The following is a 56,556-nucleotide window of genomic DNA, read 5'->3' as shown; positions in this document are numbered from 1 at the left end:
CCGCGGGGTTTGCGTGGGTCGGGCACACCTTGAAGGACCTGGATCAGGTGATCCTGGCGGGAGACGGGCTCGACGATGAGCTCGCCGGGGTGAGACGATGACATTCGCGGGCGTGTTCCTCGGTTGGGCGAAAGCGTGAAGAACTTCCATCCAACCGGGTCGGACACGCCCGCTTCTGCTTGTTCGCCCTACGAAGACGCAGGTCACATCCCTACAACCCGACTTTGCCGGAGCCCTGGGTGGTTCCCGTACGAACTCACGCCCGTCCTCGGCCACCACAAACATATAAAGGTCGTCCGCGCAGCGATTCGGCTCCCAGAACATCAACGGCCAGATGTTCCAGGGGAAACCCGGATCGTCAGGAGAGTAGTAGACCCACTCGTATTCTCCTGGTGCTATTTTCCAGCGATTCTTGAACTCAAGCTCCTGGATCGAATCGGGGTTTGAGCTGACCCATTTCACCACGGGAACGTCGAGTCGGTTCTCTATCCTGACCTGGTTGACGCGCGCCTGACAACCTGCCAGCCCGAGCAGGAGCACCCCCGCCAGAAGGACCCGCGGAAAGTGGTGCGCTCTCACTCTTCGTCCTCCTCCCCCGCCTTTGCACCGGCGGGAACGTGACGACGCCCATCATCGGCTCCGTCTTCATCCAGGCCCTCGAGGTCCTGCGGAAAGGCATCCGTCATCGGTGCCGCCCCTCCGGGTAGCCGTCCCAGAGTTCCGCCGTTCCTTATTTGGGGAATGTGGGCCAAGTGCGCTCTACGTCTCAGAGCTCCGACCCGCAAAGCAATGCAGGCCAGAACAGAATTGTGTGCTCCGGTCCACTACCGCCCGGTTTTTCGAGCTCAGACGATCATGAATTCCCTGCCAGTCCTCTCAAGGTTTCCCGCGCCTGCGGCAGGCCAAGCCTTTTCAGGAGGAAGACAAAGTTGACCCGGATTCGTCAGGGGTCTGATCGCGTCTTCTGATCCGGCACTTCGCCCATGGTGTCCCTGGTCCGGGCAGGAACGAGCCCTCGCGTGACGCCGCGGTGCGCGCCGGGCTCCACGAACCCCGGAACTGCGTGCTCCCTCCTTCCTGCTGCTCGTCGGATCAGGTCCCGATCCTCAGGTGAGGGTCGGCAGAGCGGTCAACCGCTGCCAGCAGGTAGTGAACGCCTCCGCCCAGGGCCAGGACCGTTCGATACGCAGGAAGCGGCGGCGGGCGTGGCGGGCCAGACGGGCGGGCAGGTGGTAGATCCGAAACCGCATGCTCTCAGGCTCGGCATCCGCGAGGTCCTCCGCATCGTGCAGGGTGAGCAACCGCAGCCAGGCGTCCAGATCCGCGGCCAGGTTGGCCGCGAGCACCCACGCCTGGTTGACCTGCCAGGACGATGACGGCAACAACGCGAGCCCCATCGCCTTGTTCGTGCGCACCCGATCCTCGACCTCGGCGTGGTCTCGGTGCAGCGCGTCCAGAAACTGGGCCTGGTGGGAGCCCGGCACCCGATGCATCCGCTTGATGTTGGTCGCGCAGATGGCGTAGCGCCAACCGGTCTTCCTCTCCATGGCGGTGAGCTTGGCGGTGTGGCGGCGGGAGGGGCGTACCCGGCGGACGATGAGCCGCATCCCCTTGGGCCAGCCTTCGCGGGTGTTGAGCCCGGTCAGTTCGGCGACCTCATAGCCCTCTTGGAGGTCGCCTTTCTGGTCCACGGCGCTCTCCCACGCGCTCTCGGGGATCTTCGCGATCGCCTCCTCGTCCGCGGTGGTGATCTTCCACCCGACGGTGAAGCGCACCGTCCTGCGGCTGGTGTTCAGCTTCTCCAGGTACTCGAGGAGGTCGTGGGTGGCGCCGGCTCCGTCGATACGGACGAGGATCTTGGCCCGGGAAGAGCCGGGGACCTGATCCAGGGCCCAGGTGAGCACGTTGATGTGGTCGCTCGCGGTGTTGGCTCCGGCGTTGCCGGGGCGCAGCAGCATGGCCAGGCACTCGCCGGTGTTGGCGCACCAGGCGGCCAGGGGGTGGAACCCGAAACTGGACTTGAAGGTGGGTGCGGCCCCTTCCTTGTTGGAGGTGGTGGTGATGATCGTGGCGTCGGCGTCCAGCACGATCCATCCCTTCAGGGGTTTGCCCGCGACCTTCACTTGGGGGAACCCGCCGGGGCGCAGGTGCAGCAGCGTCCACACGTGGCGGCGGATCTGCCGCCGGGCCTTGGCGATCGCCGCCAGGGCCCTCTCGTCGAGGACGTTCAGGGCGCGGCGCAGGGTGGAGTCGGAAGTGGGTGGGCCGAACACGGGCCGGTGGTGCAGGCCCAGGCGTTCGGCTTCGGAGAGGTTGCGGGCGCCGAGCACGATGGCGATGACCAGGTGGACCAGGGTGGTGGCCCGGTCCCGCCAGCCGTTGGCGGTGCTGGTGGGCAAGGCTGTGGCGAGGGCCCGGGTGAGGCCGGTGCGGTCGGCGAGCTGGCGGAGCAGGACGGCTCCGGCATGCCCGACGAGGTTGGTGCTGTTGGCGGTCACGGACAGGCGGTGGTCCCAGGTAGGCTCGTGCACCAGAAAGGTGCTCCTGATTCTGCTGTGATGTTTCCTAGACAGTCACATCTTTGCAGGTAGGGGCACCTTTCGTGCTGTCAGGGGTCGGTCCTCCCAATTCCGCTGAATAGCCGGGGTTGGCGATGGCCGGGTCCCAGAGGCTGTCGCTGTCCACCATCGCCCTGAGGTAGGCGCGTTGGGTTTCGTTGAGGTGCTCCAGCGGTAGAGAGGCGTTCCGTCCCTCCTGGCCCAGGGCCAGGCGGAGCAGGCCTTGCAGGTCCCGGTCCGCGGCGAACGGGGATGACACCGCTGCCAGAGCCTGAAAGACCGGGAGCAGGTCGGGTGCGTCCTCGGGGCCGGAGCGTTCCACGAGCGCTTTGACCAGGGAGAACCGCACGTGTCCGTCGAAGTATCCCGGACGGCCCTCGAACCAGGCGTCGGCGGTGGCCGGGTCCAGGAGAGCCGTGCGGAGTTCGGCGGTGGCGGCGGGATCGTCGGCCAGGGCGGGCGAGAGCGCGGCGCAGGCACGGATCGCCGGGTCGTGGTGGGTGAGGAACCCGGCGGTGTCGCCACCGCTCTCCACCAGAGCGAGGACGATCGCGGCGCCCTCGTCGCGGGACTCCGCGTAGTCGGCGGCGCCCGACAGGTCCAAAGCCAGCCCCCCGCCCATGCGGCTCAGCGCTCCGGCGGCCGTCACCGCGTGCTGGCGCACCCCGCGGTCCCGGTGCGTGAGCAGGGGCCGGACTGCCTCGAGCAGCGCAGGCGCGGCCCGGCGCAGATCGCGCAGGGCCGTGTTCATCACCATCTGCAGGAGCGGGTCCTCCCCGACCTCCTCGCCGTCGTCCGCATCGTCGTCCTCGGCGCGGGCCATCCGTTCCAGGAACGCGTCCAGCTCACCGCGCCGCTCGCCCGGGTCGGCCAGGGCGTCCAGTTCCGCGTCCGAGTAACCACCGCAGACCTCGACCTCGGCCACTGACCGGGCCACGTCGGCGAGGAAGCGGAGCAGGTGCTGGCGCAGCGGTGCGGCGTCGGTGCCCATGGCCTCGTCGAACATGCCGGGGACCGGCCGGTCGGCCGCGGGGTCGGGCAGCAGTCCAGCCACGTGGAGCACCGCCGGGGGTGTGGCCGGGTAGACGGTGCCCTGGTGCAGGATCGCGCTGTACAGGTAGCCCAGCGCGTCCGCGCGCCTGCTGTCCTTCTCGGACCGCAGGTCGGCGAGGTACTTGGGAGTGTCGGTGCCGAGGCCGAAGGCGTGGAAGGTCCGGGACCAGTCGGTGGTGCGCAGGCTGTCAGGTGCGGTGTCCATGGGCGCATCATGGCAGCGGGCAGTGACCGTTGGCGTGGCACCCGCGCGTCGGGGAAGGGCTCCTCACTACACTCGGGCGCCCGGAAACCCTGTCGCAGGAGGCCGCCATGACGTTCACCCAGCCGCCGAAGGACCCGATCCAGCGCGCACTGTTCCGAGCCCCGATCTGGCTCTACCGGCTGGGGTTGGGCGCAGTGTTGGGCGGCCGGTTCGTGCTGCTCACCCACCGGGGCCGCAGCACCGGCGAGGCCCGGCAGGCGGTCCTGGAGGTGGTGGGCGGCAACGACACCACCGGCACGGTGCTGGTGGCCTCGGGCTTCGGGGACAGGTCCCAGTGGTTCCGCAACATCCGGGTGGAGCCCCGGGTGCTGTTCCAGGTCGGCAACCGGCGTCGGCGGGGCACCGCCGAGCTGCTGCCCCCGGAGGAGTCCGGCCGGGTGCTGGCGCACTACGCGCAGCAGCACCCGGAGTTGGCCGCCGCGATGATGCGGGGGCTGGGCCACGACGTCGGCGACAGCGTGGCGGAGTACGAGCGCCTCGGCGCCGACCCGGTCGACGGGATCCCCGTGGTGCGGCTGGTCCCGGACTCGGAGGAGGCCCGTTTCCCCGACTTCTCCGCTCCCCGTGAGACGGACGTGCCCAGGCCCCGGGGCTGAAGCAGCGCTGAACGCCTACGGAAGACCTGGAGCGTGCGGGCTCCTGAGCGTGCCCCCGAAGAAAGCCCGCTGGAACCCCCAGGGAAAAGCCCCGTGCCCGCCCCTGACGAACCGGACGGGAACGGGCACGGAGGTGTGGGAGGTCTGCGGTGTCCACCAGCCTAACCCGAGAAACCGGGTGCTTCGGGAAACTCGTGCGATCCGGGAACCGGCCTCCTGGAGCGCGAACGCCCCGGGGAGGCACCTGTCCTCCCCGGGGCACCGGAGCGTTCCCAGAGGGAGTTCCTAGAGCTTGACGCCCAGGAGGGTGTCCACGGTGGTGCGCACCAGACCGGGGGCTTGGGTGTCGGTGCCGCCCCCGGTGAGTGCGGCATCGGCCCAGGCGTCCACCGCGAGGAGCGCGGCCGGGGAGTCCAGGTCCTCGGCCAGCGAGGCGCGCACCGCGGCCAGCACCGGGGCCGCGTCCGGGCCCGAGCCCAGGGCCGTGGCCGCACGCCAGCGCTCGGCCCGCTCGGTGGCGGCGGGCAGCTCGGCGTCGGTCCACTCCCACGGGGCACGGTAGTGGTGGGAGAGCATGGCCAGGCGGATGACGGCCGGGTCCACGCCCTGCCGGCGCAGCTTGGACACGAAGACGAGGTTGCCCAGCGACTTGGACATCTTCTCGCCGTTCAGTCCGACCATGCCCACGTGCAGGTGGTTGTGGGCGTTGGGCTGACCGGTCGCACACCGGGTCTCGGCCGCGCCCATCTCGTGGTGCGGGAAGATCAGGTCGCTGCCGCCGCCGTTGAGGTCGAAGGAGGGGCCGAGCCGGTCCAGGGCGATGGCGCTGCACTCGATGTGCCAGCCGGGGCGGCCCCGGCCGAGCGGGCTGTCCCAGGCGGGTTCGCCGGGGCGCTCGGCACGCCAGAGCAGCCAGTCGAGGGGGTCCTTCTTCTCGACGCGCTGCGGGTCGCCGCCGCGCTGGCCGAAGAGGTCGAGCATCTCCTCGCGGCGGAGGTTGCTGATCTCGCCGAACTTCGACGCGGCCGCGGCGGAGAAGTAGAGGTCGCCGTCGATCTCGTAGGCGGCGCCGGTCTCGCGGATGCGCACGGCCAGCTCGCTGATGAGGTCGACGGACTCCACGACGCCGACGTAGGAGGTCGGCGGGATGATGGACAGCGCGGCCATGTCCTCGCGGAAGACGTCGATCTCGCGGTGGGCGAGGTCGCGCCAGTCGACGCCGGTGGCCTCGGCCCGCTCCAGGAGCGGGTCGTCGATGTCAGTGGTGTTCTGGACGTAGTTGACGTCGTGCCCGGCGTCCCGCCACACCCGGTTGACCAGGTCGAAGGTCAGGTAAGTGAAGGCGTGCCCGAGGTGGGCTGCGTCGTAGGGGGTGATACCGCAGGCGTACATGCCAGCGGTGGAGCCCGGCGTGGTCGTCCTTATCCGTCCGGTGGCGGTGTCGTGGACACGAAGGGGGCCGCCGGTACCCGGCAGGGGGACGATGTCAGGCGCAGACCATGAACGCATACCGGGAAGCCTATCCGCACGCGCACGGGACAAACGACCCGATAGCGGGCGCGCGCCGAGGTGATCATCACCCCAGGTGAAGTGGGAATACCAGAGCGACCCGCGGGGAACGGCGGGGCCGGGCGAGGGCTGGGGCGGCCGTTGGCACGGGCGGAGCGACCAGCGACTGGAGCGACCGGTCGGATGGGTGTGACCGGTGCCCCATTGAACCCGGGAACCGTGTGGGCCCGGCACCCAAGGGACCAAAGGCCCAAAAGGCCGGGCACGGGAAACCCGAAGGACCAGGAGATCGGCATGACGAAGAGCGGGTCTGATAATTCGACGCGGACGCCAGAGGACGACTTCGAGGATTCGGCGGGTGACGCGAAGGTTCGCCGGAGGGCCCGCGGTCAGCGCCCCTCAACGGGCAGAGTGATCCGGACCTTGCCGATGAGCAGGGCGCTGAGCAGCGCTGTTCCGCCGCAGAGCGCAGCCAGGAGCTCGTTGCCCAGGCGCCAGTGCAGCAGCGCACCGCTGATGGAGACCACGTAAAGAAGCCAGTAAGCTCCGGTTTCGAGGTAATTGCCGTTTCGGTCCATGTTGGTTTCCCCTGCTGTGTACGCGTGGTTTTTGCACGCGCGCCCGACGGCGAGTGCCGCCTCTCTCAGAGACGCCACAGTAACGCAGGGGGTTTACGTGTTCTCTGGGTCATGGCTCACGAAACGCTGTGCCCTCGGCCTCGCTCTCCCACCCTAGGCAGGCAGCGCACGACCGAGGGCACCCGACACACAGACCCGGCCCGTCAAACGGAGGTCAGGGGTGCGCGGCGAGCTGGAGGTCGAGCAGGTCCAGATCGGCGCTACCGGGGAAACCGGGGTCGTCCATGACGGCGCGCAGGCGTCGGCGGACCGGTCGCACCTCGGCCCGCTGGGTGACCGCCTCGGCGGCCAGCCTCCCCTGCCCGGTGCGGACGCCGGTCGGGGTACGCAGGGTCCAGCCGGCGCGGTCAGCGGAGAGCAGCAGCCCAACGGCTCCGTCCTCGTGCACCCGGACCCACTGTCCCACCAGGCCAGCGGGGTCGACCAGGGGGCGGGGAGCGGGGGTGGGAACGGAGTGGGCGCTCATCATGGGGTTTCCTCGGTAGATCGTCGAACCTCTTTCCTGGATGAGACGTTGCCTCACCCCGCCTATGACGCGCTTTCGAAAAACTTCCGCCGGAAAAGTTTCAACCCCCAGCTGACCAGCGGCGATACCCCCGCTCCACAGGGTGACGCACCAGCCCGAGAGCCACTGCGGCCCTACGGAGGGACAGGAACAGAGAAAACGAACGGGAACTCGAACCAGATCGGTGATCTCTCACCTCTTGCGAGACTGGGTTAATAAACGTAAAGTAACTTTTCAACACAACGGGACACACGGTGGTCACGCTGAGTGTTCACCCAAGCGTCCCCACAAGTCAGCCCGTGGCTGACTGACTCCGCCCGCCCTCGCCCCGCAGCAACGGGGCTTTCCCCCGGAGTAGCCCATGCGCTCGTACCCTCGCCGCGCCCTGGTCGCCCCCGCCGCGCTGGCGGCGCTCACGGCCGCGGGACTCACCATCCCCGCCGCCTCCGCATCAGCCCAACCGAGACCGTCGGCCACGACCGCGCGGGCCACCCTGGTGTGGTCCGACGAGTTCGACGGTCCCGCGGGAAGCGCGCCCAACCCCGCCCACTGGAACCACGAGACCGGCGACCACGGCTGGGGCAACAACGAACTCCAGAACTACACCGCCAGCCGCGACAACTCCGCCCTGGACGGCAACGGCAACCTCGTCATCACCGCCCGCCGGGAGTCCCACGGCGGTTACACCTCCGCCCGCATGACCACCCAGGGCAGGGTCCAGCCGCAGTACGGCCGGATCGAGGCCCGCATCCAGATCCCGCGCGGCCAGGGCATCTGGCCCGCGTTCTGGATGCTCGGGGCCAACTTCCCGGGCACGCCGTGGCCGGACTGCGGCGAGATCGACATCATGGAGAACATCGGCCGCGAACCCCACCTGGTGCACGGCAGCCTGCACGGCCCCGGGTACCACGGCGGCAACCCGCTCACCGGCTCCTACATGCACCCGCAGGGCTGGTCCTTCGCCGACACCTTCCACACCTTCGCCGTGGACTGGTACCCGGGCTCGGTCACCTGGTCGGTGAACGGCATCGCCTACCAGACCTACACCTGGCAGGACACCCGCGGTAACCCGTGGGTGTACGACCAGCCGTTCTTCATAATCCTCAACGTGGCCGTGGGCGGTGACTGGCCGGGTTACCCCGACGGGAGCACCCAGTTCCCGCAGCAGATGCGGGTCGACTACGTCCGGGTGTACTCCCTGGACTGACGCGCGACCGCCCATGCGTCGCTTGACGACACGTGAAGCGCCAAGGCGCCGTCCACCGGGTCTTCCCCACCCGGTGGACGGCGCCTACGCGTTCGGCGGGAGCGGGATGATGGGGAGGAGGGTTACGTCTTCGGTTCCAGAACAACCACGGGGGTCCGCCGGGACCGCAGCGCCGCGAACCCGTTCAGCTCCTCAGTGCTCTTCGAGTAGTCGCCCCATCTCGCCCAGAGCCGCTCGCGTTCCTCTCCCTGAGCTTCCCGGGCACGAACGGAACGCTGCTCCCCGACCAGATCGACCCTGGCCTCCGGCCGGTCCGACAGATTCAGCCACCAGGCGGGCGGCGGGTCACCCCAGCCGTTCATCGCGAGAAGGACCAGGTTGGGGCCGTCCTCGAAATAGGCGAGGATCACGGCACGGGGCTTACCCGTGCGACGGCCCACCGTGTGCAAGCGGAGCATGCCGTACTTACCGGGTCGGGGCCGGGAGAGCCCGGCCCGGCCGCCGCTCACCCGGCACAGCAGCCGGTGCCCGGCCCAGAACGCGCGGACGAACCACCGAGGGGGAAGCCGTGGCGGGGAGTGGTCGTGTTCGGTGCTGCCCATCGCATGACCGCCTCTGGCCGGGGACGCCGCTCCGGGCGCCCGTCACCACCGAATCTACGCGAGCTCGCCACGGGAGTGAAGGTGAAGGCCGCCCCGATCCGACTTGGTTCGCGGCTCCCGGAACGGCAGGATGAGGTCATGCACAACACCTCCCAGTCCCAGGACACGACCGACCTCGACCCCTTCTCCCCGGGCGACGAGGAACGGTTCCGCACGAACGCACTGGTGGCGCTGGTCGCCTTCGGTTCACTGAGGTTTTCTCAGCGAAATGATCTCTGCGGAGCAGGGTGATTTTCGGATCCCCGCCGGGCCGGACGAGTGGCACCTGGATGCGAGCAGACGTAAAGCCCCTGGTAGGACAGGTCTCACCACAAGATCATGTCCGTAACCACCAGAGGCTTCACGTTGGTCACCTATTCTGCCACCCTCGACGTCCCACGCCACATCGTCGAGTTCCTCGCCCGACACCTGGCCGCCCACCGCCGAAGCATCGCCACTCCGAAGGGCTCACGGGCACTCGGGCCGTTCCGCCAAGCGGTGCTGGTGCTGCGCTGGTTCCGTGAGCGCGGCTGTGTGCACTGCCTGGCCCGTGACGCCGGAATCTCCCAGGCCACCAGCTACCGCTACCTACACGAAGGCATCGACGTCCTCGCCGGCCAGGCCCCCGACCTGCACGAAGTCTTGGCCAATTGCCACAACGAAGGGATAGCGCGCGTAGTCTTGGACGGCACGCTGATCGCCTCCGACCGCCTCGCGGGCGTCCGCGAGAACGGCAACGACCTGTGGTTCAGCCAAAAACACAAGGCCTTCGGCGGCAACATCCAGTTCCTATCCGCACCGGACGGCACCCCGCTGTGGGTCTCCGCAGTCGAGCCCGGATCCACCCCCGACATCACCGCCGCCCGCCTCCACGCCCTGCCCGCCCTGTACAAGGCAGCGGCCGAGGGCCTGCCCACCCTGGCTGACAAGGGCTACCAAGGCGCCGGTATCGGCGTGCACACCCCCATCAAGCGCCCTACGGGCCAGGGCGAAGGGGCTCTGCACGTGGACACACGGATGTATAACGCGCTGTTGCGGCACGTGCGTGCGCTCGGTGAGCGCACCGCCGCCGAACTCAAGGAGCGCTGGCGGACGCTGAAGTACGTCACGCTTAGCCCGAGCCGGATCGGAGACATCGCCCGTGCGGCTCTTGTCCTCAACAGGCAGTGGAAATGATCTTCGCTGAGAAAACCTCACTGACCCTGCTCGGGGGATTCGGCTTCCTCGTATTCTTCTGATCGCTGCTGGGGCAGGGTGCCGTAGCTGTTGCGGTAGACCTTGCCGGGCTTGGGGTGAGTGAACTTGAGCCCGGCCCACACTTCATCGACCCGCAGGCAGATGCTTTCGACCATGCCGAGGTCGTAGCCGATCGCGATGACCCTCTTCATGTCGAGGTCGGCTGGCTTCCTTGACGCCCATCTTCTGGGAGACCGTGCGCTGTGCCATGCCCCGAACGCTAACCGGAGGCACTGACAATTCGTGCAGAAGCGCGACAGCGCTGCTGCTCTGATCAGGTGCACCCCTTCAGCACCCGGCACGAGACATCTTCGGGCGTGCGGGGCCCATCGCGCAGGCGTTTCACCGAATCTGCGCCAAAGCCAGTATTCAGGCGTCGTCGACAGTCTCCCCCCGAGTTCCAGTGGAGCCCCGATACGGACTGGCGAAAATTCGTCCCCAGTAAAGGGTGCACCTCCACAGCCTTGAACGACAGCTTTGAAGGCTGACCGAAATGTCACGCTCTTGCCCTAGGTCGGACAAGTATCTTATTTGTGATGTTTTTTCTCTTGTTCGTCTCTAGTGTCGTCAGTGGACGTCGGGCCTGTCTCGTGCCAGTGATCTGGAGGGACGTTCGCGTTCTCGTTCCCGCACGCACGAAAGGCGACTATGTACAGAACCGCACAAAACATCGCAGCGATGTGCCTCGGTGCCGTGATCGTCCTGGCGACAGCCACTCCGGCTTTTTCCGATGATTCGGTCCCCAACCCCTCGGAGCTCGCGGCGGCGACGACCCCCGCGCTCTACCAGGGCGAAGTCATCGACCTCGCCGAAGACTGGGAGGGTGCGCAGGCGTGTATCCAGCAGGAAGCAGGCGCGCTGATCGAGTTCGTCTGTTACGAGGACGTCGCCACGGCGGCCGCGGCGGAATCGTGGGAAGAAGCCGGTGAGATCGGCGCGTCTTCCCTGAGTAGCTGCGGAGCGGGCCACATGTGCCTCTACCAGTTCAAGGGCTACGGCACCCCTTTGGTCTCGTTCAACCAGCCAGGCACCTACAACCTCGCTGACAAATTCTTCCGTGACCGGGCATCCAGCCTGTACAACAACCGGAGTACGAAGTCGACTCTCGTGGATTTCCGCAGCGGAATCATCCGTGACCGAAGCATCACGTTCGACCCCCGGCAGACCATCTACGACCTCGCCCATGTCGCCTACCCCGATGGCGGCACCTGGGACAATAAGGCTGACCGGGTGATCGTGCGCTGACGAGTCACCCCAACCGTGAACCCGCCTGACGTCCGGGGTGGTGAGGACCTTCTCGCATGCCCTCACCACCCCGTCTTCCGCCTGACCAACGTCCCAGGAGTGGGCGAGCCTGTTTCCTGGGGTCCTGTTTCGGGCCCGGTTCCCGTGTCGGCGACCAGGCGCGGGTCTACACGGGGATCGAGGAGGATTACTACAAGATTTGGCGGTAGCGACGATCCGAAGCTGACAGCATGGGTTCACTGAACGTGAAGGAGGGCCCGTGCCGAGTCCGAAGTTCCGCTTGACCTGCTGCCTGTGCGACAAGCTCATCCCCCTCAACAAGGATGTCCAGGTCCTGGACGCCGAGTGGCTGCGCCGCTTCCCCCACGCACGCGGCACCTTCAGCTGCTTCACGTGCGTCTCGCGCAACCACTGGTCGTGCAAGAAACCCGGCGGCGACTACGTGGAGGGGCACATCCCCGCAGTCGACGAAGTCACCGGTGAGCCGAAACCGGATGCTGACTCCATCAACCACCTCCTCACCCCAGGCACCCACAAAGGAGCCGTTCAGGCCCACCCCTGGTCCGGTCTGGTCCAGGGCGCCGAGGAGTACCTGCGCCACCGAGCCCAGCGCCTCGCACCCGGCTCGCCGGAGGGGCAGCGCCTGCACGCCATGCTCGCCGAGTGGGACGCTCGGGACTCTCTCACAAACGGTCGTTTGTGAGAGGCTTTCAGGTGTCAACGTCGTTTGAAATGTGGCTCTGGCACAGGTTAGGTGAAACACCTGCGCGATGGGCCCACACGCTCGATGATGCGAGGTGTCTCTCTCCTCCCTCTTCGACCTGTTCTTCCCCCACCTGACCGGGCTCGACATCCACGAAGCCCACCGGCACGGCCGCACCGTGCACATCACCGGGGCCACGACCAGCCGCGCGGCCCGCCGCCCGGCCTGTCAACACACAGCCCGACGGGTCCACAGCCGTTCCGAGCGCCGACTGGCCGACACCCCCGCCTCCGGCCAGGAGATCCTCACCCACCTGCGGGCCCGCCGCTTCTTCTGCGCCCACCCCCTGCGAACAGACGATCTTCGCCGAACAACCCCCACACCCGACCCGCCGCTACGGCCACCGCACCCCGCACCTGCCCCAACTGCTCACCCGCCTGGCATGGCTCTGGGCGGCCGGGCGCGCCGCCCAAGGCGCCCCTGACGCCCTGCAGGTGGCCGACCGGTGGCACCTGTGGAACAACCTGGGCCAAGCGGTCGAACGGGTGGTGGCCCGCCACCGCGCCGCCTTCACCAGACCGGATCCGCAGCACCCGACCACCTGTACCGCCCCCGTCCTGGAGGAAGAGGTCCGGGAAGCCGTGCCGGCCAGGCAGGGGCGGATCGCCGAGCGGACCCGGGCCCGCCACGCCCGGGTGCACGCCCTGCTCCAGGAGGGCGCGATGGTGCTGGAGGTCGTCCGCCGAACGGACCTGTCTGGCAACACCGTGCGCCGCTTCGCCCGCGCGGCCTCCTCCGAGGAGCTGCTCGGCCGTGACGGGACCGGTAAACGCCCCAAGGCCACCGATCCCTTCGAGGGCTACCTGCGGCAACGGTTCACCCAGGGGTGCCGCAACGCCGCGCAGCTGTGGGAGGAGGTCCGCCAGCGCGGCTACCGCGGCAGCTAAGCGAGCGTCCGAGACCTGGTCCGCCCCTGGCGCGACGGAGTGGCCCCCACCGCCCCGAAACCGAAACCGCCGAAGGTCCGCCAGGTTGCGGCTTGGATGATGAGCCGCCCCGACGACCTGGAAGCCGAGCAGCGAACCGGGCTGAAACGGGTACTGGCCGACTGCCCGGAGTTGGAGGTGCTCAGCGGCTTCGTACAGGACTTCGCCGTGATCATGACCGAACGGGAGGGGCACCGCCTCCAGGAGTGGATGGCCCAGGCCAAGCGGACATCGATCGCGGAGCTGGTCTCCTTCGTCGCGGGGTTGTCCCGGGACCTGGACGCGGTGGTGGCCGGGCTGACCCTGACCTACAGCTCGGGGGTGGTCGAAGGTCACGTCAACCGGCTCAAGATGCTCAAGCGTCAGATGTACGGTCGGGCGAAACCGGACCTGCTACGCAAACGCGTCCTGGCGGCCTGACCGAGGGCTTCACCGGATCTGAGCCTGAACCAGTATTCACGCGTCGTCGACAGCACCTTCTGTGTTGGCACTCCGCTCGCCAGCCCGCTTCTAGCCAGTTCTTGCCCTTGGCCTTGCCCTGTTCGACTCGCCAGGCGGAGAAGATGAGTTCAAGCCGTCGGCGTGCGGAGGTGACCATGTTGCGGCGCGCCAACAACGTAGCCGTTGAATTTCGGAAGTCCTTCTTCTCTTCCCGAGGTCGAGTGTGGTGCCACATAGGCCAGCGCACTCACCGCTCCGACAACCTCGTCACAGCTGCAAGGTTCGACGAGGTTCAGCGAGAACAACGCAAGTGGCCGTATCAGTTGGTAACAGATGGCGACCGCACATACTGGTGGTTCCAAGACACGTTCTTCTGGGATGATGAGTGTCTGGACGACGAACAGGTCTGTGCCCTAATTACCAGCAAACAGGAACGACGACGACGTCACGTCGAGCGGGCTGTAACCATGATGTCTATGGGCGACTATCCGCGCGAGCCAAAGCGCAGTCACATTCCTGACGACGTCAAAGAGTACGTGATGCGCCGCGATGAGGGGCAGTGCCAGGCGTGCGGTTCGCGATCCAACCTGCAATTCGACCATGTGATTCCCGTGGCAATGGGTGGTTCCAGTGAGCCTGAGAATCTTCAGGTGCTGTGCGCGACATGCAATCTCCGCAAGGGTCCTGGGCTTAGTACCTAGGGTGCGGTCACTTCCGATTCCAGACGGCGTTGACGGTGCGGTTCCACAGCTGGCGGGGTCAGGACGGTTCACAGGTGGGGTCGCATGCGGGGCATCGGGGGTCGCCGCATTCGCAGGTGACGGATGGGGGGCCGCACGCGCACGGGTCGAGGTCGTCTATGCTGTCCTCCTGGTTCTAGTGTGCGGGGCCCGGTTGATGATGGACAGCCACCGAGATTAGAAGTCTCCGCTGAATTCGTCGGGCGTGCCGAACACCACTTTGGAGTCAGCCGCACGAGGTCAACGGCACCAGCGAGTCACACCGGTCCCGGTCGATCAGGTAATCCACGAGTCGCCGGACACGGTCCGGGAGGTCGTTGTGCTCCACATTGAACAGAGAGCGCTTCAACCGGATCGCATTGCGCTCGGCAGATTCTGCTTCGGATCGACAACGTGGACGAGACAGCGAAATCCATCCACGTTGGCTTGCCCTCATGCGACGGCTGGCGCCTTGCCAATGATCCTGTGATAACGATGTACAGAAGCACGCCGTGCAGGTCGTAGTAGTTGGTACAGGACTGTTTTCCGAATGCCACGGCCGGAGCCTCGCCACCACTCAGCGAGAAGTCGTTGGCGCACGGTCCATCCCCGCGTGCGTGGGCACGAGCCCCACGCACGCGGGGATGGACCGCCGAACACCAGCGGGTTCTCAGCGGTGTTCTCGTGAGCCCCACACATGCGGGGAAAAGGCGGCGGACCTCAGGTCTCGACCAGCTGCCAGGACTCCAGGACCGCTGGAGTGTCCGTGAAGGCGTAACGGACCACATCGCGGTCCAGGGCGATCAGGGTGATCGAGCCCGTGGCCCAGACCTCCCCGTTCCCAAGATCGGCGTGGGCGATCAGGGCTGAGGGGTCTCCGCCCGGGGTCGTACCCGCTGAGCGGGGTTCGGAGTTGGCCGCCTTGGTGATCAGGCCCGGCCACTGGCCCCAGATCTCCTTGACCGTGCGGGCCGTGGACAGGTCCGGGTCGGGGCGGGTGCGATCGAACTCCGGGGTGTGGCGGGCCGCGCGGGGGTCGGCGGGGTTGAGGCCCGTGTTGACCAGGGTCGTGACGCCTCGGGGCAGGGCCCGGGTGTCCAGGCACCGCCCGTCCCAGCTGTACAGAGTGGCGCTGTGCGCGTCCGCGTCCAGCAGGTGGAAGGGGGCGTAGCGGGTGGGGTCCTCACTCGCCAGGGCGTCGCGGTTCTGGGTGGAGAGGGTCTTGAGGGGCAGGTCGCCCCGGCTGGCAGGGTAGGTGCCCTCCCAGGGCATCGTGCCGTCCCAGGGCCAGCCGTTGAGCAGCGCCGCCATCCGTTCGCGCTGGGGGTCGACGGCGAGCCAGGTGCCTCCGGCCAGGCGGTCACGGCCGCCGACGATGTCGGGGTGCTCCGGCCAGTGCCGTGCGGGCCAGTCCCAGGGGCGGGAGCGCATCTCGTCCCTGAGTGCGGCGACGACCAGCGGTGTCCTGGCCTGCGGGTCGAAGCCGACGATGACCGTACACATCCTGTCTCCCATGCGTTCAAGGGCCCTTGGCAAGGACTCTACGACGCGGACCGCGTTCGTGCCCGTGTGGGGCGCGATCCCAGTTCCGGGTAGTGCTGGCCCCCAGGTGAAGAGGGTGGGCCGCCCCCGGGCGCCTTCGGGGGTGACTCTTCTACTCTGGACTCTCCCTAGTCTTGTGTGCATTGACGTTGGGGTCCGGCTGAGCGGGGGTTTCGTCGGCCCGGCCCCTGTTCGCCTTCCTTGCCCGACCAGGAGTCATCCGTGCCCGAAGAAGCCGATCGGACCGAACGAGGTCCGACCCCGACTGCGACCGACCCGGTACCGGTCCGGTCCGCTCTCATGGGGCCGCCCCCGGAACCGGGGTTGTCGCGGGAGGAGGTGGCCGAGCGCGTCGCGGCCGGGCGGACCAACGACGTCCCCGTCCGGGCGAGTCGCAGTGTCGGGCAGATCATCCGGGGCAACGTCTTCACCCGCATCAACGCGATGATCGCCGTGCTGTTCGCGATCATCGCGGTGATCGGACCGGTCCAGGACGGGCTGTTCGCGCTGGTCATCGTGATCAACACGCTGATCGGCATCGTCCAGGAGCTGCGAGCCAAGCGCACCCTGGACAAGCTCGCGATCGTGAACGCGGCGCGCCCGAGGGTGGTGCGCGACGGCGAGACGGTGCGGGTGGCCACCCAGGAGATCGTCCTGGACGAGGTCCTGGAGATCGGCGTCGGCGACCAGATCGTCGTGGACGGCGTCGTGACCTGGGCCGCTGGGTTGGAGGTCGACGAGTCCCTGCTGACCGGTGAGGCCGACCCGGTGCTCAAGCAGCCCGGGGACACGGTGATGTCGGGCAGTTTCGTGGTGGCGGGGGCCGGGCGCTTCCGGGCGACCAAGGTGGGGCGGCACGCGTACGCGGCGCGGCTGGCCGAGGAGGCGAGCCGGTTCTCGCTGGTGCAGTCGGAGCTGCGGTCGGGGATCAACAGCATTCTGCGCTGGATCACGTACGCGCTGTTCCCCATCGGCGGCCTGCTGATCTACAGCCAGCTGTTCATGAACGGGCACGTCGCGTTGGACCAGCCCGTCTCCGGGGGGATCTCGGGGCCGCTGGCCGACGCCCTGCGCGGCATGGTGGCCGCGCTGGTGTCGATGATCCCCGAGGGGCTCATCCTGCTGACGAGCATCGCGTTCGCGGTCGGGGTGATCCGGCTGGGCCGCCACAAGTGCCTGGTGCAGGAGCTGCCCGCGATCGAGGGGCTGGCCCGGGTGGACGTGGTGTGCACGGACAAGACAGGCACGCTCACCGAGGTCGGCATGAGGCTGACGGAGATCCGCGACCTGGGCGGTGGATGGCCGCACGAGGGTGCTGATCCGGTGGAGAGCGCTCACAGCAACGGGCACGGGAACGGCAACGGCGCCAATGGCGGCGCCGACAGCGGCACCGGTAGCAGCAGGGACAGGACCGCGGGGCGGGTTCCGGCGCTGGTCTCCCCGACCCGGGTGCTGGCCGCGCTGGCCGCCAGTGACCCCGACCCGAACCCGAGCATGGTCGCGATCGCCGAGGGCTGCGCGGCCGGCGGACAGCAGGCCCCGGGCTGGACCGTGACCGCGCTGGCCCCCTTCTCCTCCGCCCGCAAGTGGAGCGGCGCCAGCCTGATAACGCCCTCCGGCGAGCAGCACTGGGTGCTCGGCGCCGCCGACGTCCTCGCCGAGCCGGAATCCCCCGCCGCCGCCGAGGCCGCCCGCCTGGGTGCGCAGGGCCTGCGGGTCCTGCTGCTGGCGCGGGCCTCGGTCCGGGTGGACGAGGACGCCTCCCCCGGAAGCGTGGAGCCGGTGTCCCTGGTGGTGCTGGACCAGCGGGTGCGCGAGGACGCCGGGCCGACCCTGGACTACTTCTCCGACCAGGGCGTGGACGTCAAGATCGTCTCCGGCGACCACGCCGCCTCGGTGGGCGCGGTCGGTCGTGAGCTGCGCCTGGACGGAGCCGACCGGCCGTTGGACGCCCGGGACCTGCCCGAGGACGACGAGAAGCTGGCCCGCGAGGTGGAGGACCACTCGGCCTTCGGGAGGGTGACCCCCGAACGCAAGCGGGACATGGTGCGGGGCCTGCGCGAGCGCGGGCACACGGTGGCGATGACCGGTGACGGGGTCAACGACGTGCTGGCGCTGAAGGAGGCCGACATCGGCGTGGCGATGGGCTCGGGCAGCCCGGCCTCGCGCTCGGTGGCCCAGCTGGTGCTGTTGGACAACCGGTTCGCGGTGCTGCCCCGGGTGGTGGCCGAGGGGCGCCGGGTGATCGGCAACATCGAGCGGGTGGCCGGTCTGTTCCTGACCAAGACCGTGTACACGATGACGCTCGCGATCATCGTGGGTCTGCTGGCTGTGGCCTACCCCTTCTTCCCGCGGCACGCGACGCTGATCAACGCGGTGACCTTCGGCATCCCGTCGTTCTTCCTGGCGCTGGCGCCCAACACCGACATCGCGCGGCCGGGGTTCGTGCTGCGCACGCTGCGGTTGGCGATCCCGTCGGGCATGGTGGCGGGTCTGGCGGCGGTGACGACCTATCTGCTGGTGCTGGGCGGGCGGACGGTGCCCGACCCCGCGGACCGCACGGCGGTGGTGATCACGTTGTGCGCGACCACGCTGTGGGTGCTGCTGCTGGTGGCCAAGCCGTACGTGTGGTGGAAGGTGGTGCTGGTCGGTTCCATGGTGGGGCTACTGACCCTGGCGATGGTGACGCCGTGGGGGCAGTGGTTCTTCGAATTGGACGTGAGCGATCCGACCAAGGTCCTCACCGGTCTGACCGTGGCGGGGGTGGCGATCGCGGCGATCACGGTCATCCGGATCGTGGACGACCGGATGCTGGCCAGGTCGCAGTCCCGGGCGGACGAGGAGGAGGCGCGGGAGCGGGAGGCCGCGGGCCCATCGTCCTGACCTGAGGCACCGCCCTGACCTGGATCGACGGGGCCCGTCACGGAACAGTCCGGTTTCGTGGCGGGCCCTTTTGTCGGAGAAGCTCGCGGGAAGTACAGATTCCGTGACCACCTCGTCACTGGTCAGCGTGGGAACTGTTCAGGGCGGCTACCGAGCCGCGATGCTGGGGGCGCCACGTGTCTGGATCGACAGGAGCCACATTGAGCATCCCGAACACGCACATCCGCGCCGTGCTGGACGGCTATCTGGAGCGCTTCCCGAAGGAAGTCGACGCGGCCGGTCCCTTGCTGCGGGCGCTGGACGGCGAGCACGAGCTCTCCTCGCCCAAGGAGTTCCGTGTCGGGCACGTGACCGCGGGGGCCGTGGTGCTCGACCCGTGTTGGCGCGTGCTGATGGTCCGGCAGGGTGACCGGGGCCCCTGGTTGTTGCCGGGCGGGCACCTGACCACTGAGGACGGCGCGTTGAGTGAGGCGTCACTGAGCCGTCTGACGGAGGCGACCGGGCTGGTACCCGATCAGGTCGAGCCCGCGGCGGACCCGCTCCCGCTCGACCTGGACACCTACCGGATCCCGGAGGATCCGGACCGGGGCGAGCCCGAACACGAGCACTTCACCTTCCTGTACCTGTACCGGGCGACCGCGGCGACGGTGCCTACCGGAGACGGAGTCGGCGGAGTCCTCGCCTGGCGGCCGCACACCGATGTGCCCTCGGCCCGGTTGGCGGCGAAGATCTTCCAGACCCTGGCGACCAGCCGCGCGGCGATCGCTTCCCGGGAGCCCGGCACGGCCAACGAGATCAGCGCGACCGCCGAGGTCCACGGTGAAGTGACCGGGGTCTGAGTTGGCCGGGTTTGAGGTGGCGGAGTCTGAGGTAGCGCCCGCCTGATCCCGTGGTTCGGTCATACCTCCGGATTGATTCATCGCCAGAACTGGACATAATCGCCAATGGCGGTGAATGATACTGGCTGTGTGGAGGGGCCTGCGAGGGCTCCGGACTGGATGCGGCCGAGGCCCTCTTCCACAGCGTCTCTGATCTGCTTAGTGATCCTCAGCAAGACTGATGGTGTCTGAGGGAGGATCTGCCCACCGCGGTGGGGTGGCGTGGGCGTGGAGGTGGAAGCCCGCGCCCAGCACCGCTCCGGCCGGTCTGTGCCGGGTTCGCCGGGTGGTGGGTGTGCTGATCGTCTTCACGCCCTGGTGCCGGTGGGCTGCGCGGGGCAGCCCTGGCCGGTCCGTTGGTGCGTGTCCCTCCGGACGCTGGCCCGCCCAGCCCTGGGGCCGGGCGGGGGAGGGTGCCCTACGTCGCCTGGGCGCGGGGCGTTGAGTCCTGCGGTGTCGGGTGGGTCCGGTCTTGGACCGGTCCGCCCGGCGGGTCTTGGGTGCGGTGGCCGTGACCACGGCCTTGGCTTCGAGCTTGTCGACCACCGAGCGGATGGCCATCGCGCCCGTGGTGCGGTCGGTGACGGTTTTGGTCTGGTGGGTGAGGCCGCGTGCGGCGATGCGCTGCCAGGCCCCGTGGTCGCGGTCGCCCTGCCATCCGCATCCGGCCCGGTCGGGGCACAGGGCCCACTTCCACCCGGGTGTGGTGGGGCGGTCGGGGGCCTTGCGGTGCCGTAGCGGGGTGAGGCAGTTGGGGCAGTGCTTGGAGGTGTTCTTCGCCGGGACGGTGACTACGGCGATGCCGACCTCGGCGGCCAGGTGCCGCATCCGTTCAGCGATGCGCCCGCGCACGGTCTGGGACAGGCGGGTGTTGTGCGTGCGGCCCATGCCGCCCGCTTCCATCGAGCGCAGGTCTTCCAGGTAGATGACCCTGGCCCCGGCCGTGATCGCCTGGTCCACCGTCCAGCGGGCGGCAGCCCAGGCGAGGGCGTCGTTGAGGTTGGACCGGCGCTGGGCCACCTGCCCGAACTCCTCCCGCAGCACCTGGTGTTTGTCGGCCAGGGGGTGCTGGTCGTCCCCGGCGGTGAGCCGCTCGTAGCAGGCGGCCTTGGCGTGCAGGAACTCGCCCTGGCGGCGCAGCCGGTGCTGCTTGGCCAGCACACCCCCGGCCCGGAACATACCGCCACTGCCCAGGACGGTGATCCGGCCGTCCTCGTCCAGTCGGACCGCTCCAGCTGAGAGCAGGGTGTTCAGGCCCCAGTCCACGCCCAGGGCCACGGTGTGCCCGGCACGGGAGGCCTTGGGAACGGGGTGGGTGTAGGCCAGATCAGCGCGTACCTGTGTGCCGACGATGCGCAGGGTGGGCAGGTGCAGGACCGCATCGGCCGGGATGGTGGGCGGCAAGCGGAGGGGGCACGCCACCCACGTCCAGTCCCGGTACGACTCGGGGGCGGGGCGGGTGGGCAACTGCAACCGCAGCAGCGCTCTTGTCGAGTCGCTCTCGTGGCGTTCGATGGTGGCCTGCTGAGCGTCGCACGCGGCCAGCCCCACCATCCGCGCCACACGCGGTGACGGTTCCAGCTCAAACACATCGGCCGGAAGACGGTCATGCTTGCGCAGGTACGAGGCGATCTGCCGGGTGCGGGACTTGATGACGCCGGAAGGCAGAGCGGTGCCGCCGGGGACCGCGTCGCGGACGGCGTCCCACTCGGCCCGGGTGCGCTTGGTGGGGTCGGCGGGCCAGGTGGCGAGCACCCCGGCGGTGAGTTCAGCCCGCCACACCGCTGAGCGCAAGACGCGTCCGGCCTGTTCCTGGGCCATCCGCACGATCCGGTCGTTGACCCGCACACCCTGGGGCGGTGCGGTAGCCCAGCCCAAGCGGCGCAGCGCCATCCACGCGTTCGAGGGGAGCTTGCGGCCTCCGGCATCGGCCCCGGCGGCCAGGGTGTGTACATCGGCGGTGTTCCAGTGTGCAACCAGCAGTGCGGAGGCCATCTGGGCCACCATTTCAGCGGCCCAGCCCACCCGCTCGGCCAGCACAGGCGCCGACAGGAGCTCACCGGTGGCCTCGTCCACCCCGGCGCGCAGCACCACCGGGGCACACGCGGTGCGGCAGGTCTGCCCCTCGGCGAGCGGGATCTTGCGGCTCACCGGTCGCCACCCCGCACGGCCCAGGCCGGCGCACCCTTGCCGGGGCGGACGGTCCGGGTGGCCGCCCGCCCCGTCAAGAGATCAGCCGCGGGCCGGGAAGGGGTAGACATGTTCGAATCATGGCACGAGGGAGAGACAAAAGCAGGGGTTTCAGCCAAACCCAGCGGTCAGCGCATCCAGGCCGCCCAGAGCAGAACTCAGAAAAACCAGGGATCACCAAGAAAACTGGTGAGCCTCTCCGACAGCACCCGGCTCGCGATCGTCGCCTGGCCCGGGGTGATGGTCGCCGCCGCCCCCGGATACACCCGTGAACGTGTACCGGCGCTGGCCGCCGCTCGGTTCAGAGCCCTCGGATCAGAGCGCCTTGAAGTAGTTGACCACGGGCAAGCCGGTGTAACCCGCGCTCTCGTAGGCGGCGCGGGCCGGGGCGTGGCCGGGGTCGCCGCCGGTACTGATCAGGGCGACCCTCACCCCCTCCGCGCGCATGTACTCCTCGGCGAACCGGATGAGCGCCGCACCCACGCCCCGCTCCTGCTGGTCGGGGTCGACCGCGAGCATGTGCAGTTCTCCGGTGCTCTCCTTGCGGTCGAGCTTGACGGTGGCGAACCCGGCGACCCGGTCGGTCACCGCCACCCAGGCCCGGGTCTCCTCGGCGTCCAGATCGGCCTGGACGTCCCGGGTCTGGGTCTGACGCCAGTCCCCCACGGTGAGGGCGTAGATCTCTGTGCCCATCACCTTCGCCATCGAGGCGTGTACGGGTTCCCAGGCGCGCAGGGCCAGGCCGACCACGGCCTCACCGTCCTCAGGGGCATAGGTGCGAATGCTGATGTCCATGGGCGGCAGCGTAACGACGCCGCGCCGCCGTCGGCCAGGGAATTTCCCGAGGCAGGGCGGGCGCGCGCGGTACGGTGGCGCCGGACTCGGAGCGAAGGGGGCGGACGATGGTGGACGAGACCGACCTGCGGTATCTGCGGCGCGCGGTGGACCTGGCCGCGACGGCGCTGGACAAGGGTGACGAGCCGTTCGGTTCGGTGCTGGTAGGCGCGGACGGGACGGTGCTGTTCGAGGACCACAACCACGTGGCCGGGGGCGACGCCACCCAGCACCCGGAGTTCGCGATCGCCCGTTGGGCCGCCGAGAACCTGTCCCCGCCGGACCGTGCGGCCTCGACGGTGTACACCTCGGGCGAGCACTGCCCGATGTGCTCTGCCGCGCACGCCTGGGTGGGGCTGGGCCGGATCGTGTACGCCAGCTCCGCCGAGCAGCTGTGCTCCTGGTTGGCGAGGTGGGGTGTCGTGTCGGCTCCGGTACGACCGCTGCCGATCACCGAGGTGGCCCCGAACCTGCCGGTGGCGGGCCCGGTCCCTTCCCTCGCCGAGGAGGTCCGGGCCCTGCACGCGCTCCGGCACGGGCGCACCGATGATAGAACTTGATCACATCGATCAGCCCCGGTGGCCGCTGATTCTGTCAGCCGAAACACCTCCGCCCGAGGTTACGGCCCGTCCGTGATCCGTCCCTCACACGCCGGATCAATGCCGATAATCCCTGGCCTGAGGCGGCACACAGCCTCAGGCCGCCGAAGAACGTCCCTCCGCAGCGCTCTCGTCCGGCCTGGGGCCTTCATGCGCGACGAAACGAAAGACCGCTGTGCCACCATCGAGCTCGATGGTCATCGCGGCGTCCAGTGCCCCCGCCAAACGGTTGAGCAACGGGATCGTCGGTACGGAGTCACCACCCTCGATGGTGGAGATCTGGGGCTGGGCCATCCCCGCCCGACGAGCCACTTCCGCCTGTGACAACCCGAGCGCGGTCCGCCGGTCATAGACGGCCTGGCCGAGGGCGAAAGCCTGACCGGCTTCGACATAGGCGGCGGATTCCTCCACATGTTCGTCAGCCAGACGCCTGGTCCTGCGAGTAAGCCAATGAGAGTGGCTCACAGGTTCTCCTCTCTGGTCCGCTCGTACTGGTGCTCAGCCCGGTCGTGGTGTGCCTCGCACTCCTTCTGTGCCTGCCTGGCTCGCTCAACCTCGTTTCTCTCCCGTTGGCGAGTCTTACGGAAAACGGTCAGCAGGACGATCCGCCTGTCTGAAGCCAGCCAATACGTGATGCGCACTGCGTTTCCGTCCATGATGAAACGCAGCTCCCGAAGCTTGCCGCCGAGGTGCCGGGAGTACGGCTCACCCAGAGTGGTCGGCCTGGCAGCCAGCATGTCGACGGCCCGTTCAGCCTTGTCATGGTGCGCGTCTGAAAGCAGCTCCAGCCACTGTCGTACCTCCGGTTCGATCTCGATGTTCCAGGGATCAGCCACGGCGCGACTATATAAATATCAATATAAGAATACCTGCGAAATCACTCAGTTCGCAGACACCCGCAGCCAACTCTGCAATCGCCAGGCCCGGGTCAGCCCTCGCGGATGGTCATACGGGTGATCTGGTCGCCCTGGACGGTGAAGGCGAACGAGCTCAGCCCGTTGGCGTAGTTGGACCGCCAGTCGCCGACCACCGTGACGCCGTCGCCGTTGGATACGGCCGACTGGACGGTCAGGACACCCCGGGCCCCGATGAACTCCTTGTCGCTCCAGCGCTTGATGGCGTCGCGGCCCTGGAACTCGCGGCCCCAGTCGTCCACCACCCCGTCCGGGGTGAAGGCGTCCAGGAAGCCCTGTTCGTCGTGGTCGTTGACCCTGTCGATGAACGAGGCCACCGGCTCGGGGATGCTCACACTCATGTCTGTCTCCACGGCTCGGATGAATCTGGTCGTACTTCGGAAGGTCCTCACAGGTCCGGGTAGAGCCAGGACCTCAACACTCTGCTCAGCGCTGGCATCAAGGCGTAGGTGAGCAGGGGCGCCATCACCATCGGCATCACCACCGTCCGCAGCGGCAGCGGCCAGTCCTGGAACAGCGGTGACACGAAGGCGGTGAACAGCAGCACGCACGGGTAGACGGCGCTGAAGGACACCAGCGCCATCTTCCACTTCGGCGGTGGCCGGACGGCGGTCCTCGGCAGACTGAACCAGGTCTCCATGCCGGTGGTGCGCACCCTGCGGTCGGCCTCGGCGGCGATGCCCTCCAGTTCTGTGATGGTCCTGGCGCGTTCGGGCGAACCCAGCCACGCCTCCAGGGCACGACTGCCCGAGAACCGCAGCAGGGCGTGGTAGTGGCCGCCGGGGTCGTCCGGGGCGATCCAGGTGACCCCTTGGTGTCCGGGGAAGTCGGTCGCCACCTGGTTGACCCGGTGCAGCCACTCCTCGAACTCCCTCTCCCGGCCCGGGGCGACGTTCCAGGTGAACACCACGGTCACCGGTTCCTCGACCGAAGCCCGATCCGCGCTGGAGCCGGGACGCGGCCCGCCCCCGGCGGCCGCGTCCCCCTGCCCCTGTCGTCCTGACACGTCAGGCAGGTGCCATCACCGACTCGATGGTGATGGGCAGGTCGCGGAAGCGGCGGCCGGTGGCGTGGAAGATCGCGTTGGCGATCGCCGCCGCGGCCCCGACCTGGCCGATCTCGCCCACGCCCTTGACCCCGAGCGGGTTGACCACCCGGTCCTCGACCTCGATGGTCTCCACCACCACGTCGGGGGCGTCGGCGTTCACCGGCAGCAGGTACTCGCCCAGGCTCGGGTTGGCCCACCTGCCCTGGTTGGGTTCCATGTGGGTGGCCTCCAGCAACGCCTGTCCCAGGCCCCAGAGCATGCCTCCCATGAGCTGGCTGTGCGCGGTCCTGGGGTTGAGCACCCGGCCCGGGGCGAACACCCCGGTCATCCGGCGTACCCGGACCAGGCCGAGGTCGGGGTCGACGGCGACCTCCGCGAACTGGGCGCCGAAGGTGGCCATGCCGTAGCCGCTGTCGGGCCCCGGCGGGTGCCACGCCCCCACGGCCTCGGCGTCGAAGGTCATGTTGCGGCCCAGCATCTGGCCGTAGGTCTCCCCGGTGTCCGGGGCCCCGCGCAGGGACATGCGCCCGTCGGAGACCTCCACCTCGCCGGGATCGGCCCCGTGCAGCGGGGACCCCTCGTCGGCGACGGCCTGTGCGACGAGTTGGTCGCGCAGCTTCGTCGCGGCGGCGTGGACGGCCGCGCTGATCGCCCCGGCGCCCGCGGAACCGACCGCTGCGACGGTGTTGGGCAGTTCCGTGTCGCCGTAGTGGACGCTGACGGACTCGGCGGTCAGGCCCAGGACCTCGGCCCCGACCTGGCGCAGGATGACCCCGGCCCCGGTACCGATGTCGGAGCAGCCGGTCTCCAGGACGGCCCGGCCGTCGGCGTAGACCCGGGCGCGGGCGCGCTGCGGGTTCATGACGCCGTACACCGGGTAGATGGCACTGGCCATCCCGGTGCCCAGCAGCCAGTTCCCGTCCCGGCGGGCTCCTTGGACCGGGCGCGGGTCGCGCGAGGCCCAGTCGAAGAGCTCGGCGCCGCGCGCGTAGCACTCCTTGAGCCCCTTGCTGGACCAGGGGTTCCCGGTCTCGGGGTCGGTGTCGGCGTGGTTGCGCAGCCGGAGTTCGATCGGGTCGATGCCCAGTTCGTGGGCGAGCTCGTCCATGGCCGTCTCGATGACGAACGCTCCGGTGCCCTCACCGGGCGCGCGCATGAACGTCGGTGTCATCGTGTTGGACCGGAACAGGCTGTAGACGCCCTCGAAGTTCGGGCAGGCGTAGATCTGGGCGGCGGGGCCCAGCGACGGCTCGGCCCAGTCGTCGTAGTGGGACGTGGGTGAGAGCTTGCGGTAGCGGAGGGCGGTCAGGGTGCCGTCCAGGCGCGCGCCCAGGGTCAGGGTGTGCTCCTGCTCCTCCCGGTGGCCGGTGTTGCTGAACGTCTGGGTCCTGGTCAGGGCGAGGGTGACCGGGGCGCGCACGTGCTGGGCGGCCATGGCCGCCAGGGTGGGGTGCGCCCAGATCATCGCCTTGGCGCCGAAGCTGCCGCCGACGAACTCGGAGATCACCCGTACGTCCGAGGGCGGGATGCCCAGGAGCTCGGCGACGGTGAGCCTGGTGGCGGTCGGCCCCTGGGTGGAGTCGTGGATGGTGAGCTTGTGGTCGTCCCACACGGCGGTGGCCGCGGAGGGTTCGATCGGGTTGTGGTGGTTGGCCGCGAAGTGGTGGGTGTTCTCCAGCACCACCTGGGCCTGGGCCATGCCCTGTTCGACGTCACCGCGGTCCATGCGGCCGGGGACGAGCCCGCCGAAGATGCGTTCGGCCTCGTAGGCCTCCCCTCGGCCCTGGTCGATGGTGGTGACCCAGGGCTCCTCGGCGTAGCTCACCTCGACGAGTTCGGCGGCGTACTCGGCCCGTTCCAGGGTGTCGGCGACGACCATGGCGACCGGCTGGCCCGCGTAGTGGATCCGGTCGTCCTGCATGGGGAAGAAGCTCTGCCCGTGCGCGGTGGTACCGGCCAGGGACGGGATCAGGTGCGGCTGCGCCGCGACCCTGGGCAGGTTCAGGTGGCTGAGCACCGCCAGGACGCCCTCGGCCGCGAGGGCCCGGCTGCTGTCGATGCCGGTGATCCGGCCGCTCGGAACCTCCGAGCACACCAGTACGGCCTGCGCGGTTCCGGACGGATGGTGTTCGGCGGAGTAGCGTGCGGCTCCGGTGACCTTGGCGTGCGCGTCGACCCGGGGCAGGTTCCGGCCGATCTGCGGTGGGATGCTCATACCGTCCCTCCTCGGGTCCGCGAGGCGACCTCGGTGAGGGCGCGGACCATGGTGCGCTGGGCCAGCTCGATCTTGAATCCGTTCATGCTCCGCGGGACGGCGTCGGCGAGTTCGGCCGCGGCGGCACGCGCGAACGCGGCGGGTTCGGCGGTGGCGCCCAGGAGCATCTGTTCGGCGCGCCGGGCCCGCCAGGGTTTGGTGGCGACGCCGCCCAGGCCGATCCGGACGTCGGTGACGGTGTCGTCCTCCGTACTGAGCGCGACGGCGGCGGAGGTCAGGGCGAACTCATAGGATTCACGGTCGCGCACCTTCAGGTAGTGGGAGGTGCGTGCCATGGGCAGGGCGGGCAGGTCGATCGCGGTGATGAGCTCGCCGTGCCCGATCGGGTGCTCCAGGTCGGGTGTGTCGCCGGGGAGCGGGAAGAAGTCGTCGAAGGCGACCGTGCGCTCCCCTTCGGGGCCGCGCAGGCGGATGACCGCGTCCAGGGCGGTCAGGGCCACGGCCACGTCGGACGGGTGTGTGGCGATGCAGTGGTCGCTGGTGCCCAGGACCGCGTGGGTGCGGTTGACACCCTCGATGGCCGCACAGCCGCTGCCCCGTTCGCGCTTGTTGCAGGCCCGGTCGCCGTCGCGGAAGTAGGAGCAGCGGACCTTCTGCATGAGGTTTCCGCCCATGGAGGCCATGTTGCGCAGCTGGGCGGAGGCCCCCTTCTCCAGGGACTCCGAGACCATCGGGTAGCGATCGCGGACGACCGGGTGCGCGGCGACGTCGCTCATCCGGGACAGCCCGCCCAGCCGGACGCCGCCGTCGGCAAGCTCCTCGATGGCGGCGATGGGCAGGTCGTTGATGTCCACGACGCGGCGCGGACGGACCACGCCGATCCGCAGCATGTCGACCTCGGTCGTGCCGCCCGCCAGGTATTCGCTGGTGGGGTCGGCGGAGACGTCGGCGATGGCGGAGTCCATGTCCGAGGCACGGGAGTAGGCGAAGGAACGCATCAGGCCTCCCCTCCCCTTCCGGTTCGGCGGTCCCCGGCATCACGGACCTGGCAGATGGCCTTGCGGATGTTGGGGTAGGCGGCGCAGCGGCAGATGTTGCCGCTCATCCACTCGGCCACCTCGGCGTCGTCGCCGTCGTGCCCCTCCTTCATGAGGGCGACGGCCGACATCAGCTGGCCCGGTGTGCAGTAACCGCACTGGAAGGCGTCGTTGTCGACGAAGGCCTGCTGCATCGGGTGCAGGTCGTCCCCGTCGGCCAGGCCCTCCACGGTGGTGACCTCGTGGCCCTCGCAGGCGACCGCGAGGGTCAGGCAGGCGACCACGCGGCGGCCGTCCACCCACACCGTGCAGGCGCCGCACGCGCCCTGGTTACAGCCCTTCTTGGGGCCAGTGATGTCCAGGCGCTCGCGCAGGGCGTCCAGCAGGCTGACCCGGGGTTCGAGCCGGACGCGGTGGGAGGCGCCGTTGACGGTGAGGAGGATGTCGGTGGCCTCGGGTCCGATCTCGCCCCGCTCCCGGTCGGCCGGGGTGGCCTGGAGCGGGATCGCGGGACCGGCGACACCGGTCCGTCCCTGGCGGGGCGGAGTCATGACGCCTCCCCGAGGTCGCGGCGGTGGAGATCGGGGCCGCAGGGATCCGGACTACAGAAGCAGTGGAAACGGTGGCCGGGCATGGGATGTCCCCCTGGGATACGCGGATGGTTCCTGGTCGGCCTCCCCTGCTGCTACGGGCACAGCTGAGGGTGGAGGCCTTGGTGACGCCACTCCTTGAAGATGCTTCCAGGCCAGGGGTTTTGCGGGCATCGCGTGCGTCCCAAGGTCGGGCAAACAACTCCTGTGCCTCAACCCTTTCAGCGGGTTTTGGAGCTAGCCTCCCGGCGACCGGTGGAGTCGTCGAGGAGGAGAGGGTATGCGTGGTCGCCCCGGCCTGTCCCGGTCCCTGGCCTGGTTCCTGGCCGCCGCCGTGCTGCTGCACTTCGCGTACCCGCTGACCCTGAACGGGCAGCTGTGGGCGCTGGCGTACACACTGGTCTACCCGTTGGTGGTCTTCCTGGGCCTGCGCGTGGTCCTGCCGCCGGGGAGGCGTCTGCTCCCCGTGGCGGTGTTCTCGGCGGTGTTCCTGACCGCCGGATTCTGGGCCGTGTTCCACCCTGAGACCCCGCTGGCCCGGCTCGGGCTCTTCTCCGCCATCGTGCTGTTCCAGGGCTACCTGATCCTGGCGCTGCTGACGTTCGTCTTCACCTACGGACAGCGGCACCGGAGCAGCCACGGACCTCAGCTGGTCATGGCGGCGATCTGTGTCTACCTCCTGCTGGGCGGGCTGTTCGGAGCCCTGTTCGGCTTGATGGAGGCGCTGTGGCCCGGCGGGTTCGAGAACTCCCTCGACCCGCACGCACCGGTGACCTGGCAGGAACTCAACTATCTGAGCTTCGTCACCCTGGTCACCCTGGGATACGGCGACATGGTGCCGGTCGGGGCCTGGGCACGCTCGCTGGCCGTCTGCGAGGCCGTGGCCGGCACCCTGTTCCTGGCCACCGTCATCGCCCGTATCGTGGGCGCCTACGTCTCCCCTCCCGGGCCGGATCCCGATGACGACGGTCCCACCGAAACCGACTGCCCCGGCTCCCCCGGACCGGGCCCGCCCGCCGGGAACGGCTGAGCGGGCCCGCCTCCGCGGTTTCGAGGATTCGGGACTCAGGGGAGTCAGGGCCCAGGGGCTCTGGGCCCGAGGACTCAGGAGTCGGTTCAGGAGGCGGCGGGCTCGCTGTCGAGCGAGGCCATCAGGAAGCTGGCGTAGCGCTCTCCCGCGACCTCCTCCTGCGGGACCGCGGCTTCGATGGCGGCCAGGTCGGCCGGGGACAGAGCGACCCGCGTGGCTTCCAGGGACTCGGTGAGCCGGTCGCGGCGGCGGGCGCCCACGAGCGGGACGACGTCGGTGCCCCGGGAGGCCACCCAGGCGATGGCGACCTGGGCGACGGTGGCGTCCAGGGACTCGGCCACCTCGCGCAGCGCCTCGACCAGGCGCAGGTTGGCGGTCAGGTTCTCGCCCTGGAAGCGCGGGCTGATCCCCCGGAAGTCCCCGGCGGTGAGCTCGCGCTCGGGGTGCCAGTGGCCCGAGAGCAGGCCGCGGGAGAGGACCCCGTAGGCGGTGATCCCGATCCCGAGTTCCCGGGCGGCGGGCAGGATGGCGGCTTCGATACCGCGGGAGACCAGCGAGTACTCGATCTGCAGGTCCGCGATCGGGTGGACCGCGGCGGCCCTGCGCAGGGTGTCGGCCCCGACCTCGGACAGGCCGATGTGGCGGACGTACCCGGCCTGGACCATCTCGGCGATGGCGCCGACGGTGTCCTCGATCGGCACGTCCGGGTTGAGGCGGGCGGGCCGGTAGATGTCGACGTGGTCGGTGCCCAGGCGGCGCAGCGTGTAGGCGAGCCGGTCCTTCACCCCGGCCGGGGTGGTGTCGAAGGGGGCGTGCTGGAACGCGCCGGCGGGGTCCTTGCGAACCCCGAACTTCACGCTGATGACGGCGTCGTCGCGGTCACGGGTGCGCAGGGCCTCGCGGATGAGCAGTTCGTTGTGGCCCTCGCCGTAGAAGTCGCCGGTGTCGAGGAGGTTGATCCCCGCGTCCATCGCGGCGTGGATGGTGGCGACGCTCTCGGTCTCGTCGGCCGGGCCGTACAGGTCGGACATGCCCATGGTACCGAGGCCGAGCTCGGCGACGGCGGGTCCGGTGGTGCCCAGGGTGCGCTGACGCATGGTGTTTCCTCTCTCCGCGGAGCTGCCGGACAGCCCGCGTTTCCAGTGATAACGCCATAACGCTATCACTGATATCAATCAATGGAAACACTTTTCTGTTATCGTCGATAACATGAGTGCGGAGAGCAGGCCGGAGGACCGGCCGGGCAGCAGGTCGGACAGCAGGGCCACGACCAGGGAACGGATCATCACGGCGACCGCGGAGCTGCTGGCCGCACAGGGACGCGAAGCCGTCTCCACCCGGGCCGTGAGCCAGGCCGCCGGAGTGCAACCGCCCACGATCTACCGGATCTTCGGGGACATGGCCGGGCTGCTCGACGCCGTCACCGCCCACGCCTTCGACGCCTACCTGAAGATCAAGGCCACGCATCCTCCGGGCCCGGACCCGGTGGCCGACCTGCGCGCGGGCTGGGACACCCACGTGGAGTTCGGCCTGGCCAACCCCGAGCTGTACAAGCTGATGTACGGTGCGCCCGCCCCGGGGCACGAGCCGCAGGCCGCCCGTGAGGCCGCCTCGCTGCTGCGCGGGCTGATCAGGCGGATCGCCGAGCAGGGGCGGCTGGCCGTGGACCCCGAACTGGCCGCGCAGATGGGCCAGGCGGCCAACAGCGGTGTCGTCCTCACCCTGATCGGCACACCGGAGGGCGAGCGCGACCCCGAACTCTCCCCGCGCACCAGGGAAGCCGTCCTGGCCGCGATCACCACCGGGGCGGAGGACACCGGCTCGGGCTGGACCGCCCCGGCCGGGGGTGCGGCGGCTGGGGGCACGGCGGCTGGGGGCGCGGCGGCCCAGGCCATCGCGCTCCAGACCGGGATCGAGGCGATGACCGACCGCTTCTCCCCGGCCGAACTCTCCCTGCTCACCGAGTGGCTGGGCCGCATCGCCCGCCCCTGGGGGCATCCGTGCGCAGAGGCGTCGCCCGAGCCCGGGGGAGGCCAGAATCAGCCGGGAAGGGCCGGAGACTGAACGAGGCCCGCCGTGGGGTGATCCGCGGCGGGCCTCGGTGCTCGGCGGGGGCGCGTACGCCCCGGGAGCCGGGAAGTCAGTTCCTGTCGTCCTCTTCGGGTTCGAACTGGCCCCGGATGACGCGGCCGCGGTTCGGGGTGGGGCTGTCCTGCTCGGACGGGCCCGAGGCGGGGCCACCCGGGGTGGGGCCGAAGGGACTTCCCGGCATGCCCGAACCCGCCGGGCCACCGGGGCCGCCCGGACCGAACGGGCTCTGGCCCGGGATGGTGGCGCCGCGGGCGGCGTACTCCTCGTTCACGCGTTCCTGCATCTTCTTCATCCGGCGGACCGCCCAGCCGGCGAACACCCAGCGCAGGGCCGGCCGGGTGAGCGGGGTGGCCAGGAGCAGTCCGACGGCGGCGGTGAGGAAACCCGGGATGACCAGCAGGATGCCGCCGGCCATGAGCATCAGCGGGTCGAGCAGACCCTTGCGGGGCTGCTCTCCGGTGCGCATCGCCTCGTCGGCCTGCTCGATGACCTCGCGAAAAGCACGGCCGGTGCGGCGCAGCACGGCCACGCCCAGGATCATCAGCGAGGCCAGGGCCGCCAGGGTCCACGGGACGCCGATCTGACCGCCGACCCAGATCATCAGGCCCACCTCAAGGAACGGCAGAGCCATCAGTGCCAGCACAATCAGCAGTGGCATCGCGAACCATCCTCAAATCTCGTGGACCGAACTACGGGTCTCCCCCTGCTGGGAAGAACGTCCCCGTGGTGTGAATGGTTCCCGGCACAGGGCCGCTCACGCACCCGGGAGGTCCTTCCCTGAGGCCCATCTGGCCGACGTCAGCTGCCGACGCAACAGCCGCGGCGAAGGGTCCCGGTCGGCTGGGATCGGAGCCCGGGTCCGGATCCGCCCGCGGGGTTCAGCCCGACGGAGCATGCCCCTAACCCCGCACCCTGCGGTGTCCGCTACTTCCGAAACCCCTGTATCCCCCCTGATCCTGCTACCAGCAGCGAATTCGGCGCGGTGGGTTCCAGTGGTTCCGGGCTCCTGGTAACAAGATCATCCTCGGGAGGGGGGCCCGGACTCGGGTCGGGCACGGGACCGGCGGGAAGCGATGACCGAGGCGATGACGGCGCCCAGGCCGAGCGCCGCGATCAGAGCCTCGGGGGCCGGGCCGAGCCGGGTGGCGACGGTGGGCCCCTCCATTGCGGTGAGCTCGGCCACGTGGATGTCGGGGGCGGCCTCGGGTGACTCGTAGACGACCCGGCCGTCGGGCTCGACCACGGCGCTGATCCCGCTGGTGGAGACCACCACGGCGGGGCGGCCGTGTTCGACGGCGCGCAGCTGGGTGATGGCCAGCTGCTGGTTGGACTGGCCGGTGAAGTTGTAGTTGGCGTTGTTGGTGGGGATCACGATGATCTGCCCGCCCTCGGCCACGGAGTCACGCACCGGCTGGTCGAAGGCGACGTCGAAGCAGATGCCCACGGCCAGGGTGGTGCCCCCCACGTCCAGGGCGCCGGGCTCGGTGCCGGGGACGGCGTCGGAGCTGACGTGCTCCAGCCGGGAGACGAACCGGGTGAAGAAGTCGCGGTAGGGGATGTACTCGCCGAACGGCACGAGGTAGCGCTTGTCGTAGTGCTCGCCGGGCCCGGTCTCGGGGTCCCAGACGACACTCTGGACGTAGCGGCTGCCGTCGTCGTTGAAGCGGCTCATCCCCCACAGCAGGGGCACCCCGATGTCCGCGGCGGCGTCATTGATGGTCTGTTCGGCGACGGGGTCGCGGAAGGGGTCGATGTCGCTGGCGTTCTCCGGCAGCAGCACCATGTCGGGTTCGGGGTAATCGCCCGCGCGGACCGCGTCGGCGAGGTCGTGGACGCCGTTCGCGTGGTTGCGCAGCACCTCCATGCGCTCACCGAGGATGGACATCTCGCCGACGTTGGGCACGTTGCCCTGGACCATGCCGACGGTGACGGTCTCCTGCGGGGCGGGGCGGCCGATCGCGGGCGCCGCGAGGCCGCCAAGGACGATCGCGGCGCTGGTGGCCAGGCCGACGGCCGGGAGGATCACTCTGGCGCGTCCCCGGGCGGCCACCGCGCGCAGGAGCGTCCACACCAGCATGGCGCCGGTGAGGGCGACGGCGAAGGTGACCAGCGGAGAGGAGCCCAGGGCCGCGTAGCCCGCGAAGGGCGTGTCCGGCTGGGCGAAGGCGAGTTTGCCCCAGGGGAAGCCGCCGAGCGGCCAGCGGGCGCGTACGGCCTCCTGGGCCACCCACAGGGCGGCGGTCCACAGCGGCCAGCAGGGCAGGCGCGCGACCAGGGCCAGGCCCATGGCCATGGGCAGGAAGTAGACGGTCTCGGCGGCCGAGATGGCCAGCCACACGTCGACGCCGATGAAGTCCTGCCACTTCAGCAGCGGAACCATGAGGGTCGCGCCGGACAGGGCGCCGAGCCAGGCGGCGCGGCGCGTTCGCGTCCCGCCGACGGCCAGGAGCAGGAGCGCGGCGCTGATCGGGCCGAGCCACCACAGGCCGTACGGCGGGAGCGCGAAGAGCTGGGCCAGGCCCGCTCCGACCGCGGCCAGAGCCCGCCAGAGGAGGTCGAGACGGCCCCAGCGGTACCCCGGGGCCAAGGGGGACCACACTGTGGTCCGTGCCTCGGACTCCGACGCCGTGTTGTTCGGCGAGGGTCTGTCGGGACTCGGAGCGGACTCCGACCCCTTCTGCTCGGCAACCACGTGGGGTGCTCGCTTTCCGCTGGAGTGTGAGGGTCCTGGCGGTCAGCATATTGGGGGGACGCGGAAAAGGCCCGAGCCACCCTTCGGACCGGCTCCGTCCCGTCGGCGGCGAGCTCGGAAGACCGTTGTCTACTGGATGTTCGGGCCTTTTCCGGGTCCAACCCCCCGCCCGGTCGCGGTACTCCGCCCCTCACCCGATCCCAACTGCACCTGGCGCGTGATGCAGCGTCCAATCGGACGAGTGGGGGCCGCACAACCGGTCCGTCCAGTGCTGGACTGGTCGTTAGGTTACCCAGACTCCCCGACCCCTCGCCTCAACCCGGGCGCCGTGTCGTGGCTACCGGATCAAGTGACGGGAGGGAAGAAAGTGATGAACCGTCGGACAGGCTAACGTACCTGAGCCCAGCACGCCAGCTGGCCGGGGGTGGTTTGCGCATGACCGCAATCGGATCGAAACCAAAGCCGCTCTGGACATTTTGATCGCAATCATGTCTGATGTGATCAACAAACCAGCCCACTTCGATCAACTTCGAACACCAAGCTGGTTTGGCAGCACCGAAGGGCAGGGTCTACGGCCACGGGATCCGCCCGACATCGAATACGCCACACCACCGACCCAACGCGGGAGCTGACAGCCATGGCGGAGATCGTCCTCGAGGGCGTCGACAAGATCTACGGCGGCGACGTCAAGGCCGTCGACGACCTGAACCTGCAGATCAACGACGGCGAGTTCATGGTGCTCGTCGGCCCCTCCGGCTGCGGCAAGTCCACCGCGCTGCGCATGATCGCGGGTCTGGAGGAAATCTCCGCGGGCACCCTGGTCATCGGCGACGAGATCGTCAACGACCGTCCGCCCAAGGACCGCGACATCGCGATGGTCTTCCAGAACTACGCGCTCTACCCGCACATGACCGTCGAGCAGAACCTCGCCTTCGGCCTGAAGCTGCGCAAGGTCGCCAAGACCGAAATCGCCCGCCGCGTCGCCGAGGCCGCCGAGATGCTGGGCCTGGAGCCCTACCTCAAGCGCAAGCCGGGCGCGCTCTCCGGTGGTCAGCGCCAGCGCGTGGCGATGGGCCGCGCCATCGTGCGCGAGCCGCAGGCCTTCCTCATGGACGAGCCGCTGTCCAACCTGGACGCCAAGCTGCGCGTGCAGATGCGCGCCTCCCTGAACCAGCTCCACGAGCGCCTGGGCGTGACCACCGTGTACGTCACCCACGACCAGATCGAGGCGATGACCCTCGGCGACCGGGTCGCGGTGCTGCGGGACGGCCGCCTCCAGCAGGTGGACACCCCCAAGCGTCTCTTCGACTCCCCCGTCAACCTGTTCGTGGCCGGGTTCATCGGCTCCCCGGCGATGAACTTCGTCGACGCCGAGCTCTCCCGCGACGGTGACGGCGCGGTGCTCAAGTTCGCCGACCACAAGCTCCCCGTCCCGGCCAGCCTCCTCGAGGAGCGTCCGCACCTGAGCGAGTACGTCGGCAAGTCGGTCATCCTGGGTATCCGCCCCTCGGACTTCAACGACGCCGAGTTCGACGGTAACGGCGACCCGCGCATCGACGTGACCGCGAGCGTCACCGAGGAACTGGGGACCGAGATCAACGTGATCTTCGGCATCGACGCCCCGCCCGTGCGCCACGAGGACGCCACCGCCCTGGCCAAGGACGCCGCGGGAGACGAGGAGAACGGCGACGCCATGCCGCTGGGTGACGACCGTTCGCTGTTCACCGCCCGGGTGAGCCCGCGCAGCAGCGTGCGCCCGGGAAGCACGATCAGCCTGTCCGTGGACGTCAGCCAGCTGCACTTCTTCGACCAGGTGAGCGGCCTGGCCATCGGCCACCCGGACAACGTCTGAATCCTCTGGCGTTCATCCCCTGACGTCACCCTCCCGCCGGTCCCCCACTCCCGGACCGGCAGGTGCGGGCGGCGCCCCATCCCCCCGGGGCGCCGCCCGCACTGTTTTCCGGGGGGTGCTGATTTTCGGCTGGTCCACTTCCCACCAGCCAGGTGCCCGCTTCCCGAATCCGGTCATCCGGGTCTCGGTGGGCTGTTCAGTTGGCCGCCCAGATCGCGGCATTGAGTGCGGCGGCGAAGCAGACCCAGGCCAGGTAGGGCGCCAGCAGCAGGGCCGCCGTCCGGCTGTGCCGCCAGGCCAGCAGCAGGGTCACGGCCACCGCGACGGCCAGCAGCACGATGTCCACGAACGCGAGCCCGTAGAGCCCGACCCCGAAGAACAGCGGCGTCCAGGCGGCGTTGAGCAGCAGCTGAAGCGTGTAGACGGCAAGGAAGACCATCGCGCCCTGAGTGCCCGCCGCACGCCACACCAGCCAGCCCGCCACCCCGATGAGCACGTACAGGGCGATCCACACCGGGCTGAACAGCCAGGAGGGCGGCGCCCACGCGGGCAGGTCGAGCCGGGCGTAGACCTCCCCGGAGCCGGCCGCCGCCGAACCCCCGACCAGCGCGGTGGCCAGCACCGCCACCGCGAACGCCGCGGCGGCCATCAGCGAGTGGCCCGGCTCGGGTGTCCTGCGGACGCTGCTCTCCATCGGTCCTCCTCGGATACGTGCTCTCCCCTTCGGACCTACCCGTTCTGTCCCCGGCCTCCCGGGCGGGCCGCGCTGCCTGTCCTGCCTGGCCGGGCAGACAAACCTTCCCTTGTGGTGACATTTTCGTTCCCCGGGGTCAGATATCTCTTCCTTGACCGTCTGTATCGGGCACTTGAACCATGTGATGGTGCGCAACCGAGCCCCAGGAGTCGCCATAGCCCCCGAGCCGGTGGCAGCCGTCGACACGCTGCACGGTCGGCCCGTACCCGATCCCTACCGCTGGTTGGAGACGTCGGACTCCCCCGAGACACTCCGCTGGTTGGAGGAGCGCGGCCGGGAGTACGACCGCGAGGCGAGCACCTGGCACCTGCGCGAACACCTGGCCAGGCGCATCCGCGCACTGGTGGCCACCGACCTGTGGACCCCGCCGGTCCACCGCCCGGGCGCCCTGTTCTGTACCGTCCGTCCCGCCGGAGGCGAGCACCCCCGCCTCGTCGTGTTCGCAGCCTCACCACAGGCCCGAGGATCCGCCGACGGTCACGGTGAGCCCCGAACCGTCTACGACCCCTGTGCCGAGGACCCCACCGGGCGGACCACGCTGGATGCCTGGGAGCCGAGCCCCGACGGGGCCCTGGTGGCCGTTCAGACCTCCTCCGGCGGGGTGGAGCGGGGCGGGCTGCGGATGATCCGGGCCGACACCGGGGATCCGGTCGGACCGACGGTGCCCAAGGTGCGCTACTCACACGTGGCCTGGCTGCCCGGGGCGGAGCGTTCCTTCTACTACGTGCGCCGGGACGGGGCCCAGGGGGTGCGAGGGGTCTGGTTGCGGCGGGTCGCGGACGGCGCAGAGACGCTCGTGTACTCCTGCGCCGGGACGGGTACCGTGCCCGGGGTCCGGGTGATGGACGGGCGTTGGCTGCTGGTCACCGAGGGCCACGGCACCGGGTACCGCACGGACCTGTGGCTGGCCGATCTGCTCACCGACCCACCCGAGAAGCCGGTTTTCCGGGCGTTGCAGGTGGGACCCGAGGCCGAGACCGAAGTACGGCCGGGCCCTGACGGGCTGCTGTACCTGCGCACCACCCTGGACGCGCCCCGACGCCGTGTGTGCGCGGTGGACCCGGGCGCCTCTGACGGACTCGGACCCGAGCACTGGCGCGAGGTCGTCGCCGAGGACCCCGGGGCGACCCTGGACGCCTTCTGCCCCCACCGGAGCCCGCAGGGCCCCGCGCTGCTCGTGGTCCGCACCCGGTTGGGGATCAGCGCGGCCTCCGTGCACGACGCCGTCACCGGGGCACCGTCCCACCGGGTCGAGCTGCCCGGTGAGGGCATGGTCTCCGGCCCTGTCGCGGCCCCCGACGGCACCCTGTACCTCGGGTACGCGGACGTAGCCACCCAACAGCGGGTGCTGCGGTTGCCTCCGGGGCGGCACAGACCCGACTTCTGGCCGTCCGAGCCTTCCGGCCCCGGGGCGTCGAACGCCGCGCCCGCCGTGGTGCGGACCGTGGTCTGGTGCCGCTCCGAGGACGGCACCCGGGTCCCGGTCACCGTCTTCGACACCTCCGGTGGCCCCGGCGCCTGCGGCGGCCCCGGTCCGGGTCCGACCCTGCTGCACGCCTACGGCGGTTTCGGGCGGCCCCGCCAGTTCGGGTTCAGCGCGACCGTCCTGGCCTGGCTGCTGTCCGGCGGCCGCTACGCCGTGGCCCACGTGCGCGGCGGCGGTGACGCCGGGCGCCGGTGGCACCTGGAGGGTTCGGGCCGCCACAAGCCGCGCGCGGTGCAGGACCTGGTGGCCGCCGCCGACGCCCTGGTCTGCGCCGGCTGGTGCACGCGCGCCCAGCTGTGCCTGTCCGGTGGTTCGGCCGGCGGGCTGCTCGTACTCGCCGCCGCCACCGCCCGCCCGGACCTGTGCGCGGCGGTGATCGCCTCGGCCCCGCTGGCCGACATGGCCCGCTTCGAACGCATGGGGCTGGGCCGGATGTGGACCCGGGAGTTCGGCACCGCGGCCGACCCCGACGACTTCGCCGCCCTGATGTCCTACTCGCCCTACCACCGGGCGTTGGACAGCGCCGTGCGCACGCCGGGGCTGCGCCATCCCAGCGTCCTGCTCACCGGATTCGACGGCGATACCCGGACCGACGCCGCCCACCCGCGCAAGATGTGCGCGGCTCTGCTGGCGGCCGCCGGTACGGACGGGGACCGACCCGCCGCACTGCTCCGCTACGAACGCGACGTCGGGCACGGCCCGCGCGCGGTGAGCAGAGCCGTGGGCCTGGCCGCCGACGCACACGCGTTCGCGGCCCACAGAACGGGGCTGACCGGGCGCTGACGGCGCACGAGTGAGCTCTGGCCATGAGGATCAAGCAACTCAGGAAAGCGAGGTGCGGTATGGACCCCATCGAGGTTGAGGTCGAGGACCTGGCGGAGGTGACCTCCCGCGACACCACCGCGGGCGGCGACAGCGACGGCACCGACTCCAGCTCGGACTTCATCTGATCCGGTCCCGCCCGGTCCGGCTGCCACGTCCCGGACCGGGCGGGTCCTTTCCCTGCCCCACGCACACCCTCACCCGCGAACACCGAGAATCCGCGCGCCCTCTCGCACCCGCCCCGCCGAACCACCCTGAGAAGAGGACAGCCGTGACCGATCCCGGCAGCCTGTTCACCCGAAACCTGTGCGACGTCGTGGGCCGCGACGCCCTGACCACCCGGTTGTCGGAGGAGTTCGTCTTCGCCGACCTGGGCGCGGACGCCGTGCGCCCGCTCCTGACCTTCGACGACCTCAACCAGCTGCTGGCCAACTGCGCCCCGGAGCCGCCGCGGATGCGCCTGCACAAGGACGGTTCTCCGGTTCCGTTGGACCGCTACACCGAGCAGGGCACCGCCTCGCGGACCGCCCGGCGGATCGTGCGCCCGGAGTCGCTGTACCGCGAACTGCGCTCCGGGGCGAGCCTGGTCCTGGACGGCGTGGACCGGATGCACCCGCCGGTCGGCGCGGCCGCCGACGACCTGATGCGGCTGACCAAGGAGCGCGCCCAGGCCAACCTGTACCTGATCTGGGGTGAGTCGCGCGGGTTCGACACCCATTGGGACGACCACGACACGGTGATCGTCCAGGTGGAGGGGACCAAGCACTGGCAGGTGCACGGCCCGGGTTCGCGCCCGTTCCCGATGAAGAACGACACCGACCACACGCACACCCCGCCGCGGGACGCCGACGGTGAGCTGCACATGGTGTGGGAGGGGGTGCTACGGCCAGGCCAGGTGATCCACGTGCCGCGCGGCTGGTGGCACACGGTGACCGGGACGGGTGAGGTCAGCATGCACCTGACCTTCGGTTTCACCCGGGCGACCGGAATCGACTGGGCGGACGCGCTGGTGCGCCGGCTGTTCGAGCAGGAGGCGTTCCGGCAGGACCTGCCGCGTTTCGCCGAGCCGGACGTGCGCCGCAAGCACCGGCACGAGCTGGTGACGCGCATCACGGAACTCGCCGAGTCCATGGACCTGGACGCCTTCCTCGCCGAACGCGACGCGCGCTTCCCGCGCCGGACGTCGTTCTCGTTGCCCTGGCCGGTGGAGGAGGGCGCGCCGCCCGCGGACGCCCTGGTGGAGTTCGTGCCGATCCTGCCGCCGCCGCTGCGACACGAGGGCGAGGGCGCGGACGCCAGGGTGGCGCTCACCGTCGCCGGGAAGCGGTACCGGCTTCCTCCGGTGACGGGGCCGGTACTGGCGGCGATCGCCGAGCACCGCGAGCTTTCGGTGGCCGAGCTGGCCGAACACGCGGGCGTGGAGGTGGACGTGTGCGCCCAGGTGGTGGCCGCGCTCAGCCGCCACCACCTGGTCCTGGTGCGCTGAGTTCCGGCTGGCCGCGGTCGCCGGGGTTGCGGTCAGGAGTCCTTCCCCTGCCCGAGCCCGTCGGTGGCTTGCCGGTGCGCGCTGATCGGGCCCGCGTACCACGCGCCGTCGGGTGATCAGAGTGCCCGGCTCCATGGTGAGTCCTCGCCGCGGGCGCGCACGTAGGCCTCCGCTCCGTCGAGGATGCGCTGGACGGGGAAGTGTAGGCCCTCCGCCAGGTTGGCGCCGCCCGCGGCGTCCGGAGCCCGGCCGACTCACCTCTGCCGGTTCCGGAGAGCCCGGCGTGGTACTCCCCCGGTGCTCGTGGTGCACGTCTTCGGCGGAGCACTGATCACCCTGCTGGTCACCCTCCAGGTGTGGCCGTGGCTGCGCACCCGCCACCCAGCCGTGCACCGATGGAGCGGACGGGTGTACGTCCTGGCGGGAGTCCCCCTCGTGGGAGTTTCGGCGATGCTCATCGCACCGTTGAGCGAAGCCGACGCGAGCGCGCAGACCAGCGCCTTCGTCTGGGCCGTCCTGTGGTCGGCCTTCACCGCCCTGGGCTGCCTGTCGGCGCGCCGACGACACCTCGCCAGCCACCGCGAATGGATGCTGCGCAGCTTCGCCCTGGTCTACGGCATCGCGTTCAACCGGATTCCCCACCTTCTCCTGGTGCTGGCGATGTCCCCGAGAGTGGACGCGGAGTACGGAGGCGACCTGACGGCGATGTCGCTCGAACCCGGCGCCGGGTCGGGTTTCCTGTCGTGGATCCTGCCGCTGCTGTTCCTGGAGTGGTGGCTCAAGTACCACAAGCCCCGCCGCCGGTCCCGACACGCCCGAGCGACCGGAGAGAAGACCCCGGCTCAGAGCGCACCCGTCTCACCTCACACACCCTGACCACAGGGCGCACTCTGCGCAACAGAAACCGGTCAAAAGCCCTGAACCTGCCCTGAGCTGCCCTTTGGCCGAACGCCAAGCATCCAGGTTTGGGCAAACTAATCCCGGCACACATTGCGACCGAAAGCAGGGTTAGGGTAGCCTCACTTTAGAGGCGCAGGTGAACCCGTCCCCCGGTGGTAGCTGCGACCACACAGCCCCCGGACTTGACGGTTCCGCTATGCGACGAAGGGTTGCCAGGTGAAGCCAGATCCGCTCGACGCTCTGCACGGTGTCTGCGCGCGGCTGAAGTTCGCGCCGCTGCCCGAGATCACCGGCTTGGACCAGCTGCACGCCCGCCCCCTGGACGGCGTCCAGCGGCACAGTGTCGCGTCGATGACCGATCACGGCTGGCTCCCGGTCCTGTTCGACAAGCTCCAGACGGAGCACGGCCCCGGGCACCGGCTCCCGGCCGCCACCAACTTCCTGCGGGTCACCCTGCGCGAACCCGTCTTCATGGTGGCCGCGTCCCTGTACCTGACCGGCCGCGGGCCGCTGCTCACCCCGGAAACCCTCTACCTGCCCTGGGACACCGCCCGCTCCAAGTTCGCCACACCCGCCGTCGTCGACGTGCGCTCCGTGGTACTGCCCGACGACCCCGCCGCCGACCACCCCGACACCGTGGTCGCCCGCGACGAGGACGAGCAGCTGCGCCTGGTCGCCGAAGGGCTCTTCGCCACCTTCGAACCCCTCATCGACACGCTGCACGCGCACTCGCGCGCGGGCAAGCGCACCCTGTGGGGCTGGGTGCTGGACACCCTGCACTTCTACATGCTCAACCCGGCCCGCTACCTGGGCCAGGACGCCGAGCAGGCCTGGGAGCTGGCCACCCGGCTGGGAGACTCGGTGGTCGCCGCGGGCGCGGTCACCCGCAAGCGTCCGCGCCTGTTCCCCTTCGCCCCGGACCACCCCCGGGGCACCTGGGCGGTCCGCGGCACCTGCTGCTTCGACTACAAGGGCGACCCAGAGCACGGCTTCTGCACGACCTGCCCGCTCAAGTGCGACAGTGAACGCAAGGAGGCTTTGTCGGAGTGGCTGCGCGATCCCGCGCTCGCCCCCTGACAGAGCCCCTCGACCTTCGTGCCCCTGAGCGTGTGAGCGGATCCCTGCGCAGAACCGTCACCGTTTCCAACAGTCCCCTTCGGGCCGCTTCACCGGTCAGGTCACCGGGACCTCCACCGGGCCGGTGAAGACCGGTTCGAAGAGCACCCGTTCGGGCTCGACCTGCCCGGCCACCGTGATCGCGCCGCTGGCGCTCTGGCCCGGGTCGAGGGTCTGCACTTCGAGTTCGTTGGCGTCCATCGCGACAGCCTCACGCGGGTCGTGCTCCACGCCCTGCGCGTCCACCACGGTGAAGTAGAGCGGGTTGATGTCCAGGGCGTCCGTGCCGCCGTTGGTGACCGAGACCTCCACGCTGGTGTAGTCGCCGGACACGTAGAGGGAGCTGGGCTCGAACTCGGTGTTGTTGGCGCTAACCTCGGCCCCCGAGGGCTCGCCCTCCTCCTGCCCCTCCGGCCCCGGCTGGCTGGTACCCGGGAGGCCGTCCGCACCGGGCACACCGCCGTTCGCGGTGACCAGGAGCAGCGCCGCACAGCCGCCGAGAACCAGAAGCAGGAGCAGCAGGACGCCGCAGCTGATCCCGACGATCTTGCCCCAGGGCGCCGGCTTGGGCGGAGGCGGACCGTAACCTCCCTGGCCAGGCGGACCGTAGCCACCCGGAGGACCGTACTCGACCGGTTCGCTCGGATACTCGCCGTATCCGGGGGCATAGCCCTGGTGCTCGGGGCCCGCGCCGCCGGGACCGCTGGGCCCCTCGGAGAGCTCACCCGGATCCACCGGCTCGGGCGGGCCACCGGTGGGATGTCCACCGGGCGGTTCGTACCGCGGCTGCCCCTGCGGAGACTGCCCGCCGGAAGGAGGACCGCCGTAGCCTCCGGGTTCCCCCGCCGGAGGCCGGTAGGCGGTGTGTCCCCCGGGCGGGGCGCCGTACCGGTGGTCACCACCCGAGAAGGGCTCCTGGGGCGACTGCCCGCCAGGTGCTTGACCGCCGGATGGCTGACCCTCGGGCGGCGGACCGCCGTACGGGCGGCCGGTCGGCGGCGGGTTACCGGGTGGCGGCCCGCCGAAGGGCTGGTCCGGGGAGGGGTCGCCGTGTCCGCGGGCCTCACCCAGGGGAGGACCGTAGTCGGGGAAGCCGTGTTCGGGTTCCCCCGGCGGCTGCGGTCCGCCCTCGATCGGGTCCCCGGGGTCGCCCGGACGCCACTCCTCCGGCGGACGGTGGTTCACCGGATCCGGTTCCGGCCGCTCACCGGCCCCTTCCTCGGGTTCCCGATCGCTCACTGAGAACACCCCTTCGTCCAGCGGCACGGGCCCACCAAAACCGGTAGGCGCCTCAAAACTGCACCGTAACCGCGTAAAGGAGGGTCTGAGGGAAGCTCACGGGGCGTTTCCGGTAAAGGTCCGGAAGTGTTTTGCGCTCACCCGGGTTCAGGTGCGCTCAGATGCCTCAGGTGCGCTCAGGACCGGTCGCGGGTGAGCAGCGCGCGGATCGCGAGCACGAACACCGGGATCGTGAACAGGGCCGCGAACAGGTTCAGCCCGCCGAAGCCCACCACGGCCAGCACCATTCCCGAGAGCGCGCCGGCCGAGGCCGCACCCAGGTTCATCGCTAGGTCACTGAAGCCCTGCGCGCGGGGGCGCACCTCGGCCGAAAGCGACTCGGCCAGCAGAGTGCTGCCCGCCACCAGCCCGAAGGACCAGCCCAGACCGAGCAGGATCAGCCCGGTGGTCACGAGGGCCTCGTTGTGCCCGGCCGTGCCCGAGACGGCGGTGGCCACCAGCAGGACCACCTGACCGGCCAGGAGCACGGGGACCCGCCCGAAGCGGTCGGCCAGCCAGCCCACGACCGGGGAGAGCCCGTACATCCCGGCGATGTGCAGGGAGATCGTCAGCCCGATGACGGTGAGCGCCGCCCCGTGGTGCGACATGTGCACCGGCGTCATCGTCATCACGGCAACCATCACCGTGTGGCTGGCCACGATCCCCACCACCGCCAGCAGCGCGACCGGGCTGCGGCCGATCGCCCGAAGCCCGTCGGCCAGGCTGACCTCGGCTTTCGGGGCCCGCCCCCGCTCCCGTTCGACCCGGACGGCCTCGGCGGTGGCGGCCACCAGGGGGTCGGGGCGCAGCAGCGCGACGATGAGCACGGCCCCGCCCAGGAAACCGGCCGTGGTGAGCAGGACCGGGCCGAGCAGGTCGGGCAGGCCCAAAGACGCGGCCAGGCCCCCGGTCGGACCGATCAGGTTGGGACCGAGTACCGATCCCACCGTGGTCGCCCACACCACGATCGACAGGTCGCGGCCGCGGGTGCGCTCGGTGGCCAGGTCCGCGGCGGCGTGCCGGGACTGGAGGTTGGTGGCGGTTCCCGCGCCGATCAGCAGCATTCCGACCAGGAAGAGCGCGAACAGTCCCCACAGGGTGGCGGCGACGACCACGAGCCCGCCCGCGGCGCCCAGGAACCAGCCCAGAGCCAGACCGGGCCGGCGGCCGCGCCGTGCGGCCAGGGAGGCCAGTGGCAGGGCGAAGGCGGCCGCACCCAGGGTGATCATGGTGGTGGCCATCCCGGACCAGGCGTCCGAACCGCTCAGGTCCAGGGCGATGAGAGCGCCCACGGCGAGCATCGCGCCCATGCCGATACTGCCGACGACCTGGGCGAGCATGAGGACCAGCACGGTGCGCCGTTGCAGTCGGGCCCGCTCCCCCTCGGAGAGGGCATCGCTGCCCGGGGTGGTTTCTGTGGGCATCTGGTCACTTCTTTCGATTCATCCGGGCACCAGACGAATCGTAACCTTCCTGAATACCCCGGAACCACTCCGTCAACCCGGGTAGCCACGCCCGTAGCGCCACCGCAGGAAGTCGTGTTCGCGCTCCACGAAGCGCATCTCGGCGTACAGCAGATCGGGGTCCTCGGCGTGGACGACCACCCCGCCCTCGGGGACCACCGGCCAGCAGGCGAACGCCCAGAAGGTCCGGGTGTAGGTCCCCCAGAGGATGACCCACGCGCCCTGCTTCTGCCACTCGATGTGTTCGGCGACCATGCGCCGTTCCTCGTCCCGTTCGTCCATGCCGCCCCTGGGCATACCCGGGAGCCGGATGTCCGATCAGGCCAGAACCGGCCACCCTGCCGGGTTTTCGGGCCTTTGGGCACCCCGGGTGCTCGGACCTCGGAGAACACGGACGCCCGCGCCGAAGCACGGGCGTCCGTCGGGAACTCGGTGTCAGCGACCGGCGACCAGGTCGCTGCCGGGAACCGGCTCGGCCGGGTCGTTGCCCAGGGCGACGATCCTGTTCTCCCGGTCCACGTGCACGATGTGCTGGACGTGGTCGGCCCGCTCCTTCTCGTCCACCTGGGCGTAGCCGATGATGATGACCAGGTCGCCGGGGCTGACCAGACGCGCTGCCGCGCCGTTGATACCGATCACGCCGCTGCCCCGCTCGCCGACGAGGGCGTAGGTGACCAGGCGGTTGCCGTTGTCGATGTCGACGATGTGGACCTGCTCGCCGTCAACGATGTCGGCGGCGTCCATCAGGTCGGCGTCGATGGTGACCGAACCGACGTAGTGCAGGTCGGCCTGGGTGACCGTGGCACGGTGGATCTTGCCGTTCATGAGGGTGCGCAGCACTGCTGAAGCCTCGATTCAGGATGTCTTACGGACTACAGGCCCCCTGCGGGGTCCCGTGCGTATCCCATGATGGCGCCCCGTATGGCCTGCTTCGTCCACCGGGGCCCCACTACGGACTCGAACACCCGCCCCCACCCCGATGTTCCGCCGCCAGAAGGAGCCACACATGCCCGTGCCAACCGACGGGACCACGCCGGGCTGGACCGCCGTCGGCCGCCTGCCCCTGGACGACCAGCTCCTCGCCCTGGAGGAGGCGCTCTCCCGCAACGACACCCTGGTCGAGGTCCTGGACCGGGCCGCCGAACTGGCCGCACCCGACTGGTACCTGACCGCAGGGTGCTTGTTCCAGACAGTCTGGAACGTGGTCACCGACCGACCGCCCACACACGGGATCAGGGACTACGACCTCTTCTACTTCGATCCCACGGATCTGTCCTGGGCGGCGGAGGACCGCATCATCCAGGCCGGTGCCGCCCTGTTCGCGGACCTGCCCGCCTCCGTGGAGATCCGCAACGAGGCCCGGGTCCATCTCTGGTACGAGGAGAAGTTCGGGGTCCCGTGCCCGCCGCACACGAGCGTGGAGTCCGCCGTCGACTCCTTCGCCGCGACCACCTGCTGTCTGGCCGTGCGTCAGGAGCCCGACGGCCGGTGGCGCTTCTACGCACCGCACGGCCTGTCGGACGTGTTCAACCTGGTCCTGCGCCCCAATCCCACCCTGGCCCCAGAGGCGGTCTACCGGAACAAGGCCGAGCGCTGGCACCGGCTGTGGCCGGAGCTCACCGTCCTCCCCTGGCCCGCCACCTGAGCCCGGGTCAGCGTGGGAGAGCGGTTCGGGGGCGGGGTGCGTGTGAGGATCGGGGCTGGAGCAGCAGGTTCGGTGACGGGGGTGCGCTGTGCGGGGACGACACCAACACCATGACGCGGTGGTGGTCGGGGCGGGGTTCGCGGGGCTCGGGGCTGCTCGGGAGTTGTTGGAGGCCGGGCTGTCCGTGCAGGTCCTGGAGGCCCGGCCGCGGGTGGGTGGGCGCACGCTCACCCGGTATCTGCCGGACGGCACCCAGCTGGATCTGGGCGGGCAGTGGATCGGGCCGACGCAGCACCGGATCCGGGAACTGGTCGACCACTTCGGCATCTCCACCTATCCCACGCCCGCGCACGGTGATCCAGTGGTGGACATCGGCGGGGAACGACTGACCTCGCCTCCGCCCGAGGTGGACTCGCTGTTGGAGGAGATCGATCTGCTGGCCCTGCAGATCACCCCCGAACGCCCCTGGGACGCACCCGAGGCGCGGGCCTGGGACCAGCAGACCTTCGCTTCGTGGCTGGCGGGTACCGGGTACTCCGAGGCCGCCATCCGCTATGTCGCCCGGGTGGTCTCCGGTGGGCTGCTGGCCGGGGCTCCGGCGGAGGCCTCTCTTCTGGAGACGCTGTTCTACGTGGCCAGTGCGGGCGGGATCCAGCCCCTCATGGGTTACGAGGGCGGCGCGCAAGAGACCAGGATCGTCGGCGGGGCGCAGAGCATCGCCGAACACATGGCAGCCGAGCTGCCGTCCGGGGTGCTGCGGCTGGCCGAGCCTGTCACCGCCGTCGAGTACGACTCCGCGGGAGCGCGCCTCACCACCACCACGCACACCTACACGGCGTCACGGGTGATCGTCGCGGTCCCGCCGACCCTGGCCGCGCGGATCCGCTACGACCCGCCTCTGCCCGCGCTCACCGACAGTGCACTGCAGCGCACCCCGGCGGGCGGCGCCCTGAAGGTGCACGCCGTCTACCCCACGCCGTTCTGGCGGGACCGGGGCCTGTCCGGGATGTCAACCTCGGACTCGGGGGTGCTGACCGAGACCGTGGACAACACCCCACCGAACAGCCCCCGCGCGGTCCTGACCGGGTTCGTGTACGGCGACGAGGCGGTGCTGCTGCGCGGCCGTTCGTTGGAGGAGCGACGCCAGATCGTGCTGGAGCGGCTGGGCGAGCTCTTCGGTGACCAGGCGCTCTCCCCCGACGACTACGTGGAGTTCGACTGGATGGCCGAGGAGTGGACGCGCGGCTGCTTCTCCGGGCACCTGGTCCCGGGCAGCACCGTGACCTTCGGCCCCGCGCTGCGCGCCCCGGTGGAGGTCGTGCACTGGGCCAGTACCGAGACCGCCACCGAGTGGAACGGCTACTTCGACGGCGCGGTGGCATCGGGCCGACGCGCCGCCGAAGAGGTGCGTGCAGCCCTCGGGAAGTAGGCGTTCTCCGGGCGGTCCCGGTACCCGGTCAGGCCGGGGCCGCCTCCTTCAGGAGGGCCTCCACCTGGAACCGGTCCGGCGGGTCGGCGCCCTCGGTGGTGCAGGCCAGGGCGGCCGCCGCGGTGGCGAACCGCAGTACCTCCCGGACCGCCTCCGCGTCCAGTTCGGCCAGTCGGGCGGGATCGCCCAGTCGGCCGAGGTCGTCGAGGCGGGCCAGCACCGCGGCGCCGAAGGTGTCGCCCGCGCCCACGGTGTCCCGCACCGTGACGGGAACCCCCGGGACCGTCACGTGCTCGCCCCAGTGCGCGGACAGCGCCGTGGCGCCCTCTCCGCCCCGGGTGAGCAGCAGCAGGTCGAGCTCGTGGCGGACCACCCAGCGTTCGGCGGTGACCAGCGGGTCCCGGCCGGGTTCGAGCCAGGCCAGGTCCTCGTCACTGACCTTCACGATGTGGGCCAGGTCCATCCACTCCCGGGCCTGGGCCGCCGTCTCCGCCCGGTCCAGGCCGACCGCGGGCCGGGCGTTGACGTCGTAACACACCACGGAACTCTGCCCCTGGGCCCGCGCCCAGTCGCGCAACCGCTGGGCGCCGGGGGCCACCACGGCCGCGAGCGAACCCACGTGGACCGCGCTGACCAGCGATGACGGTTCGGGGAGTTCCTCGGCCCGCCAGGCCCAGTCCGCGGTGCCCTCCAGGTAGAAGGCGTACTCCGCACCGCCGGAGGGCCCGAGCGCGACCACCGCCAGGGTGGTGGGTTCGGTCGCGGCCACGGCCAGGGACAGGTCCACCCCGCGTTCGACCAGGTGGGCGCGGATCTGACGGCCGAAGGCGTCACCGGACAGTCGCGCCAGCAGCGCGGCGGGGGCGCCCAGGCGGGACAGGGCCACGGCGGTGTTGGCGGGCCCACCACCCGGAACAGCCCGCCACTGACCCGGTCCGCTCTCACCGCTCTGGGGGACGAGGTCCACCAGAGCCTCACCGCACACGACGATCACAGCGAACCTCCCGGGGCATGGGCTTCTTCGGGCAGGTCGGCGGGGTCCACCGCACCCGTCATCACCGCGACCGCGTCCGCCATCCCGCAGCCCGCCGGGTCCAGGGTGGCGATGCGCCGCCCCAGGCGCTGGACGTGCACGCGGTCGGCGACCTCGAACACGTGCGGCATGTTGTGGCTGATCAGGATGACCGGAAGACCGTTGTCGCGCACCCGCAGGGTCAGGTCGAGCACCGCGCGGGACTCGCGTACGCCCAGCGCGGCGGTGGGTTCGTCCATGATGACGACCTTGTTGCCGAAGGCCGCCGCCCGGGCCACCGCGACCGCCTGGCGCTGGCCGCCGGAGAGCGTCTCCACGGCCTGGCCGGGGTTCTGGATGGTCATGATGCCGAGGTCGTCCAGGTGGCGGCGGGCCTCGTCGCGCATCCGGGAGCGGTCCAGCATCCGGAACACCGAACCCAGGATGCCGGGCTTGCGCAGCTCACGGCCGAGGAACAGGTTGGTGGCGATGTCCAGGGAGGGCGAGACCGCCAGGGACTGGTGCACCGTCTCGATCCCGGCCTCACGGGCCGCGATCGGGCTGGGCAGCCGCACCGGCGTCCCGTCCACCAGGATCTCCCCGGCGTCCGGTACCAGCGCCCCGGACAACGCCTTGATCAGGCTGGACTTGCCCGCGCCGTTGTCGCCGATCACCGCGAGGATCTCCCCGGGGTACAGCTCCAGGTCGGCCCCGGCCAGGGCGGTCACCCGGCCGTAGCGTTTGACCAGGCCACGCGCCTGGAGGATCGGTGTCTGGCCGGTCGCGGGTCTCTCGGGCGCCGCTGCCGCGGACGCCGCTGTTTCGGGCGCCGGTTTCTCGGACACGGTCGCTTCCTCTGTCGTCCGCTTCAACGTCGCGCCTTCCTGATCCACTGGTCGAGGGACACGGCCAGGATCACCAACAGCCCCACCGCGAAGTTCTGCCACAGCACGTCCACCCCGGCCAGGGACAGGCCGTTGCGGCACACGCCGACGATCAGCGCGCCCATGACGGTGCCGATGATCAGGCCCCGGCCGCCGAAGAGGCTGGTGCCGCCCAGCACCACGGCGGTGATGCTGTCGAGGTTGTCCATGAGCCCGGCCTGCGGGCTGGCCGAGGCGATCCGGCCGATCATGATCCACGCGCCCACCGCGTAGACCAGCCCGGCGACGGCGTACACGCTGAGCAGGACCCGGTTGACCCGGATGCCCGCCAGGCGGGCGGCCTCCCGGTCGTCGCCGGTGGCGTACACGTGCCGTCCCCAGCGGGTGCGGTGCAGGGCGTAGGCCAGGACCGCGACGATGACCAGCATGAGGATGGACCCGTAGGTGATGCGCGCGCCGCCGACGGTCACCACCTGGCCGGTCCACAGCAGCAGGTCCGACATCTCGGAGCCCCGGATGGTCTCGCCGCGTGAGATCCACAGGTTGAGCGCGAAGAAGATGTTCATCGAGCCCAGGGTGACGATGAACGGCGGCAGCTTGACCTTGGTGACCAGGAAGCCGTTGAACAGTCCGCAGGCGATACCGCAGGCCAGTCCGGCGAGCAGCGCCGTGGGGCCGGGCAGCCCGAGCTCGGCGGACAGGCGCCCCATGACGATGGAGCACAGCACCATGATCGCGCCCACGGACAGGTCGATCCCGGCGGTGAGGATGATCAGGGTCTGGCCCAGGGCCAGGGTGCCGATCACCGCGGTCTGCTGGAGGATCAGCGAGATGTTCGAGGCCTGCAGGAAGGCCGGGCTGATCACCGCGAACGCGGCGACGGCGACGAGCAGGACCGCGGCCGGGCCGAGGGTGGCCTGGGCGTGCAGCAGCCGCTGGAGGCGGTCTGCCAGGGAAGGTGGTCGGACGTCGTCGTCGAGGGTCACCGGTGAAGGCGGTTCCGGGCTCGCCTTCGCAGGGTTGGATGTGGTCACGTTCGGGTCTTCCTTGTCGTCAGGACCATTCGGGGTACGCGGAGACGGGTGCGCGGGGATCCGGCGCTGGGACTAGCCCCAGCAGTGCTCCAGGCCCCAGGCGCTGTCCTGGGACTCCAGGCCCTCGATGTCCTCGTCGGTGATGAGCTCGACCCCGGTGTCGACGAAGTCCAGGCCCTCGTCCGGGTCGGGGGTCTGGCCGGACTCGGCGAACTCCACGACCGCGTCCACTCCCATCGACGCCATCTCCAGCGGGAACTGCATGGCGGTGGCGCCGATGACGCCCGACTCCACGTTCTCCACCCCGGGGCAGCCGCCGTCCACGGACACGATCACCACGTCGTCGGCCTTGCCCGCTGCCTTGAGCGCCTCGTGGGCGCCCGCGGCGGCGGGTTCGTTGATCGTGTACACGAGGTTGAGGTCGGGGTCGCGCTGGAGGAGGTTCTCCATGGCGGTGCGACCGCCCTCCTCGGCACCGTCGGTGACGTCGTGGCCGACGATGCGGGGGTCGTCCTCGTCGCCGATCTGGTTCTCGTCGGCGATGTCGACGCCCAGGCCCTGGAGGAAGCCCTGGTTGCGGGCCACGTCCACGGCGATCTGGTTCGGGTTGAGGTCCAGCATGGCCACGCGCGGCTCCACCCCCTCGGCTTCGAAGCGCTTCTGGGCCCACTCGCCGATGAGTTCCCCGGCCAGGAAGTTGTCGGTGGCGAAGGTGGCGTCCACCGCGTCGGCCGGCTCGGTGGGGGTGTCCAGGGCGATGACCATGATCCCGGCGGCCGCGGCCTGTTCCAGGGCGGGGACGATCGCTGCGGAGTCGTTGGGGGTGATGAGGATGCCGTCGGCCCCGGAGGCGATGATGTTCTCCACCGCCTGGACCTGGGCGGCGTTGTCGCCGTCGTAGTCCCCGGCGAAGCTCTGGAGGGTGACGCCGTGCTCGCTCGCGGCTTCCTGGGCGCCCTCCTTCATCTTGACGAAGAACGGGTTGGTCTCGGTCTTGGTGATCAGGCCGACCAGGACGGAGCCGTCTCCGGCGGCGTCGTCGGAACAGGCCGTCAACGCGGCGGCCAGGCCCAGTCCGACGGCGGCGGCCAGCACCCGGCGGGTCCGGGAGGCGTGCTTCATGGGGGTCTCCTTCGCTGCGCCCTGGGTCGGGCTGGGGGTTCCAGGGAGGGGCGAGGCTCCGCACCACTCCGAGACAACGATGTCCCGAAAGTTTCGATGAGGCTTCGCTGTCGTGTCAACCCCCCAAATTCATGGAGTTCAGAAGCCTGGAGCGCTCCGAACCATCCGCTTGACAACGTTGACTCAGCCGATGCAGGGTGAGCCAGGTCACCGGGCACCTTCCCCCTCCCCGCTGGCCGGGAACGGAGAGACCGCATGCACCCAGGGAACCGACAGTCCCGACCCGCCCGGACCAGCACCGTGCTGGGCGCCACCGCGGGCCTGGCCACCGCCGCGGCGCTTGCCCCCACCGCCGCCACCGACGAGTCCCCGCCAGCTCCGCCGTCGCCGAAGCGGCCGCCGCCGACCACCCGCACCGCCCCCAGGCGCACTTCACCCCCGCCGAGAACTGGATCAACGACCCCAACGGGCTCGTGTGCCACGACGGCCTGTACCACCCGTACTTCCAGTACAACCCGGAGGGCGACCGCTGGGGCGACCTGCGGGTCAGTCCGCTGACCACCGCGCCGACGGGTGCGGCACAATGAGTCCCGTCCCGCCCGCACCGCGGCGGCCGTGAACGCACCGGTGCGGTGCGCGCCGCGTACCGTACCGGCTCGCGCTTGGGGGCGGGCCACAGTGTCGGGGAGAGAGTCCGGGGTAACACGCGAAGTGTCGGTGAACGAGAGAGCCAGCGGGCGGCAGGCAGACTCCGAGCAGCAGCTGCGCCGCGCCACCATGCGTGACGTAGCCGCCCTGTCCGGGGTCAGCATCAAGACGGTCTCGCGCGTGATCAACGGGGTCGCGACGGTCTCCGACGAGCTCCGCGACCGCGTGCACAAGGCCATCGCCCAGCTGGACTTCCAGCCCAACCTGGCCGCGAGCAGCCTGCGTCGCACCGACGGTGCCACCCGGCAGATCGCCCTGCTGTTGGAGGACGTCGCCAACCCGTTCTCGGCCACGCTCAGCCGCGCGGTGGAGAACGTGGCCCGCGAACACGGCACCCTGGTGTTCGCCGGGAGCCTGGACGAGGACCCCCGGCGCGAGCTGGAGCTGGTACGCGCCGCGACCCTGCACCGGGTGGACGGGATCATCATCGCCCCGGCCGCACCCGACCACGGTTACCTGCACCGGGAGATCCGGACCGGCACCCCGGTGGTGTTCGTGGACCGCCCGCCGCGCGGCCTGGCCGCCGACGCCGTACTGTGCACCAACACCGAGGGCGCGCGCGAGGCGGTCCTGCACCTGGCCGACCACGGGCACACCGAGATCGCGTTCCTGGGTGACGAGCAGACCATCAGCACGGTCAGCGAACGCGTGGCGGGCTACCGCGCGGCGCTGGCCGAGCGTGGTCTGCCCGAGCGCCCGGGGCGGGTCGTGCGCGATCTGCCCAGCCCTGAGACGGCGGCGCGCGCCGTGGGTGCCCTGCTGGACTCCGAGCACCCGCCCACGGCGCTGTTCACAGCGCAGAACCTGGTCACCATCGGCGCGATCCACGCGCTCCAGGAGCGCGGCCTGCACGAGCGGATCGCGGTCGTGGGCTTCGACGACTTCCCGATGGCTGACCTGCTGGTCCCCCGGGTGAGCGTGGTCGCCCAGGACGTGTTGGAGATCGGCACGCTGGCCGTGCGCAGACTGTTCGAACGCATCGCGGGCGGGGGCGCCGAGCCCCGCGAGTTCCGGGTACCCACCACCCTGATCCCCCGGGGCTCCGGCGAGATCTCCCCGCCCGCCTGAAACGGGGCCGGGGCTCAGAACACGAAGTCCGGGGCGTCCCCGATCTGCTCCCCACTCGGGAAGAAGACATCCACGGGCTCGTTGAACTGGAGGCAACCGAGCTGGACCAGGTTGCCGACCCGGCTCACCGTGCCTCCAGCCTCGTGCCTGTACTCGTGGTAGTACCGGACGGGCAACGGATACCCGTCGCTGCCGACCCACCCGTCGAACGACGCCTCCGACCCGTCGAGGAGCACCGGGCGGTCGCCCTCCGCGAGAGCCCGGTACTGGGCGACGATGCCGGTCCCCCGCACACGACGAACCCCCTCCGGGAACCGGCGGCGGTTCCCGGAGGGGGCGGCGGACTCACACCCGCTAGTTGAAGGAGGAGTAGGCGACCACGCCGCGGCGGACCAGGTCCGCGGCCTTGCGGGCGTTGCTGCGCATCTGCGGGTCGGCGGTGGCGCCCGCGATCTGGCTGAGCATGTCCACCAGCATCTTGGCGGTGCGCACGAAGTCGCCCGCGGTCATCTCGGACTGGCGCAGGATCGCGTCGAGCCGGTCGCCGCGCGCCCAGCGGTGCGCGGTCCACACGAAGCCGAGGTCGGGCTGGCGCAGGAACGAGACCCGGTGCCGGCTCTCCACCTCGTTCAGCTCGCCCCACAACCGCATCATCTCGGTGAGGGCCTCCTCGACCCTGCCCTCGGGCAGGCGCGGGTAGGCGTCGTCGTTGCGACGCGCCTCGTAGACCAGGGAGGCGGCGCAGGCGGCCAGTTCCACCGGGTTGAGGTCGTCCCACACCCCCCGGCGCAGGCACTCGGCGACCAGCAGGTCGAGCTCGGAGTAGATCTTGGCCAGTTTGGCGCCGTCCTCGGAGACCTCGTCGCCGGACAGGTACTCCAGGTCCTCCAGGACGCCGCACACCCGGTCGAAGGTGCGGGAGATGACGTGCGAGCGTCCCTCCACGCGGCGGCGCAGGGCGTCGGTGTCCTTCTGCAGGCGGAAGTACCGTTCGGCCCAGCGGGCGTGGTCCTCGCGGTCGGAGCAGCCGTGGCAGGGGTGTTCCTTGAGCTCGGTGCGCAGCCGCTGGACCTCGGGGTCCTCCTGGTGGCCGCCCCGTCGCCCGCCCCGCTCGTAGGCGGGGTCGGTGCCCCGCTCCTTGAGCTTGTTGCGCAGGGTCGAGGCCAGGTCCTGGCGCGAGCGCGGGGAGCGGGCGGAGAAGGACTTGGGGACGCGCATGCGCCCCGAGGGGTGCACCGGGACCGGGAAGTCGCTGGAGTTGACCCGCTTGACCTGCTTGTCCACGGTCAGGACCAAGGGGGCGGGCAGGTCGTGTTTGAGGCCCGGGTCCAGGACCACGGCGTGCCCGGAGTAGCGGCCCGCGGGGATGCGGATGATGTCGCCGGTGCGCAGCCTCTCCAGGCTCTCCAGGGCCTCGTCGCGGCGCTGGGCCGAACGGTTCCTGGCCAGCGTGGCCTCACGGTCGCTCAGGGCGCGGCGCAGCCCCGCGTACTCCATGAAGTCGCCCAGGTGGCACTCGGCGGCCTTGGCGTAGCCGTCCAGGGCCTCCTCGTGCTTGCGCAGCTGCTTGACCAGGCCGACCACCGCGCGGTCGGCCTGGAACTGGGCGAAGGAGGCCTCCAGCATGTTGCGGCTGCGCTGGCGGCCGACCT

Annotated in this window: 56 protein-coding genes (2 of these 56 only partly in view); 24 read left to right on the top strand and 32 right to left on the bottom strand. The window is 70.1% G+C overall.

What is annotated here, in order from left to right; genetic code table 11:
- From HNR07_RS04575 to HNR07_RS04565, 3 genes are all read right to left on the bottom strand, one after another.
- A protein-coding gene (locus HNR07_RS04575; RefSeq protein WP_221318711.1) for an ISAs1 family transposase crosses the window boundary here: on the bottom strand, positions 1-104 show its beginning. It extends 1,030 nt beyond the left edge of the window; the window shows 104 of its 1,134 coding nt (coding positions 1-104); its start codon is at positions 102-104; its stop codon lies off the left edge, out of view.
- A 1,002-nt stretch (positions 105-1,106) separates the two neighbouring features.
- Entirely contained in the window at positions 1,107-2,531 is a 1,425-nt protein-coding gene (locus HNR07_RS04570) for an IS1380 family transposase (protein ID WP_312893591.1), read from the bottom strand.
- A gap of 34 nt (positions 2,532-2,565) precedes the next feature.
- A complete protein-coding gene (locus HNR07_RS04565; RefSeq protein WP_246420084.1) occupies positions 2,566-3,816 on the bottom strand; it encodes a hypothetical protein in 1,251 nt (416 codons plus the stop codon).
- A 107-nt stretch (positions 3,817-3,923) separates the two neighbouring features.
- Here HNR07_RS04565 and HNR07_RS04560 point away from each other — a divergent pair, with 107 nt between their 5' ends.
- On the top strand, positions 3,924-4,472 hold the full coding sequence (locus HNR07_RS04560) for a nitroreductase family deazaflavin-dependent oxidoreductase (RefSeq protein WP_184362330.1): 549 nt from the start codon (positions 3,924-3,926) through the stop codon (positions 4,470-4,472).
- A gap of 285 nt (positions 4,473-4,757) precedes the next feature.
- Here the strand turns inward: HNR07_RS04560 and mshC are convergent, their stop codons facing one another.
- The 3 genes from mshC to HNR07_RS04545 form a co-directional block, all read right to left on the bottom strand.
- Positions 4,758-5,981: a cysteine--1-D-myo-inosityl 2-amino-2-deoxy-alpha-D-glucopyranoside ligase gene (mshC, locus tag HNR07_RS04555; protein WP_184362328.1), complete on the bottom strand. Its 1,224-nt coding sequence runs from the start codon at positions 5,979-5,981 to the stop codon at positions 4,758-4,760.
- Positions 5,982-6,370: 389 nt separating this feature from the next.
- On the bottom strand, positions 6,371-6,559 hold the full coding sequence (locus HNR07_RS04550; RefSeq protein ID WP_184362326.1) for a hypothetical protein: 189 nt from the start codon (positions 6,557-6,559) through the stop codon (positions 6,371-6,373).
- Between the two features lie 214 nt (positions 6,560-6,773).
- On the bottom strand, positions 6,774-7,088 hold the full coding sequence (locus HNR07_RS04545; protein WP_184362324.1) for a hypothetical protein: 315 nt from the start codon (positions 7,086-7,088) through the stop codon (positions 6,774-6,776).
- A gap of 397 nt (positions 7,089-7,485) precedes the next feature.
- Between HNR07_RS04545 and HNR07_RS04540 the strand changes: the two genes are divergently transcribed.
- Positions 7,486-8,331 carry a glycoside hydrolase family 16 protein gene (locus HNR07_RS04540; RefSeq protein WP_184362322.1) on the top strand — a complete coding sequence of 282 codons (846 nt, stop codon included), beginning with the start codon at positions 7,486-7,488 and terminating at the stop codon, positions 8,329-8,331.
- Between the two features lie 122 nt (positions 8,332-8,453).
- Here HNR07_RS04540 and HNR07_RS04535 read toward each other — a convergent pair whose 3' ends face one another.
- The gene (locus tag HNR07_RS04535; protein ID WP_184362320.1) at positions 8,454-8,933 is read right to left on the bottom strand and encodes a nitroreductase/quinone reductase family protein; all 480 of its coding nucleotides are present in this window, start codon (positions 8,931-8,933) and stop codon (positions 8,454-8,456) included.
- A gap of 138 nt (positions 8,934-9,071) precedes the next feature.
- On the opposite strand from HNR07_RS04535, the gene HNR07_RS04530 reads away from it, so the two are divergent.
- On the top strand, positions 9,072-9,224 hold the full coding sequence (locus HNR07_RS04530) for a hypothetical protein (RefSeq protein WP_184362317.1): 153 nt from the start codon (positions 9,072-9,074) through the stop codon (positions 9,222-9,224).
- Positions 9,225-9,338: 114 nt separating this feature from the next.
- Positions 9,339-10,148, top strand: coding sequence for a transposase family protein (locus tag HNR07_RS04525; protein WP_184371353.1), 810 nt, complete (start codon positions 9,339-9,341; stop codon positions 10,146-10,148).
- Between the two features lie 17 nt (positions 10,149-10,165).
- Here HNR07_RS04525 and HNR07_RS04520 read toward each other — a convergent pair whose 3' ends face one another.
- Positions 10,166-10,360 carry a hypothetical protein gene (locus HNR07_RS04520; protein WP_221318710.1) on the bottom strand — a complete coding sequence of 65 codons (195 nt, stop codon included), beginning with the start codon at positions 10,358-10,360 and terminating at the stop codon, positions 10,166-10,168.
- Between the two features lie 496 nt (positions 10,361-10,856).
- Here HNR07_RS04520 and HNR07_RS04515 point away from each other — a divergent pair, with 496 nt between their 5' ends.
- The 6 genes from HNR07_RS04515 to HNR07_RS34245 all read left to right on the top strand — a co-directional run bounded on the left by HNR07_RS04515 (position 10,857) and on the right by HNR07_RS34245 (position 14,284).
- Entirely contained in the window at positions 10,857-11,453 is a 597-nt protein-coding gene (locus HNR07_RS04515) for a peptidase inhibitor family I36 protein (RefSeq protein ID WP_184362314.1), read from the top strand.
- A 259-nt stretch (positions 11,454-11,712) separates the two neighbouring features.
- On the top strand, positions 11,713-12,156 hold the full coding sequence (locus tag HNR07_RS04510) for a hypothetical protein (protein WP_184362309.1): 444 nt from the start codon (positions 11,713-11,715) through the stop codon (positions 12,154-12,156).
- 94 nt (positions 12,157-12,250) lie between these two features.
- Positions 12,251-12,640: a transposase family protein gene (locus HNR07_RS04505; RefSeq protein ID WP_184362306.1), complete on the top strand. Its 390-nt coding sequence runs from the start codon at positions 12,251-12,253 to the stop codon at positions 12,638-12,640.
- A gap of 10 nt (positions 12,641-12,650) precedes the next feature.
- Positions 12,651-13,103 (top strand): hypothetical protein, encoded by a 453-nt coding sequence (locus tag HNR07_RS04500; protein WP_184362303.1) that lies wholly within the window; start codon positions 12,651-12,653, stop codon positions 13,101-13,103.
- A 39-nt stretch (positions 13,104-13,142) separates the two neighbouring features.
- A complete protein-coding gene (locus tag HNR07_RS04495) occupies positions 13,143-13,562 on the top strand; it encodes a transposase (RefSeq protein WP_312893589.1) in 420 nt (139 codons plus the stop codon).
- 176 nt (positions 13,563-13,738) lie between these two features.
- Positions 13,739-14,284: an HNH endonuclease gene (locus tag HNR07_RS34245; RefSeq protein ID WP_221318708.1), complete on the top strand. Its 546-nt coding sequence runs from the start codon at positions 13,739-13,741 to the stop codon at positions 14,282-14,284.
- A gap of 738 nt (positions 14,285-15,022) precedes the next feature.
- Here the strand turns inward: HNR07_RS34245 and HNR07_RS04485 are convergent.
- The gene (locus HNR07_RS04485; RefSeq protein ID WP_184371454.1) at positions 15,023-15,805 is read right to left on the bottom strand and encodes an NRDE family protein; all 783 of its coding nucleotides are present in this window, start codon (positions 15,803-15,805) and stop codon (positions 15,023-15,025) included.
- A gap of 339 nt (positions 15,806-16,144) precedes the next feature.
- Between HNR07_RS04485 and HNR07_RS04480 the strand changes: the two genes are divergently transcribed.
- On the top strand, positions 16,145-18,727 hold the full coding sequence (locus HNR07_RS04480) for an HAD-IC family P-type ATPase (protein ID WP_184371451.1): 2,583 nt from the start codon (positions 16,145-16,147) through the stop codon (positions 18,725-18,727).
- Positions 18,728-18,927: 200 nt separating this feature from the next.
- The gene (locus tag HNR07_RS04475) at positions 18,928-19,566 is read left to right on the top strand and encodes an NUDIX domain-containing protein (protein WP_184362297.1); all 639 of its coding nucleotides are present in this window, start codon (positions 18,928-18,930) and stop codon (positions 19,564-19,566) included.
- 198 nt (positions 19,567-19,764) lie between these two features.
- Here HNR07_RS04475 and HNR07_RS04470 read toward each other — a convergent pair whose 3' ends face one another.
- A complete protein-coding gene (locus HNR07_RS04470) occupies positions 19,765-21,756 on the bottom strand; it encodes a zinc ribbon domain-containing protein (RefSeq protein WP_184362294.1) in 1,992 nt (663 codons plus the stop codon).
- 354 nt (positions 21,757-22,110) lie between these two features.
- Positions 22,111-22,590, bottom strand: a complete 480-nt coding sequence (locus tag HNR07_RS04465) for a GNAT family N-acetyltransferase (RefSeq protein WP_184362291.1) — start codon at positions 22,588-22,590, stop codon at positions 22,111-22,113.
- Between the two features lie 107 nt (positions 22,591-22,697).
- Here HNR07_RS04465 and HNR07_RS04460 point away from each other — a divergent pair, with 107 nt between their 5' ends.
- The gene (locus tag HNR07_RS04460) at positions 22,698-23,189 is read left to right on the top strand and encodes a nucleoside deaminase (RefSeq protein WP_184362288.1); all 492 of its coding nucleotides are present in this window, start codon (positions 22,698-22,700) and stop codon (positions 23,187-23,189) included.
- Between the two features lie 135 nt (positions 23,190-23,324).
- Here HNR07_RS04460 and HNR07_RS04455 read toward each other — a convergent pair whose 3' ends face one another.
- The 7 genes from HNR07_RS04455 to HNR07_RS04425 all read right to left on the bottom strand — a co-directional run bounded on the left by HNR07_RS04455 (position 23,325) and on the right by HNR07_RS04425 (position 28,993).
- Positions 23,325-23,693, bottom strand: a complete 369-nt coding sequence (locus HNR07_RS04455) for a helix-turn-helix domain-containing protein (protein WP_184362285.1) — start codon at positions 23,691-23,693, stop codon at positions 23,325-23,327.
- Entirely contained in the window at positions 23,690-24,064 is a 375-nt protein-coding gene (locus tag HNR07_RS04450) for a type II toxin-antitoxin system RelE/ParE family toxin (RefSeq protein WP_184362282.1), read from the bottom strand. The genes HNR07_RS04455 and HNR07_RS04450 overlap by 4 nt, the downstream gene beginning before the upstream one ends.
- A gap of 92 nt (positions 24,065-24,156) precedes the next feature.
- Entirely contained in the window at positions 24,157-24,483 is a 327-nt protein-coding gene (locus HNR07_RS04445) for a nuclear transport factor 2 family protein (protein WP_184362278.1), read from the bottom strand.
- A 47-nt stretch (positions 24,484-24,530) separates the two neighbouring features.
- The gene (locus tag HNR07_RS04440; protein ID WP_312893586.1) at positions 24,531-25,148 is read right to left on the bottom strand and encodes an antibiotic biosynthesis monooxygenase; all 618 of its coding nucleotides are present in this window, start codon (positions 25,146-25,148) and stop codon (positions 24,531-24,533) included.
- 1 nt (position 25,149) lies between these two features.
- The gene (locus HNR07_RS04435; protein WP_184362275.1) at positions 25,150-27,405 is read right to left on the bottom strand and encodes a xanthine dehydrogenase family protein molybdopterin-binding subunit; all 2,256 of its coding nucleotides are present in this window, start codon (positions 27,403-27,405) and stop codon (positions 25,150-25,152) included.
- Positions 27,402-28,403, bottom strand: a complete 1,002-nt coding sequence (locus HNR07_RS04430) for an FAD binding domain-containing protein (RefSeq protein WP_184362272.1) — start codon at positions 28,401-28,403, stop codon at positions 27,402-27,404. Before HNR07_RS04430 ends, HNR07_RS04435 begins: the two co-directional genes overlap by 4 nt.
- Positions 28,403-28,993, bottom strand: coding sequence for a (2Fe-2S)-binding protein (locus HNR07_RS04425; RefSeq protein ID WP_184362269.1), 591 nt, complete (start codon positions 28,991-28,993; stop codon positions 28,403-28,405). Before HNR07_RS04425 ends, HNR07_RS04430 begins: the two co-directional genes overlap by 1 nt.
- A gap of 319 nt (positions 28,994-29,312) precedes the next feature.
- Here HNR07_RS04425 and HNR07_RS04420 point away from each other — a divergent pair, with 319 nt between their 5' ends.
- On the top strand, positions 29,313-30,062 hold the full coding sequence (locus tag HNR07_RS04420; RefSeq protein WP_184362265.1) for a potassium channel family protein: 750 nt from the start codon (positions 29,313-29,315) through the stop codon (positions 30,060-30,062).
- 86 nt (positions 30,063-30,148) lie between these two features.
- On the opposite strand, the gene HNR07_RS04415 is transcribed toward HNR07_RS04420, so the two are convergent.
- On the bottom strand, positions 30,149-31,159 hold the full coding sequence (locus tag HNR07_RS04415; protein ID WP_184362262.1) for an aldo/keto reductase: 1,011 nt from the start codon (positions 31,157-31,159) through the stop codon (positions 30,149-30,151).
- Positions 31,160-31,271: 112 nt separating this feature from the next.
- Between HNR07_RS04415 and HNR07_RS04410 the strand changes: the two genes are divergently transcribed.
- Complete coding sequence (locus HNR07_RS04410) at positions 31,272-32,126, top strand: TetR/AcrR family transcriptional regulator (protein WP_246420081.1); 855 nt, start codon at positions 31,272-31,274, stop codon at positions 32,124-32,126.
- 76 nt (positions 32,127-32,202) lie between these two features.
- Here HNR07_RS04410 and HNR07_RS04405 read toward each other — a convergent pair whose 3' ends face one another.
- Both HNR07_RS04405 and lnt read right to left on the bottom strand, forming a co-directional pair.
- Complete coding sequence (locus HNR07_RS04405; protein ID WP_184362260.1) at positions 32,203-32,811, bottom strand: FxsA family protein; 609 nt, start codon at positions 32,809-32,811, stop codon at positions 32,203-32,205.
- A gap of 360 nt (positions 32,812-33,171) precedes the next feature.
- Entirely contained in the window at positions 33,172-34,845 is a 1,674-nt protein-coding gene (gene lnt, locus HNR07_RS04400) for an apolipoprotein N-acyltransferase (RefSeq protein WP_184362258.1), read from the bottom strand.
- Between the two features lie 637 nt (positions 34,846-35,482).
- Between lnt and HNR07_RS04395 the strand changes: the two genes are divergently transcribed.
- Positions 35,483-36,697, top strand: coding sequence for an ABC transporter ATP-binding protein (locus HNR07_RS04395; RefSeq protein WP_184362256.1), 1,215 nt, complete (start codon positions 35,483-35,485; stop codon positions 36,695-36,697).
- 196 nt (positions 36,698-36,893) lie between these two features.
- On the opposite strand, the gene HNR07_RS04390 is transcribed toward HNR07_RS04395, so the two are convergent.
- Positions 36,894-37,391 carry a TspO/MBR family protein gene (locus HNR07_RS04390; RefSeq protein WP_184362253.1) on the bottom strand — a complete coding sequence of 166 codons (498 nt, stop codon included), beginning with the start codon at positions 37,389-37,391 and terminating at the stop codon, positions 36,894-36,896.
- A gap of 184 nt (positions 37,392-37,575) precedes the next feature.
- On the opposite strand from HNR07_RS04390, the gene HNR07_RS04385 reads away from it, so the two are divergent.
- The 4 genes from HNR07_RS04385 to HNR07_RS04370 all read left to right on the top strand — a co-directional run bounded on the left by HNR07_RS04385 (position 37,576) and on the right by HNR07_RS04370 (position 43,222).
- The gene (locus HNR07_RS04385; protein WP_184362252.1) at positions 37,576-39,720 is read left to right on the top strand and encodes a prolyl oligopeptidase family serine peptidase; all 2,145 of its coding nucleotides are present in this window, start codon (positions 37,576-37,578) and stop codon (positions 39,718-39,720) included.
- Between the two features lie 310 nt (positions 39,721-40,030).
- On the top strand, positions 40,031-41,245 hold the full coding sequence (locus HNR07_RS04380) for a JmjC domain-containing protein (protein ID WP_184362250.1): 1,215 nt from the start codon (positions 40,031-40,033) through the stop codon (positions 41,243-41,245).
- Between the two features lie 297 nt (positions 41,246-41,542).
- Positions 41,543-42,121 carry a DUF2306 domain-containing protein gene (locus HNR07_RS04375; RefSeq protein ID WP_312893585.1) on the top strand — a complete coding sequence of 193 codons (579 nt, stop codon included), beginning with the start codon at positions 41,543-41,545 and terminating at the stop codon, positions 42,119-42,121.
- 240 nt (positions 42,122-42,361) lie between these two features.
- Positions 42,362-43,222, top strand: coding sequence for a (2Fe-2S)-binding protein (locus HNR07_RS04370; RefSeq protein ID WP_184362247.1), 861 nt, complete (start codon positions 42,362-42,364; stop codon positions 43,220-43,222).
- A gap of 96 nt (positions 43,223-43,318) precedes the next feature.
- On the opposite strand, the gene HNR07_RS35825 is transcribed toward HNR07_RS04370, so the two are convergent.
- The 4 genes from HNR07_RS35825 to panD all read right to left on the bottom strand — a co-directional run bounded on the left by HNR07_RS35825 (position 43,319) and on the right by panD (position 46,842).
- The gene (locus HNR07_RS35825; RefSeq protein WP_312893584.1) at positions 43,319-44,500 is read right to left on the bottom strand and encodes a DUF4352 domain-containing protein; all 1,182 of its coding nucleotides are present in this window, start codon (positions 44,498-44,500) and stop codon (positions 43,319-43,321) included.
- A 176-nt stretch (positions 44,501-44,676) separates the two neighbouring features.
- On the bottom strand, positions 44,677-45,963 hold the full coding sequence (locus tag HNR07_RS04360) for an MFS transporter (RefSeq protein WP_184362244.1): 1,287 nt from the start codon (positions 45,961-45,963) through the stop codon (positions 44,677-44,679).
- A gap of 72 nt (positions 45,964-46,035) precedes the next feature.
- Positions 46,036-46,284 (bottom strand): hypothetical protein, encoded by a 249-nt coding sequence (locus HNR07_RS04355; RefSeq protein WP_184362241.1) that lies wholly within the window; start codon positions 46,282-46,284, stop codon positions 46,036-46,038.
- A gap of 153 nt (positions 46,285-46,437) precedes the next feature.
- The gene (gene panD / locus HNR07_RS04350) at positions 46,438-46,842 is read right to left on the bottom strand and encodes an aspartate 1-decarboxylase (protein ID WP_017583184.1); all 405 of its coding nucleotides are present in this window, start codon (positions 46,840-46,842) and stop codon (positions 46,438-46,440) included.
- 166 nt (positions 46,843-47,008) lie between these two features.
- On the opposite strand from panD, the gene HNR07_RS04345 reads away from it, so the two are divergent.
- Together HNR07_RS04345 and HNR07_RS04340 are read left to right on the top strand one after the other, a co-directional pair.
- The gene (locus HNR07_RS04345) at positions 47,009-47,647 is read left to right on the top strand and encodes a nucleotidyltransferase family protein (protein ID WP_184362238.1); all 639 of its coding nucleotides are present in this window, start codon (positions 47,009-47,011) and stop codon (positions 47,645-47,647) included.
- A gap of 88 nt (positions 47,648-47,735) precedes the next feature.
- On the top strand, positions 47,736-49,076 hold the full coding sequence (locus tag HNR07_RS04340) for a flavin monoamine oxidase family protein (RefSeq protein WP_184362235.1): 1,341 nt from the start codon (positions 47,736-47,738) through the stop codon (positions 49,074-49,076).
- 28 nt (positions 49,077-49,104) lie between these two features.
- Here HNR07_RS04340 and HNR07_RS04335 read toward each other — a convergent pair whose 3' ends face one another.
- The 4 genes from HNR07_RS04335 to HNR07_RS04320 form a co-directional block, all read right to left on the bottom strand.
- Entirely contained in the window at positions 49,105-50,070 is a 966-nt protein-coding gene (locus tag HNR07_RS04335) for a carbohydrate kinase family protein (protein ID WP_184362232.1), read from the bottom strand.
- Positions 50,067-50,933, bottom strand: a complete 867-nt coding sequence (locus HNR07_RS04330; RefSeq protein WP_376769902.1) for an ATP-binding cassette domain-containing protein — start codon at positions 50,931-50,933, stop codon at positions 50,067-50,069. Before HNR07_RS04330 ends, HNR07_RS04335 begins: the two co-directional genes overlap by 4 nt.
- A 23-nt stretch (positions 50,934-50,956) precedes the next feature.
- The gene (locus HNR07_RS04325) at positions 50,957-52,006 is read right to left on the bottom strand and encodes an ABC transporter permease (protein WP_184362229.1); all 1,050 of its coding nucleotides are present in this window, start codon (positions 52,004-52,006) and stop codon (positions 50,957-50,959) included.
- Between the two features lie 72 nt (positions 52,007-52,078).
- The gene (locus HNR07_RS04320) at positions 52,079-53,128 is read right to left on the bottom strand and encodes a sugar ABC transporter substrate-binding protein (protein ID WP_184362226.1); all 1,050 of its coding nucleotides are present in this window, start codon (positions 53,126-53,128) and stop codon (positions 52,079-52,081) included.
- A 197-nt stretch (positions 53,129-53,325) separates the two neighbouring features.
- Here HNR07_RS04320 and HNR07_RS35820 point away from each other — a divergent pair, with 197 nt between their 5' ends.
- Both HNR07_RS35820 and HNR07_RS04310 read left to right on the top strand, forming a co-directional pair.
- Complete coding sequence (locus HNR07_RS35820) at positions 53,326-53,715, top strand: hypothetical protein (protein WP_246421430.1); 390 nt, start codon at positions 53,326-53,328, stop codon at positions 53,713-53,715.
- Positions 53,716-53,839: 124 nt separating this feature from the next.
- The gene (locus tag HNR07_RS04310) at positions 53,840-54,904 is read left to right on the top strand and encodes a LacI family DNA-binding transcriptional regulator (RefSeq protein ID WP_184362223.1); all 1,065 of its coding nucleotides are present in this window, start codon (positions 53,840-53,842) and stop codon (positions 54,902-54,904) included.
- A gap of 14 nt (positions 54,905-54,918) precedes the next feature.
- On the opposite strand, the gene HNR07_RS04305 is transcribed toward HNR07_RS04310, so the two are convergent.
- Together HNR07_RS04305 and HNR07_RS04300 are read right to left on the bottom strand one after the other, a co-directional pair.
- Positions 54,919-55,197, bottom strand: a complete 279-nt coding sequence (locus HNR07_RS04305) for a hypothetical protein (RefSeq protein ID WP_184362220.1) — start codon at positions 55,195-55,197, stop codon at positions 54,919-54,921.
- Between the two features lie 61 nt (positions 55,198-55,258).
- Positions 55,259-56,556: the final stretch of a DEAD/DEAH box helicase gene (locus HNR07_RS04300; RefSeq protein WP_184362217.1), read on the bottom strand. The gene runs 1,558 nt beyond the window's last position; 1,298 of the gene's 2,856 nt are visible here — the last part of the coding sequence; its start codon lies beyond the right edge, outside the window — the gene reads right to left on this strand; its stop codon occupies positions 55,259-55,261.

The sequence above is a fragment of the Nocardiopsis metallicus genome, assembly GCF_014201115.1.
Taxonomy (GTDB): Bacteria; Actinomycetota; Actinomycetes; order Streptosporangiales; family Streptosporangiaceae; genus Nocardiopsis; species Nocardiopsis metallicus.
This window is presented reverse-complemented; position numbering and strand designations above follow the sequence as displayed.

Coding starts and splice junctions, on each gene's coding strand:
- HNR07_RS04345 (WP_184362238.1), top strand. CDS start 47,009: ATGCCCGTGCCAACCGACGGGACCACGCCGGGCTGGACCGCCGTCGGC.
- HNR07_RS04420 (WP_184362265.1), top strand. CDS start 29,313: ATGCGTGGTCGCCCCGGCCTGTCCCGGTCCCTGGCCTGGTTCCTGGCC.
- HNR07_RS04540 (WP_184362322.1), top strand. CDS start 7,486: ATGCGCTCGTACCCTCGCCGCGCCCTGGTCGCCCCCGCCGCGCTGGCG.
- HNR07_RS34245 (WP_221318708.1), top strand. CDS start 13,739: ATGTTGCGGCGCGCCAACAACGTAGCCGTTGAATTTCGGAAGTCCTTC.
- HNR07_RS04530 (WP_184362317.1), top strand. CDS start 9,072: ATGCACAACACCTCCCAGTCCCAGGACACGACCGACCTCGACCCCTTC.
- HNR07_RS04460 (WP_184362288.1), top strand. CDS start 22,698: ATGGTGGACGAGACCGACCTGCGGTATCTGCGGCGCGCGGTGGACCTG.
- HNR07_RS04390 (WP_184362253.1), bottom strand. CDS start 37,391: ATGGAGAGCAGCGTCCGCAGGACACCCGAGCCGGGCCACTCGCTGATG.
- HNR07_RS04560 (WP_184362330.1), top strand. CDS start 3,924: ATGACGTTCACCCAGCCGCCGAAGGACCCGATCCAGCGCGCACTGTTC.
- HNR07_RS04485 (WP_184371454.1), bottom strand. CDS start 15,805: ATGTGTACGGTCATCGTCGGCTTCGACCCGCAGGCCAGGACACCGCTG.
- HNR07_RS04545 (WP_184362324.1), bottom strand. CDS start 7,088: ATGATGAGCGCCCACTCCGTTCCCACCCCCGCTCCCCGCCCCCTGGTC.
- mshC (WP_184362328.1), bottom strand. CDS start 5,981: ATGCGTTCATGGTCTGCGCCTGACATCGTCCCCCTGCCGGGTACCGGC.
- HNR07_RS04320 (WP_184362226.1), bottom strand. CDS start 53,128: ATGAAGCACGCCTCCCGGACCCGCCGGGTGCTGGCCGCCGCCGTCGGA.
- HNR07_RS04535 (WP_184362320.1), bottom strand. CDS start 8,933: ATGGGCAGCACCGAACACGACCACTCCCCGCCACGGCTTCCCCCTCGG.
- HNR07_RS04410 (WP_246420081.1), top strand. CDS start 31,272: ATGAGTGCGGAGAGCAGGCCGGAGGACCGGCCGGGCAGCAGGTCGGAC.
- HNR07_RS04385 (WP_184362252.1), top strand. CDS start 37,576: ATGGTGCGCAACCGAGCCCCAGGAGTCGCCATAGCCCCCGAGCCGGTG.
- HNR07_RS04550 (WP_184362326.1), bottom strand. CDS start 6,559: ATGGACCGAAACGGCAATTACCTCGAAACCGGAGCTTACTGGCTTCTT.
- HNR07_RS04395 (WP_184362256.1), top strand. CDS start 35,483: ATGGCGGAGATCGTCCTCGAGGGCGTCGACAAGATCTACGGCGGCGAC.
- HNR07_RS04480 (WP_184371451.1), top strand. CDS start 16,145: ATGGGGCCGCCCCCGGAACCGGGGTTGTCGCGGGAGGAGGTGGCCGAG.
- HNR07_RS04520 (WP_221318710.1), bottom strand. CDS start 10,360: ATGAAGAGGGTCATCGCGATCGGCTACGACCTCGGCATGGTCGAAAGC.
- HNR07_RS04415 (WP_184362262.1), bottom strand. CDS start 31,159: ATGCGTCAGCGCACCCTGGGCACCACCGGACCCGCCGTCGCCGAGCTC.
- HNR07_RS04425 (WP_184362269.1), bottom strand. CDS start 28,993: ATGACTCCGCCCCGCCAGGGACGGACCGGTGTCGCCGGTCCCGCGATC.
- HNR07_RS04360 (WP_184362244.1), bottom strand. CDS start 45,963: ATGCCCACAGAAACCACCCCGGGCAGCGATGCCCTCTCCGAGGGGGAG.
- HNR07_RS04515 (WP_184362314.1), top strand. CDS start 10,857: ATGTACAGAACCGCACAAAACATCGCAGCGATGTGCCTCGGTGCCGTG.
- HNR07_RS04565 (WP_246420084.1), bottom strand. CDS start 3,816: ATGGACACCGCACCTGACAGCCTGCGCACCACCGACTGGTCCCGGACC.
- HNR07_RS04430 (WP_184362272.1), bottom strand. CDS start 28,403: ATGCGTTCCTTCGCCTACTCCCGTGCCTCGGACATGGACTCCGCCATC.
- HNR07_RS04445 (WP_184362278.1), bottom strand. CDS start 24,483: ATGAGTGTGAGCATCCCCGAGCCGGTGGCCTCGTTCATCGACAGGGTC.
- HNR07_RS04465 (WP_184362291.1), bottom strand. CDS start 22,590: ATGGACATCAGCATTCGCACCTATGCCCCTGAGGACGGTGAGGCCGTG.
- HNR07_RS04355 (WP_184362241.1), bottom strand. CDS start 46,284: ATGGACGAACGGGACGAGGAACGGCGCATGGTCGCCGAACACATCGAG.
- HNR07_RS04405 (WP_184362260.1), bottom strand. CDS start 32,811: ATGCCACTGCTGATTGTGCTGGCACTGATGGCTCTGCCGTTCCTTGAG.
- HNR07_RS04435 (WP_184362275.1), bottom strand. CDS start 27,405: ATGAGCATCCCACCGCAGATCGGCCGGAACCTGCCCCGGGTCGACGCG.